A 57671-nucleotide genomic window follows, 5' to 3' on the forward strand; every position below is an offset into this window, starting at 1 on the left:
TCAGCTGTTCGTCCAGCAGATCCATCGCTCGCGGACGGCGAGGGCGATCGTGTCGAACGTGGCCCGGCTGGCGAGCGATGCCGGACTGACGTCGGTGGCCGAAGGAATAGAGGACCGGGAGACTTTCGCACTCTTGCGCGACATGGGCTGCGATCTCGGCCAGGGATATTACATTGCGCGCCCGGTGACGGTTGGCGAGATCCAGGAAATGCTGACTTTACAAAGGGATGGTCTGCCATTGCGAAACAAAGTTAATTAACAGTTTACAAAAAAATATGGTTAACGTAGTCTCCTCATGCACTTGCAACAGGAGACACGGCATGTTGGGTTCGATCTGGGACTGGATCTTCAACTGAGATCCCTTTGATCCAAAATTACGAAAAGGCCCCCTCGCGGGGCCTTTTTTGTGCCTGGCCCGCGCATGGATGCGAGTTTCGCAAAGGCGAGACGGGCCGCCCAAGCTGGGAAAAGCCTTTCCTACATCGCCGAAATCTGCCTTATCATCTTCGATGACGCGCCTTCGGCCCCTCCTGCCAACGCAAACCTCGATGGCGATCGCGCCCGCCGAACGGGTGCTCCGCAGGGGCGCCAGCGCACAAGGTGACACTCCTCTCCCCAGCTCTTCGCCGCGTCGCGGAAGGTCACACCGGCGCCCTTGGGCACCTGTTTCGGGAAGGCTGCGCACTCCGTTGCCATCCGGCAAGGAGGAGGGCATAAAATCGCACCTGTTTCAAAGAGGTGCGTGCCTCTTCTTCACGTTGCTTGGAGGCCCGCTGGACGCACCGGCCGAGGCGGGTCGCTACAAGGTGACACCGCGCAAACCATGCCGCGTGTGTCAACCACAGCGGCGCCGTCAGTCCGGCTTCGGCATCCGCCGGCGGATCATTCCTTCCTGGGCGACGCTGGCGACCAGCCGTCCCTCGCGGTCGAATATTCGACCTCTGTTGAAGCCGCGCCCGCCGCCGCTCCACGGGCTGTCGGTGGCGTAGAGCAGCCATTCGTCCGCCCGCGCCTCCCGGTGGAACCAGACCGCATGATCGAGGCTCGCCCCGATCATGTCGCCGCGCGCCCAGCTCAGCCCGTGCGGCAGCGCGCTGGTGCCGAGCAACGTGTAGTCACTGGCGTAGGCGATCACCGCGCGGTGCAGGGCGGGGTCCTGCTCGATCGGCGGCAGCGGCGCGGCGGTGCGGAACCAGCAGCGCGCACGGGGCGGCCGGGGCTCGCTGTTCATCCAGTGCAGGCTGTCGACCGTCCGCATCTCGATCGGGCGGGGGCGAAGCATCATCGCCCGCTGCGCCTCGCTCACCTCGCCCATTTCGGCGAGGAGCCGCCGGCGTTGCTCCAGATCCGGCGTCAGCTCCTCGGGAGGGACGGTCTCGGGCATGTCGTAGTCGTCGTGCGACAGCCCGTCCTCTGGCCGCTGAAAGCTGGCCGTCAGGTTCAGGATCGGCGTGCCTTCCTGGCTTGCGACGACGCGGCGATTGGCGAAGCTCCGCCCGTCGAAGTCGCGTGCGATGGCATAGTCGATCGCCGGCCCCTCCTTGCCGCCGCGGAGGAAGTAGGCGTGCAGCGAGTGCGCCACCATTCCCTCCGGCGCGCTGGCCTGGGCGGCCTGCAGCCCCTGCGCGATCACCTGTCCGCCGAAGACGCGGCCGACGCCGTCCTTCTGCGGATGGCCGGTGAAGGCATCCTCGGTCTGCCGCTCGACGGTAAGCAGGCGGACGAGATCGGCGACGAGCTGTTCAGGACTAGGTTGGTCGGTCATCCGCTGCGCTTTGCGGCGTGCGGGCACCGCGGTCAACGGGCGAGGCCGAGCCTGCGCAGCGCGCGGAACGCGAGCGCCTTCGGCATGTTCGAGGCAGGCCAGCGCCCAGGCGCCGCCGGCGATAGCCCCGCGCGGCGCAGCAGCCCGTTGAACCCGCGCGCATCGGCCTCGGCGAAGCTCCAGTCGCTGCGCCAGGTGATCGACAGCGAGATCGAGCTCTCCGGCCCATTGCGGACGAAGTGCGGCGCCATGACCGGCACGAACACGGCCTCGCCGGGAGCGAGTGCGAACTCACGTCCGCCTTCGGCCAGTTCATCGCGCCAGGTCAGCTCGCGTGCGCCGCCGGCGTGGTACGATTCGTGGATCTCGTCGGGCGCGAACCGCGCGTCGCCGGCGGGGAACTGCGTCATCGTCTTGCGGCCGACGAGCTGGAGCAGGATGTTGTGCTCGGGGTCGAAATGATAGGGCGTGACCGCATCGGGGCTGGAGATGAAGACGAACGCCTGCGGGCGCAGCATGGCGCCGGTCTTCGCCTCGATCTCGGGCCTGATCTCGTCCAGCAGACCGAGCAGCAGAGCCTCGTATTCCGGTACTTGCTCGACGTTCTTGAGCACGGCCCAGCTATTGCTGCTGGCGATGTGGCGGATCGTGTCCTCGATCGACAGCCCGGTGCCGCCCGGCTTACCGTCGACGCCGATCGGAAGGTCGCCGCGGTTGTACTCGATCGAGCGCTCGGGCAGCCGGCTTGCAAGCACTGCCAGCGCATCGAGGGTCAGCAACTCGTGCGTTGCGAGCCCGTGGCGCAGCACGTGCGGCGTCTCGGGATATGCCGCGGCGAAAGAGGCGCGGGCCTCGGGTCCGAACACCGGCGCGGGCGCGCCCTCGGCCAGGACTTCGATGGCGGTATGGGCACCCATTGTCAGGCTCCTTTGGCTTTGCCGCGGCTCTCCGCGCGCAGCATCGGGCGGAACAGCGCCCGGCGCAGCGGCCCGCCGATCGCAACGTTGACGCGCACCATCGCGCGTTTCTCGCGCCAGATGCGCTCGATCATCGGATGGTCCGCCGCGGCGCAACTGTCGCACCACGCCACGTCCTCGCGCTCCAGCAGATCGAGGTTCTCGAGCTGGAGCAGCACGCCGGGCGAGAAGCGCGCGAAGCGCTCGTCGAACGCGGTCTTGAAGCTGAACGCACCCGGCGGCGCGATGAAGTTGGCGAGCATGGCGATCGGCTTGCCGTCGAGCGTGAGCGTCAGGCGCTCGAGCCGTCCGTGCGCCGCCGCGCCGTGCAGCGTCTGCGCAGACCAGCCGCGCGTGCTCGGGCGGTCGGCCAGCGCGGAGCCGTTGCGGCCCTTCCATCCGGCTCGTTCGAGCACAAGGAAGTCCTCGACCCAGCCGGCGAGTCCCGCCTCGTCGCAGCGCCGCTCGAAGCGCAGCTCTCCCTCTTCGGCGAGGCGCTTGTGCTGACGGCGCAGTTCCTTGCGCTTCTTGCCGCTCATCGCGGCCTCGAGATAGGCTTGCGGGCCAAGCTCGGACTGCAGCAGCGCGCGCTCCTCCCGCTGGACCACGCCCCACGGCCGCTCCTGCCCGCCCGCCACTTGTGATAGCGCGCGAAACAGCGGACCATCTTCCGCCATCCAGCCGAGATGGAGGAACAGCGCTCCTCCGGCATGCGCATCGGCCCAGCCGAACAGCTCGCGCCAGAACGCCTCCTCACAGCCGCTGCGCACCAGCGGACTGCCGACGAACATGTTGTCGTGGCTCCAGGTCGCGAGGTGCGGGATCGGGTAGCCGTAGTAGCTCCGGCTCCGCGCGAGCGGCATCAGCCCGCAAAGCTCGCCTGCCATCCGCAGATGGACGAGCGCGACGTTCGCAGCGGGCGCGAACCGCTCCAGCGCGGGCATCAGCGTCCAGCGTTCACAGAACGGGTTGGGCTCGCCCGCCGACCTCGCAAGAAGGTCCCATTCCGGCCGTGTAAAATGACCCTCGAGTGCCCGCCACGATGCTGCTGCGAGGCGAGCCGCCGGCGCGCATGTTCGCGCCAGGCAGTCCGCATCCACAGGATCGGGGGTTTCAACGGGGGCACTGGCCACGCGTTAACCTTGGCTACCGCGGACGAACGTGCCGCACGGACCGTGGTAGCACCAAGATGATTAAAAAAGACTAGCTCCTTACCCGGGCATCCAAACGCACCTTCCACTCAGAGTAGTCAAAGACCCTCGATGCCCAACCGCTCTCCCATTTTCTTGGCGGCGGGATCAAGCGGTGCCCGATCCTCGTAATCCGGATCGCCGGGAACGTATGCCGGATTGTGTTTTGCCAGCCACGCTGTTGCACCGCCCAGCCATTCCAGTCGTTCTTCCCTCGTGAAGAACGCGCCGTAGTGGCCGTTTTTCGGCTGCTCTAGGTAGGCGAAATCCACGCCCTCCTGTTTCCCTGCACGTTCCAATGCGTCCTTGAGGATTCGCGCCTGTTCGATCGGAACGCGAGGATCACGCAAACCGTGGACGATCAGAATGGGAGACCAAGTGCCATGCGGGTTCCGCGCAGGCGACACGTCGGAGAGAGCCGATGCACCCTCCGCGAGATAGTTTGCTCCGAACTCGCCGAGGTAAGTCAGGTCGTATTGCTTCATACGTGGCAGGTCGTAGACGCCTGCTCCCGCGATTGCGCACTCCCAGCGCGCGGGGTCACGTTGCACGGCTCGCGCCGACGCGTAACCGCCATACGACCACCCCATCATGCAAGCGCGATCCTTGTCGACCAGACCCTGCGCATCAAGGTAGTCGACGACTTCGTTGAGATCATCCTGCATCCTTGTGCCGAAGCCATCGCTCCGACCGGCCTTCACGAATTCCGCACCGTACCCGCCCGAACCACGGTAGTTCGGCTGCACGACGACATAGCCCTGCTCTGCGATTGCTTGCGCCCACTGGTCGTAGCTGGCGTAGTCCCGCACGCCGTAAGGTCCACCATGAGTCAGCACGACCACAGGCAGATCCTTCTGCTGAGCCCGCAATCGCGGCTGGGTTACCACGGCCTCTATCTCGAGTCCGTCGCTTGCGGTGTAGCGAACCATTTCGACCGGGTTCAACACACCGTCCCTGAGCTCGAAATGGGTGTAGGAGATCAGATCAAAGCTGCCCGACTGAACATCGTAAAGGTAGTAGGAAGGCAGTTGCGCAGCGCGTGCGAGCGCCACAATCATCTTCGTCTCGTCGTCGTTCGTACTAACGATCTGCGCATTTCCCTTACCGAATTCTTCGCGCAGGAATTGCTGAACCTGCGCAAAGCGCGGATCGATATACTCGCGGTATCGACGATCGGTGGCGTATGTGTAGCCGAGAATGCCATTTTCTTCGGCGTTGGGAATCACTCCGCCGACGTCGTAGCCCTCGATCGAGAAGAGCTTCTCCCCGATTTCCATGTTGGACAGATTCGCTTTGTATATGGCGTCGTAGCCTTCATGATTGCTGCTTACGATGGCCATGTCAGGCTCGTCGAGAAACACCAGCGGCGTGATGCCGCTACCGGTAAAATCCTCGTCCGTAATTCGTGCGACGGTGCGGAAGTCCTCGTTCTCACTGGAGCGATAAAGATAGCGCCGCTCGCCGCTGCCACGATCGTAGCCGACGCCCATGCGCACTACGCCGTCGCCGTCGGCTACCCAGCCATCCACGATCGGATTCTTGCGCTGCTCGGTTGAAAGGACCTTGCCGGTCGCGACATCCACCCAATCGACCTGGTAAAGGAACATTCGCTCCGTATCACCGCGCCGGTTCGCCTGCCGTGCGAGCAAAATGCGATCGTTCTCCTCGTCGCGATACAGAACATTGGATGCATCGGCCATCGCGTCGTCCCATCCGACATCGTGGAGCTTGCCGCTCTGCGTATCGAACGCGACGAGCCGATAGATATCAGCCCGGGTGCCGTACACGTTTTCACGCGACGCGAGAGTCATGAGCAGATAACGGTCGTCGAACCACTTGTAGCCGAAGACCGAACGCTGGCCGGTATCCTTGAAAGTCCCGGCAGATGCTATGGGCGTTGCCTTGCCACCGTTCTTGAGATCGACGATCGCATAAACAAAATCGTTGCCGCTGCCGAGCTGGACCGCGATCTTGGTTCCGTCGGGCGAAAGCCGCAGGTTGCTCATTGCCGGGAGCGCCGCGAGTTGCTCCAGCGGAACCTTGGTCGAGATGACTTCGCCCGGCGTAGTTTGCGCAAGGGCAGGAGCATCAAGGCCAGCGACGAGGCTGCACGAGACGAGCGCGATGGCGCTTGCGCTCCGAACGACGAGAGGTTTGATTTTCATGGATTTGCGTCCCCCAAAAGATGCCCGAAAGGGTGTATCGTGACAGTGACGGAAATCCAGAGCAAGTTCCGGTGATGGAACCCGTCCGAAGGGAATGTCGACGAACCTTGTCTGAGACCCAGTTTCGGACCGAACGCATTTGAAACGAAAGAAAAGCCCCGCCCGGCACTTTCCGGGGGGGCCTTTCCAGCCTGGTGGCTTTCTAGCGTTCGCTTACGCGGCCGCCAGCGCCGCCAGCAGAAGCAGGGCGACGATGTTGGTGATCTTGATCATCGGGTTCACCGCAGGGCCGGCAGTGTCCTTGTAGGGATCGCCGACGGTGTCGCCGGTCACCGCGGCTTTGTGCGCCTCGGAGCCCTTGCCACCGTGATTGCCGTCCTCGATGTACTTCTTCGCGTTATCCCATGCGCCGCCGCCCGCAGTCATCGAGAGCGCGACGAAGAGGCCGCCGACGATCACGCCGAGGAGCAGCGCGCCGAGCGCGGCGAAGCCGTTCTCCTGCCCCGCGATCAGGGTGATCACGAAGTAGACCACGATCGGTGCGAGCACCGGCAGCAGTGAGGGCACGATCATCTCCTTGATGGCCGCCTTGGTCACGAGGTCCACCGTACGGGCATAGTTGGGACGGCTGGTGCCGGCCATGATGCCCTTGTCGGCGGCGAACTGCTCGCGCACGTCCTTGACCACGTCGCCGGCAGCGCGGCCGACCGCCGTCATGCCCATCGCGCCGAAGAGGTAGGGCAGCAGCGCGCCGAGCAGCAGGCCGACGATGACGTAGGGGTTCTCGAGACTGAAATCGACGTCCGCGTCCGGGAAGAACTCGGTGAGGTCGGTGGTGTAGGCGGCGAACAGCACCAGCGCGGCGAGGCCGGCCGATCCGATCGCGTAACCCTTGGTCACCGCCTTGGTCGTGTTGCCCACGGCGTCGAGCGCATCGGTCTTCTCGCGCACGCTGTCGTCGAGGCCCGCCATCTCGGCAATGCCGCCGGCGTTGTCGGTGACGGGGCCGTAAGCGTCGAGCGCCACGACCATGCCCGCGAGCGCCAGCATGGCAGTCGCCGCGTAGGCGATGCCGATCAGTCCGGCGAGCTGATAGGCGCCGATGATGCCCGCGACAATCACCAGCGTCGGCAGCGCAGTCGCTTCCAGACTGATAGCGAGCCCCTGGATCACGTTGGTGCCGTGGCCGGTTTCGGAGGCCTTGGCGATCGAGCGCACCGGGCGGTAGTTGGTGCCCGTGTAGTACTCGGTGATCCAGATGATGAGGCCCGTGATCACGAGGCCGACCATCGCGCACCAGAACAGGTCCATACCGGTGAACGGCACCATCTCGGTCCCATCATTGATGACCGCGTTCATGTCGCCGAGCGCGTAGCTCGTCGCCAGCCAGATGGCCGGGATCGAAAGGACGGCCGTGACGAGGAAGCCCTTGTACATCGCGCCCATGATGTTGGTCCCGCCGCCCAGACGGACGAAGTAGGTCCCGATGATCGAGGTGACGATGCAGGCGCCGCCGATCAACAGCGGCAGAGCCATCAGCGGCAGCAGCAGATCGCCCACGCCGCTCAGCAGTAGCGCGGTGAGCACCATCGTCGCGCCGACGGTGACGACGTAGGTTTCGAACAGGTCGGCGGCCATGCCGGCGCAGTCGCCGACGTTGTCGCCCACGTTATCGGCGATCACGGCTGGATTGCGCGGGTCGTCTTCGGGAATGCCTGCCTCGACTTTGCCGACGAGGTCGGCGCCGACGTCGGCCGCCTTGGTGAAGATGCCGCCGCCGAGGCGCGCGAAGATGGAGATCAGCGAAGCGCCGAAGGCCAGCGCCACTAGCGCATCGATCACGATACGGTCGTTCGCTTCGTAGCCCATCAGGCCGATCAGGACGCCGAAGAACACCGCGATCGCGAGCAGGGCGAGCCCGGCGACGAGCATGCCGGTGATGGCACCCGCACGGAAGGCGAGGGTGAGGCCCTGCTGCAGCCCCGTCTGCGCGGCAGCCGCTGTGCGCACGTTCGCGCGGACCGAGATGTTCATGCCGATGAAGCCGGCGAAGCCCGAGAGGATCGCCCCGATGACGAAGCCCGTGGCCGAGATCGGGCCGAGAAAGATCCCGACGATGATCGCCACGACCACGCCGACCACTCCGATCGTCGTATACTGGCGGTTGAGATAAGCCCTGGCGCCTTCCTGGATGGCGCCGGCGATTTCCTGCATCTTTTCATTGCCGGCGGCAGCGCCGAGCACCTGGCGGCTGGTGACGAAGCCATAGACAATGGCTAGCAGCCCCAAAACGATTGCGATCGCGACTAGATTCACGCGCTAGTCCCCTCTTCCCTGGTTTCATTTGGCCAGCGGCCCCGCTTTCGCAGGGCCGCTGGCCCGTCGAGGTATAGGGGGTGGGACGCCGCGCGCAAGAGCTTCGCGCGAAGTTGTGCCCTGGTCCAGCGCTGCCCCGAAATGCGACATCGGCAAGACAAATCCGGCCGAGTCTTGCGGCAAATCGTACTTAAGATTAAGTAAACGGCCATGCAAAAGGCGGTCCAGACGCTTTTCAAGATCATGCCGCTTCTCTTCGGCATCGGTTTCATCGCGCCGCTGATTGCGCAGACGATGATCTATTGGGAGTGGGAGCCGCCACTGGGCCTCTCGCCGATCGGCTTCGGCCTGCTCGTCGGCAGCCCGTGGGGGCTCTACGCGACGTTGCGGGGGCGATGGGTGTGACAGAGGGGCAGGGGGCGACAGACGCGATGTTTTTCCGCGAGGGGCTGGTCGATGCACCCGCGCGCGGCGACGCGCCGGCCATTCCGCTGACGGGCGACGCCTCGCTCGACAAGCACACGCGCGTCGCACTGCTGCGGGAAGAGCGCGAGATCGCCCGGCGGTTCGAGGGCGGGAAGATGTGGATCTACCCGGCGTTCGCCTTCACCTGCTACGCGATCTGGCTCAGCTTCTTCCCGCTGGCGATCATGGGCTGGCTCAACCTGCCGCTCGCCTTCGTGCTGTCGACAGTGTTCGCGGTCGGCGGCTACGTCACCAGCCACGAGGCGATGCATTCGAACATCGGCCGCCCCGGCAGCAAGACGCGCTGGCTCAACGAATGGACCGGCAAGGTCTCGACGATCATCATCGTCTTCCCGTTCTCGATGGCGCGGCTGATGCACCTGGAGCATCACTACCACTGCAACCATCCGGAGAAGGATCCGGACTACCCCGACCGCGCCAACGGCCCCTGGCATGCGATCTACAAGACCTGGCTCAATCGCCAGCCGGGGATCGACGGCTCGATCCACATCTACAAGCGCATCCTCGCGGAGATGGGGACCAAGGAAGCGGCGGACTCGCTCAGGGACACGATCCGCCTGCAACTGATCTTTCTGGCCGTGCTGTTCGGCATGGCCTGGAGCGGCTACGCGATCGAGGCGGCGCTGATCTGGTGGCTGCCGCGGCACATCGGCCTCAGCTACATCCGCTTCTACCTGAGCTGGGCACCGCATCACCCGCGCGAGGCGCGGGGCCGCTACACCAATACGCGGCTGTTCAAGAGCAGGCTCGGGCACATCGGATCGATCGGGATGGAAACGCACTTCGTGCATCACCTCTACCCGGCGATCCCGAGCCACCGGACCAAGGAAGCCTATTACGCGCTGCGTCCAGTGCTGGAGAGGCGCGGGGTGCATTGTCCCGAGATCTAGCCTTCGTGGCTGTAGCCGAGGCCTTCGGGTGAGCGGACAAGCTCGCCGTCCAGGAGCAGCGGAGCGCCGTCCAGTGGCGCCACGACACGGCCGATCTTTGTCGCAGGCACCGGCAAATTGGCCCCTTCGGACGCGGTAAACAGCAACTGGTAATCGTCCCCCCAGCGCAGGGCCTCGTCGCGCCGAATCTCGGGCAGAGCGATCGGCGCGGCGGAGCGGTCGATGGCGAACGTTGCGCCGCTGGCTTTCGCCATACGCCAGGCATCGAGTAGCAGACCGTCCGAAATGTCCATCATCGCGCCGACCATGGGCGCAAGCGCGCGACCTTCGGCGAGCAGGGGGACGGGCCGGCGGTAGGGCAAGGCGGCGGCCTCATCGCCCGCCTGCAAGGCCTCAAGCCCCGCGAGTGCCGCGCCCAGCGGACCGGTGACGTAGATCGCATCCCCCGGGCTCGCGCCGCTGCGCGAGGGCACGGGAACGTGCGTAGCGCGGCCGATCGCGGTCAGTCCGAAGCTTCGCGGTGGTCCGCCCGACACGGTATCCCCGCCGAGGAGCGGCACATCGTAGGTTGAAAGGACCTCGCGCAGACCGTCGAGAAAGCGCGCGTCGTCCGCACCGAGCATGTAGCCGACGAGCACCCCCACCGGCTCCGCACCCTTGGCGGCGAGATCGGACAGGTTGGTCGCGACCAGCTTCCACGCCACATCGGCCGGGTCTTGTCCCGACAGGACGTGAACGCCCTCGACCAGCATGTCGTGCGTCAGGACGAGCGTTTCGCCGCCCAGTTCCAGCACCGCGGCGTCATCGTCCAGGCCGCGGGCGCCGGGATGCAGCGGCAGGCCCCGCAGGAGATCGATGAAGGCGCTCTCGCCGCTCACCGCACCTGCTTGGCGAGGGCATCGAGCACGCCGTTGACGAACTTCGCCTCGCGATCGTCGAAGAACGCTTTTGCGACGTCGATGTACTCGTTGATCACGGTCGCGACCGGTACGTCCTCGCGGGCTATCAGCTCGTACGCGCCGGCGCGCAGCACTTGCAGCATCGTCTTGTCGAGGCGCGCGAGATTCCAGCCTTGCGCGAGCCGCTCGCTCAGCAGCAGGTCGATCTCGTCGCAGCGCGCGTCGACGCCGGAGACGACGTCGTCGAAGAATGCCATCTCGGCTTCGGCATGGTCGTCCTCGCCCAGCACCGCGCCGAGGCGGTGCCGGTGGAACTCATCGAGCAGGCGGGCAAGTGCGGTCCCCTCCATCTCGCGCTGGTAGAGCGCCTGCACGGCCGCGAGCCGCGCAGCGGAGCGGGCGAGCGTGCGTTTCGGCGGACGTGCGGACATTACTTGAGCCTCATGGCAACGGATTGGGCGTGCGCCGGCAGCCCCTCGGCTTCGGCGAGCACTACGGCCGCCGGACCGATGGCGGCCAGCGCCGCGGGATCGAGCGAGATGAAGCTGGTGCGCTTCATGAAGTCGAGCACCGAGAGCCCGCTGGAGAAGCGGGCGCGGCGACCGGTCGGAAGGACGTGATTGGGGCCCGCGACATAGTCGCCGACGGCCTCGGGCGTGTGGCGGCCGAGGAACACGCTACCCGCGTGGCGCAGACCGGCGAACAGCGTCTCGGGATCCGCCACCGCGAGCTCGACGTGCTCGGCTGCAAGCCGGTTGGCGAGCGGCACCGCCTGATCGAGCGATTCGACCACGATCACAACGCCGTTGTCGCGCCAGCTCGCCTGCGCCGTCGTGCGCGTCGCGAGCATGGCGGATTGCGTGTCGATCCGATCCTCCACCTGGTTCGCGAAGGCGTCGTCGTCGGTGATCAGGATCGATTGCGAGGCCGGGTCGTGCTCGGCCTGGCTCAGCAGGTCGGCGGCGATCCAGTCCGGATCGTTGTCCGCGTCGGCGATCACGAGGATCTCGCTCGGCCCCGCGACCATGTCGATCCCGACCACACCGTAGAGCTGGCGTTTGGCCTCCGCGACCCAGGCATTGCCGGGCCCGGTGATCACGTCGACCCGTGCGATCCGCTCGGTGCCGTAGGCGAGAGCTGCGATCGCCTGCGCGCCGCCTATGCGCCAGACCTCGTCCACTTGGGCGAGGTGCGCTGCGGCGAGCACGAGCGAACTGGTCTCGCCTCCGCGGGTCGGGGAGACGACGACGAGCCGCTCCACCCCCGCGACTTTGGCAGGAATGGCGTTCATCAGCAGTGAGGAGGGATAGGCGGCGCGGCCGCCCGGCACGTACAGTCCCGCCGCATCGACCGGCGACCAGCGCGCGCCGAGGCGGACGCCGGCTTCATCGGTGAAGTCGCGGTTCGCAGGAAGCTGTTCGCGGTGATAGGCCTCGATCCGCCGGGCTGCGAGGTCGAGGGCGTCGCGCAGATCGGGCGCCAGCGCTTCGTAGGCGGCGCGGCATGCCTCGGGCGCGATGCGCCAGTCGCTTTCGTCCACGAGCCGGTGCTTGTCGAAACGGGCCGTGTATTCTTCCAGCGCCGCGTCGCCCTTCGCCCGCACGCGCACGATGATATCGGCGACGTCCTGCCGCACTTCGATATCGCTCTCGCGCCGGCCGTCGACCAGGCGCGCGAAGGCGGTTTCGAAACCGGGCTCGGTGATGTTCAGGCGTTGCATCAGGCCGGCTCCGGCTCGGCAGCGACGGCGCGGAAGCTCTCCACGATCTCGCCCACGCGCGGATCGGTCTTGAGCGCGGCGCGGTTGACGATCAGCCGCGCGGACACCTGCATGATCGTCTCGCGCTCCTCGAGCCCGTTCTCGATCAGCGTGCGGCCGGTGGAGACGAGATCCACGATCTGCCGCGCGAGTCCCAGCGCCGGAGCGATCTCCATCGCGCCGTTGAGCTTGACGCACTCGGCCTGGACGCCCTTGCTCTCGAACCACCGGCGCGTGAGGTTCGGATACTTGGTGGCGACCCGCATATGGCTCGCGCCGGCCTGCCGCTCGGCGACGTTTGCAGGCGCGGCAAGCGAGAGCCGGCAGTGCCCGATGTCGAGATCAACCGGGGCGTATAGGTCCGAGTAGTCGAATTCCTCGATCACGTCCGAACCGACGATGCCGGCCTGCGCCGCGCCGTGCGCGACGAAAGTGGCGACGTCGAACGCGCGCACGCGGATGATACGGAGATCCTCGCGGGTCGTCCCGAAGGTCAGGCTCCGGTTGCCCTTGTCGTGGAAGGCCTCTTCCGGCACGAGGCCCGCACGTGCCATCACGGGCAGCGCCTCGTCGAGGATGCGCCCCTTGGGGATGGCGAAGGTGAGCGGTGCGGGCATTGCGCCGGGGCACTTAGAGGTCGAGTTCGGAAAGGGCAATGGAGATGGCGGAGAGCCCCCATGCGATCATGCACACGCGGTCGGTCCCGGACGGGATCGAATGGCAGGCGCAGCACGCGGCGAAGAACGGAGCGCCGGGCACCGCACGCGTGATCCGCGGCCTGCTGCCGGTGCTCAAGACCGAAACGGCGGTCGGACGGCGTATGGCCAGTTGGCAGGGCCTGCTGCTGGAGGACGCCATGCCCCTGCGGATCGCGGGCGGGCTCCACTACCTGCTCCTCAGCGGAACCGACAAGCGGCTGGAGCCGGTCTACGCCGCGCTGACGACCGATCAGGGCGCGGTCGACGAACTGGTGGTCGGCCTGGTCGAGACGTTCGACCATCTCCTGCTGCCGTGGCTCGATCATCCGCCGCAGACCAACGAGGCGGGTCGTTCGGCCAGCATAATGGCCGGCCTGTTCTGGCTGTCGGAACGGGTAGGACCGCGCTTCGAGATGAACGAGATCGGCGCCAGCGCCGGCATCAACACGATGATGGAGCGGTTCCGCTTCGACCTTGGCGGCGTTGTCGTGGGGCCGAGCGGTTCGCCGATGCACCTCGCGCCGGAGTGGCGCGGTGCGCCGCCGCCGGGCAATCCGGTGAAGATCGAGGGGATTCGCGGCTGCGACGTGCGGCCGATGGACCTGCGCGATCCCGACACCGTGCTGCGGCTCAAGAGCTACATCTGGCCCGAAGCCCGCGAGCGCATGGGCCGGATCGACCGCGCTGCGGCGCTGGCGGCCGAACGTGCGCCGGAACTCGACCGGATGGGCGCGGCGGAGTGGGTCGAGGAAGTGCTGTCCGAACCGCAGGTGCAAGGCGTCACCCGCGCGCTGTTTCACTCGATCGTGTGGCAATACATTCCCGAAGCTGCGCGCGAGAGGATCGTGGCCGCGATGGAGCGCGCAGGCGAGGCGGCGACGGCGGACGAACCGCTCGCGTGGATCATGCTGGAAACCAACCGCGAGACGTTCGCCCACGAACTGCGCGTGCGCTACTGGCCGGGGTCGAAGGACTGGACCTTGCTCGCTACCGCCCACCCGCACGGCGCGTGGGTCGAGTGGCAGGGGTGACGACGGCTAACCGGTCCGGTCCAGAAATGCGTCCATCGCAGCGTTGACCTCGCCCGGCGCTTCCCAAGGGACGAAGTGGCCGCAGTCCGGCACCTCCGCGATCGTCAGGTCCTCGATCAACTCGTCCATTCCCTCGAGGTTTTCAGGGGGAAGGGCCAGATCGTCCATCGCCCAGATCACCAGCGTCGGGATGGTGAGTTTGGGAAGGGGCGGGGGCGTCCAGCCTTGGGGCAGGGCATAGGGCGCGTCGAGCGGAGGCACGTCGATCGGGCTCGCGCGGTACCAGTTGAGCATGCCGAACGCCGCGTCCCCGTCCTGCCAGTCCTTCAGCAGCGCCTCGCGCTCTTCCGCTTCCATCTCGCTCGGGCGATCCCACTTGATCTCCTGCATCAGAATCGCGGCGAGGCCATGCTCGCGCACCAGCGCGTCGTTTGCCGGATCCCGGAAGCCGCGCATGTACTGGCTGGATTTGCGCTGGTGCTCGTTGGTGTAGAGCAGCTTCTGGAAGATCGCCGGATGCGGCGCATTGGCGACCACTGCGCGCGTGACGTGGCCGTTCGCCTGCCCGGCGAGCGCCGTGCCCCAGGCGATCGCGCCGCCCCAGTCGTGGCCGACCACGGTGAAGGTCTCAACCCCCAGCGCCTCGGCCAGCATGAATACGTCGCCGATGAGCTTATCGGGCGTATAGGCCTCGACCTCCTGCGGCTTGGACGATCCGCGATAGCCGCGCTGGTCGGGCGCGATGCAGCGGTAGCGATCGGAGAAATGCGCGATTTGGTGGCGCCAGGTGCGGTGGCTTTCGGGAAAGCCGTGGAGGAACACGAGCGCCGGTGCATCGCGCGGCCCGGTGTCGACCACGTCGAGCTCGATGCCATTGGCAAGCGTTACGCGCTTCTGATCCATCCTCACCCCTCCGCTTCCATCTTCTCGATATATCCGGCGGCAACCATCGCCGCGACCTGATCGAACAACTGATCGGGCGTCTGGCGCGCCTTGCCCATCGCCTCTTCCATCCCGCGCGCGACGATGATCTCACGCTGGTTGAGGGCGATGGCGTCCACCATGGTCTTCGCCGCCTCGTCGGCGGGAATGCCTTCGTCGATGGCCCTGTTGCTCTTGCCCCGCTTCGATCCATCCGCCGTGAGCGCGTTGCGGCTCACGTCGGTCGCGACCGAGCCGGGGCAGACGACGTGCACCTCCACCCCATCCCGCGACAGCTCCCCGCGCAGGGAGTCGGCATAGCCCACGAGCCCGAACTTCGCCGCGCAGTAGGCGGTGCGCATCGGCACCCCGACTTTGCCCGCGATCGACGAAATGAAGACGAGGCGCCCGCTGCCGCGCTCCGCCATGTGGCCGATCAGGCCCTGAGCGAACGCGATCTGCTGGGTGAGGTCGATCTCGATGATGTCGCGATAGACCTGCATATCGGTCTTGAGCGCGGTGCTGCGCTGCGAGACGCCTGCGTTGGCGACCGCGATATCGACGCCGCCCTGCCACCCGATCGCCTGCTGCGTCGCTTCGGCGAGTGCCGCATCGTCACGAATGTCGAAGGGGAGGGCGAGCGTTTCGGTGCCAAGGCCGCCCGCAACCGCCGCAAGGCGCGCCTCGTCGCGGCCCGAAAGCACGATCCTGGCACCGCGTCCGGCGAACTCGCGGGCCAGTGCCGCGCCGATGCCGGAGGATGCGCCGGTGATCCATACGACTTTGCCTTCGAAACTCATGGATAGCTCACCGTCTTCGGTTGTTCGGGGATCGGGATGAATTCCTTGTCGTCGCCCGGGACCTTGGGAAACTCGCCGCGCGTCCATGCGTCGCGCGCCGCGCAGATCCGCTCCCGGTCGGAGCTGACGAAGTTCCACCAGACGTGGCGCTTGGTCGCGAACGCCTCCCCGCCGAGCAGCATGACCCGTCCGCCGCGCTCGCTCGAAAGCGTCATCTGCGCGCCGGGTGCGAGCACGGCCAGCTCGTAGAGCACCAGCGGCCGGCCATCGACGCTCGCTTCGCCGCCGACCAGCATGACCGCGCGCTCGTCCGCCTCCGCCTCGATCGGCAGCGCGCCCGAGGCGGCGAGCATGACGTCGGCATAGATCGTGCCCGCATGCGTCGTCGTCGGTGCGCGCTTGCCCCATAGCTCGCCCATGATCACGATCGCCTTGGCGCACTGGTCCTCCACCACCGGCAGGTCGATCTGCGCCTCGAAGGCGGGAGCGATCTCCTCCTGCCCGTCAGGCAGCGCCAGCCAGGTCTGCATGCCGTAGAGCCGCGCGCCGCGCTCGCGCTCGTCCTGGGGGCTGCGTTCCGAATGGACGATGCCGCGGCCGGCGGTCATCAGGTTGACCTGCCCCGGGCGGATCGTCGCGAAAGTGCCGAGGCTGTCGCGGTGGTCGATCGCCCCCTCGAACAGCCAGGTCACGGTGGCGAGATTGATGTGCGGGTGCGGCCGCACGTCCATGCCGCCGCCGATATCGAGCTGCGCCGGTCCGAACTGGTCGACGAAGATGAACGGTCCGACCATCGTCCGCTCGCGCGAGGGGATCGCGCGGCGCACTTCGAACTGGCCAAGGTCGTGGGTGATCGGGGTGATTGTCTGTTCGATCATGATCCGTCGAGCTCCGGATAGTGGCGGAAGATGCCGTCTTCGTTGAACGGAATGCAGCGGTCGGACGCACGGTAGGCGGCGATACCGTCGAGCTTGCCGACCGCTTCGTGGCACACGAGCAGCCGGGGATAGTCGCGCTCCAGCGCCGCCATCCGCTGCGGGAACATGTAGCGCAGTCCCTCGACGAGCTGGAACAGCGAGGTGTCGACGTGGCTCCACTTGCGGCCGAGCACGAAGGGCCCGTCGTTGGCGCCGAGTGCGCCCTCGAAGTAGCCGAGGAACTTCGGCATGCGTTCGCTGCGGAAATGCGCCGCGACCTGCCACGCGGCGTCTCCCTGGTCCTCGTAATAGAGCGCGGTCGAAATCGGATGGTGCACGGCGTGCACTTCCGCCACCATGTCGCTGATGGTGAGCTGGAGCGTGATCAGTTCGAGATCGCGTTCGAGCTCGCCGGCGCCGAAGCCGTGCCGGTCCGCCAGCCAGGCGAGAATGTGCGCGACTTGCGCGATGGCGAAGTCGCCGTCGACGAGATAGGGCGGGGCGAAGGGCCGGATGCCGCTGCGCGCCTCCAGATCCCGCACCAGCGCCTCGGCGCCCTGTTCGCGGGCCATGTCGCGATAGGGAACGCCCGCCGCTTCCAGCGCCAATCGCACGAACTCTCCGCGCCCCGGTATGTTTGGCCAATACCAGAGCGCGTAGGTCATCAGCTCTCCCCGGGCGCCGAGGCGCGGACCGCAACTGCGTGGACGCGCTGACCGGGAATGTCGCCGAGTGCGGCGTTGACCATGCGCTGGCGGTCGAGCCGGCTCTTGCCCGTAAACGCCGCACTTTCGATCACGATCGTGAAGTGCGATTCGCCGCTTCCGTCATCGCCGGCATGGCCATGATGCCTGGCGCTATCGTTGATCACTTCGAGCCGCGACGGCGCGAAAGCGGAGGTCAGCAGTGATTCGATTTCGGATTGCAACGTTCCAGCCATGGGTCAGGTTTGGGGGTTCCCAACCGGCTTGTCCATGCCCATCCTAATGGCGTGAAGCAGACCAGGTTCCATGGACGATACGAGAGCACCGGGCGCACTTGCGAGACGCCTGGTTGCAATGAGTCGGGCGAGTATCGCGCGCCGGGCACACGCGGCAATTCCTTCGATGGACCTGGTGCCTGGCGCTGGTTCTGCCTCGATCACGTGCGCGAATTCAACGCGGGCTACGACTGGTTCGAAGGGATGAGCGCCGAGGAGATTCTCGCGGCCCAGGCGCCCGCTGCGGGATGGCGCACCGAGAGTCATTCGTTCCGCCCAACCGCGGGCGTCGACGGCATGCCGCGCTGGGCGGACTTCGACGATCCGATCGATGCCATCGCGGCCCGAGCGGGCGGAATCAGGAGCCGCGCCCAGCGCGAAGCGCAAATGGCCATGGACGGCCGCTTCAGCCGCGAGGAAGCGCAGGCGCTAGAGACGATGGGCCTCGGCCTCGACACCGACCTCCGGCGGCTGCGGCGGCGCTATTCCGAGCTGGTCCGCCGCTATCACCCCGACCGCAACGGCGGCGACCGTCGCCACGAGGGGCGCCTGACCCGCGTGGTCGAGGCGTACCAATTGCTCAGGAAGAGTGCGGCGATAGGGTAGAGTGCCGGCCTTCACCGGCGCACGCGCCTTGCTCGCCCGGTCTGTATCCTCCACCCATGACCCTGCCGTCATCCCGACGAAAGCTGGGATCGTTCTCTACGTGGCGCTGAGCTGCATCTGGGCCCAGCTTTCGCTGGATGACGCGATGAATTGACGCGAGGTGAGGTGAGGTGAGGTGAGGTGAGGTGAGGTGAGGTGAGGGGGAAGCGGTCCGCTAGTCTGCCAGACCCGACGCAACGCCGCCCAATCCCTCAGAACGACGCCCCATCCACGCGGTTGATCTCCAGCGCATTGATGTCGCACTCCGGCACGCAGCGCAGGTTGACTGCGACCATCTCCCGCCCATCAGGCCCAGTGCCGAGGGCAAAAGGCGTGCAGCCGCACTCGGTACAGAAGTGGTGGTGGATCGCCTGCTTGTTGAACGTGTAGTCGCCGAGCTTGTCCGCCGGCGCTTCGACCGTTGCCTCGGAAGCGGGCACGAAGTGGAGGATAGTGCCCTTGCGCCTGCACATCGAGCAGTTGCAGGTCATGCCGCCGGCCGGAAGGTCGCCATCGACCGTCGCACTGATCGTGCCGCAATGGCAACTGGTGGTGTAGCTCACGCCTGGTTTTCCCGCGCCTGGATTTCCGCAATCAACTTCCCGTCGATCGCCTTGCCGGCCTGATAGGCTGCGCGCCCGCTGCAACGCCCGGCATAGGCCCTGAACGCGTCGCGCTCGGGAATCGAGCCGAACTGGAGGCCCCAGTCGACCGCGCTGCCGACATAGACGTCCGCCATGGTGAATCGGTCGCCGCAGACGAAGTGGCGCTCCGCGAGCCAGGCGTCCAGCGCATCGATCGTGCGCTCATAATTGCCGAAGCCCGCTGTGCTCTCGCGGTCCTGCGGTACGCTCCAGCCCATGACTTTCGTCAGCACCGCCTGCTCGAGCGGACCGGCGGCGAACAGCAGCCAGCGGAAGTAGTCGGCCTTCTCATGCTCGCGCGGGAGAAGGTCGGGCGCGTTCATTTCCGCGAGGTAGTGACAGATCGCGGCCGCCTCGGTGACGACGTGATCGTGCTCGCCGTGATGGTGCACGATCGTCGGCACCTTGCCCATGGGATTGGCTTCGAGAAAACGCTCCGGCCTGTTCTGCCAATCGACGAGTACCTGTTCGTACTGCGCATTCGCCTCGTGCAAGGCCCAGCGGACGATCTGCCCGCGGCTCATGGGATGGGTGTAGAACGTGTATTCGGCCACGAGTATCTCCTGCGAATCGAAGCTAGGAACATATCAAGAACATTGATATTTGTCAATCGCTCTCGCACAGTGCCTTCAACTGATCGGCACAGGCGCCCCAGCCGGGTTCGAAGCCCATTTCCTCGTGCTGCTTGCGCGCTTCGTCGGTCCAGTGGCGGGCGCGGGCGGTGTAGCGGGTCCCTTCGCCTTCGGGTGCGATTTCCCAGATCCCGATCATGAAGGGGCCCGCGGGCTCGAAGTCGCCGGTCACAGCATCGGTGGTGGCGAAGCGGCGGCCCTCATCGTAGGCGAGATAGATCCCGTTCTGCGGCATCTTCTCGCCGTCGGGGCCGTGGAAGGTCATCTCGCAGCGTCCGCCGGGTCGCCGTTCCACGTTGTCGATCTCGGCGCGCCACGGGGCGGGGCACCACCACTCCTCCTGCCGGCTCACCATGACATCCCACACCTTCTCGGGCGGAGCGTCGATGTAGCGGGTGACGGACAATTCCTTCGTATCGGTCATAGGATTATCCTCTCTGGTCGGCAGCGTCGTAGGTGACCTTGGGGAAGAAGGTGTCGCCCCGGCCCTCGGGCGTGGTGTCGAGCAGGCCCCAGACCGCGTCGGCGAAGTCGAGCCCACGATGGTCCTGGCCGGGATCGTCGGGCGCGAACACCAGCTCGCTGCCCCAGAAATGGCGGATCGTGTCGCCGTCCTTGCGGAAGACGTTGAGCATCGGCTCGTCCCAGTTCTCGTCTTCGCTGTAGCCGCGCTGTGCCCGCATTGCCGGCGTAAGTGCCGCGGTGTTGCCGTAGTAATGCGCGCTGTAGTCGCTTCCGGCGGTGGACAGCAGTTGGAGATGGTTCCAGCCCCGTGCATGCGCCCAGGCGGCAAGCCGGGCGATCGGCGAGCTCGCGACGACGTAGAGCGGCGCACGTTGCGGCACGTGGCGCGCGGCGCCTTCGATGCAGTCGAGCAGATGGGTGCAGCCGGGGCAGGGGACGTCACGCTCCGGCCCGAACATGTAGCTGTAGATCAGGATGGTCGGGAAATCGCCGAACAGCTCCGACAGGCGGACCTGCTCGGGTCGGAAACCGGCGCCGATCCGGTCGAACACAAAATCCTTGGGCACCTCGCCACCGATTGGGAGCGCACGGCGCATCTCGGCCACGGCTTCGGTCTGGCGGCGGAGCGCGATTTCGGCATCGAGCAGCGCGTTACGCGCTTCGCGATAGGCGGGGCTTTCGTTTGGGAAAGCCATGCGCGGGAAGTCGCCGGTCATAGTTCGTCCTCCGAACCGTAGGGTTTGGTGATCAGCTCGAGCAGATGGCTGTCGGGATCTTCGAAATAGACTCCCCGGCCGCCGAAATGGTGGTTGATCTCGCCGGCCTTGCTGCGCGCCGGATCGGCCCAGAAGGTCAGGCCCATGTCCCTGATGCGTGCCATTCCGGCGTCGAATTCCTCGTCCGAAACGAGGAACGCGTAGTGCTGCGGCGAAACAGGCCCTTCCTTCTCCATGAAATCGAGCGAGACACCGTTAGCGGCATCCACGATCTCGAAATGCATGAGGGTTCGCGGCTCTGGCAGGCCGAGCATCTCGGCTAGGAAACGTGAGGAGCGGTGCCTGTCGCGGCACCAGACGATCGTGTGGTTGAGCTGGGCAGGCATGGGGTTTCTCCTCAGTCGCGGTCAGGTGCGCCGGGTGGGAACCAAGCGCGGTAGGGCCGCGCATCGTCGACGCAGCGGGCGACGGCGGGCAGGGCCAGCACTTCAGCGCGCAGCGCCTCGACGCGCGGGCAGTTGTCGGGTATGCGCTCGACCCAGTCGGCGTAGAACAGCGACGGCGCGGCGGCGCAGGTCACCAGCGAGACGTGCGGGGGGAGCGTGTTTGCCTCCAACCACGTCTCGAGCCAGCGATAGACCCGCAGAAGGCCGTCCTTGCCCGCCGCGATTTCGGCAGGGTCGGGGGCCTCCTTGTTCGCGATATAGGCGTTCACGACCCGTTGCATGCTCCCCATCACGTAGTTGTCGAACACGCGATCCAGCATTCGCGTGACTGCCGCCTGTGCCGGATCGGCCGGGATCAGTGGAGCGGAACCGGGGTGGTGGAGGGCGAGGTGTTCGACGATCGAGGTCGCCTCGATCACCGTCGTGTCGCCATCCACCAGCACCGGAAACTTGCCGGCCGGATGCGCCTGCTGGACGAACTCGGCATGTTGCGGATGGTCGGGCCCGACCTCGCGGAACTCGAACGCCGCGCGGTTCGCGTAGAGCGGGATCAGCGCCTTCCAGGTGTAGGATGAGAACGGATGGCCGTAGAGCGCGAGCGTCATCAGGAAAGCCCCTCGAACACGGCCCGTTGCGCCGCGAAGGCGCGCTGATAGGCCGGCCGCGCCGTACCGCGCGCGACGTAATCGCTGAGCGTGGGATAGTCTTCCAAAATGTTCGTTCCTTCCAGCCGGCGCAGCACCATGATCATCATCAGGTCGCCCGCGCTGAATTCTCCATCGAGCCACTCGTTGTCGGCGAGTCGGCCGGCAAGCTGGTTCAGCCGCACACGGACGCGGTCATCGAGGAGCGGCAGGCGCGCCGCGTACCAGCTCCTGTCGGCCTCGGTATATTCGACCTGCTCCCGCTCGACGATCGGCGGCTCCACCGTGTTGAGCGCGGCGAAGAGCCAGCCGATCGCACGCTCCCGGGCGCCGGGATCGTCGGGCAGCAGACCCGGGTGGTGCGCGGCGATGTGGAGCACGATCGCTCCCGATTCGAACAGCACGAGGCTGCCTTCCTCATAGGTCGGGATCTGCCCGAAGGGGTGAAGCGCCAAGTGCTCCGGGCGCTTCATCTCCTCGAACGAGACCAGCCGCACGTCGTAAGGCTGGTCCGCTTCCTCCAGCGCCCAACGCACGCGCATGTCGCGCGCGAGCCCCTGGCCTTGGTCGGGCGATTGCGCGAACGCGGTGATGGTGGGACGCATCGTATCGCTCCGGATGTTGGTAGCGTCAGGCGCCCCGTCGCGCTGCTTCGATCTTGGCGACGTCGATCTTCTGCATCGTCATCATCGCCTCGAACGCGCGCTGGGCTTCATCGCCGCCCGCCGCCATCGCCTCGGTCAGCACGCGCGGGGTGATCTGCCAACTAAGGCCCCACTTGTCCTTGCACCAGCCGCAGGCCGATTCCGCCCCGCCGTTGCCGACGATCGCGTTCCAGTAGCGGTCGGTCTCCTCCTGATCGTCGGTCGCGATCTGGAACGAGAACGCCTCAGTCTGCGGAAACGTGGGGCCGCCGTTGAGCCCCAGGCACGGGATACCGCACACGGTGAACTCGACGGTGAGCACGTCGCCCTCTTTCCCGCCGGGGAAGTCGGACGGCGCCTTGCGCACCGCGGTGACCTCGCTGTCGGGGAACGTCTCGGCGTAGAACCTAGCGGCTTCCTCCGCGTCGCGGTCGAACCACAAGCAAATGGTGTTCTTGTTCATCGTCGTTCTCCTCAAGATTTTCGCGGTCCGACGAAGCCGATCGCGGCGCCTTGCGGGTCCATCGTGTGGACCGAGAATTCGCCGCCCGGAATCTCCATGATCTCGCCGAGCAGCTTGCCGCCGCCGTCGGTCACGGCCTTCGCCGCGCGGTCGATGTCGTCGACGCCGACGTAGTAGGACCAGACCGACTGCGGCACGTCGGGCATCTTGGGCATGATCGCCCCGATCATCCCGCCGCCCTGGTGGATGAACTGGTAATCGCCCATCTCGCCCATCGGCATGCTGTCCTTCTGCTCCCAGCCGAACAGCTCGGTGTAGAGCGCGATGACCGCGGCTGGGTCGGTCGTCTGCAGCTCGTTCCAGCGAACGTGCTGCGGCTTCTCGTAATCGAATACGTCGCTCTGCGCGTCGGGCTGATCCGGGGGTGGGGTTGGCGTCATCACATAGAGCGGTGCGCCTTGCGGGTCGGCGACCAGAGCCATGCGGCCGACGCCTTCCATGTCTTGCGGGGCGATGAAGGTCGTGCCGCCGGAATCGACGATCCGCGCGACCGCGACGTCGACGTCGGGGACATGGACATAGCCGAACCAGCCGGGCCGCGCCCCTTCCTCGCACATCGCGTCGGTCAGGGTGAGCACACCGCCGGCAAAGCCGCCGTCGGCGCGCTTGATCATGCGATAGTCCGGCCCGTCGCCGGGCATCGAGCTCTGCGCTTCGATGTCCCGACCGACCACTTCGCGGTAGAACGCCCGCGCGCCGGCCGGGTCGGGGGTCATCAGCTCGTACCAGATGAAGCTGCCTTTATCCTCGGCCATTTGTCAGTCTCCCTTCCGTATCTCGTCTGCCGCCGCGAAATGGGCGAGCTGGTCCGCGCGCGCCTTCGTGAAGGCCGGGCGGGCGGTGACGCGCGCGACATATGCCTCGCTCGCCGGCCGCTCACCGTGCGCACGCACCTTGGCGACGCGCAGCACGTCCGCCATGATCAGATCGGCGGCAGTGAAGCGGCCAGCGGCAAGCCACTCGCGATCCGCCAGGACAGCCTCCAGTTGACCCAGGCGCTGGTCCAACCAGCCGGTCAGCCCGTTCTCGGGATCGCCCATCACGTTGAGGAACCACCACGGTACCGAGACCATCTCGATCGAGTTGAGTGCGCTCACCACCCACTGCAGGACCTGCGCTTCCCCGGCCGCGTCGCGCGGCATCAGCGCCTCGCTTTTCCGCGCCAGGTGGATCAGGCATGCCCCGCTTTCGAAGAGCGCGACCTCGCCGTCCTCGATCATCGGGACCTGGCCGAAGGGTTGGCGGTCCAGGTGGTTGGTTTCCCGATCGTCGAACGGGACCGCGCGGACGGCATAGGGCAGGCCCGCCTCCTCGCACGCCCAGCGCAGCCGGAGGTCGCGCACGAAACCGCGCGGGCCCTCCGGCACCCAGTCGTAAGTCCAGATCGTGACGGTATCGGCCATCGTTTCCGGCTCCCTTCGGATCAGGCGTCGATCATCGGGCGGAAACCGCCCCACATCATCCGCTGCCCATCGAACGGCATTTCGCCGTCGGGCTGCATATCGGGGTCGGACATCATCGCTTCCCACGCCTTGTCGCGGGTCGGCTTGTCGGGCCATTCGACGTAGGAGAAGATCACCCCTTCGCCGTCCTGCGCCTTGACTGCGCGGCGGTAGTCGGTGACCTCGCCGTCGGGCACGTCATCGCCCCAGGCCTCGACCACGCGGACGGCGCCGCTTTCTATGAACCTGCCCGCGACGTTTTGCGCCAGCTCGCGGTAGGCTTCCTTCTTGTCCACGGGGACGGGGACGAGATAGCCGTCGGTGTAGCCCGTCGTGCCTTGCCCGCGCTCGTCCACGATCGCTTCGAACCCGCCGTAGATCATGCGCTTGCCGTCGAAGGGCATGGTCTCGCCCATGTTCTCCATCCGCTCGTCGCTCATCATCTTCTCGTTGGCGGCGTCGCGGGTCGCCTTGTCCGGGTATTCGAACCACGAGAACACGACCGTCTCGTCGTCTTTCGCCTGCACCGCGCCGTAGAAATCGGTCACTTTCCCCTTGGGCACGTCATCACCCCAGGTCTCGACCATGCGGGCCGCGCCGAACTCCTTGAACAGCGGCGCCGCGTCTTCGGCGTGCTTGCGGTAGGCGTCCTTGTTCGCGGTCGGAACCGCAGCGACAAATCCTTCAAGATAGGTCATCGTTCTTTCTCCTTGTCAGCCTTGCTTCACCGGTGCGCCGATCGACCAGCGATGTCCGAACGGATCGGTTACCTGCCCATAGCGGTCGCCCCAGAACTGGTCGGCGAGCGGCATCGTCTCGGTCGCTCCAGCCTTCAGTGCGCGTGCGAACCATGCGTCGGCATCGTCGACGTGAAGGTGGAGCGTTACCGCGGCCGGCATGCCGGCCGCGCCGCCGTATTCGGGGAAGTCGTCGTTCAGCATCACCGACCCGCCATTGATGTGGAGGTGCGCATGCAGGATCCGCTCGCCATCCTCCGCCATATGCGGCTCCATTGCCTGCTCAGCGCCGAAAGCGGCCTTGTAGAAATCGATCGCTTCCCTGGCGCGCTTTTCGCCAATCGTCAGATGCGGGGTGACGCCGGGGAGCGATTGGTTCTGATCGTTGCTCATCGTCTGTCTCCTTGGGCTATTCGTCGCCCCAACCGGGAGGCGGCTTGCCGGTAAATCCCTGCAAATGCGCCTCCAGCGCACGCCTGTAGGCAGGGCGTGCTTCCCCGCGCTCGCGATAGGCCGCGAGGTTGGGATAGCGGTCGAACATGTCGGCGAGTTCGCCGCCGACCATCTGCAGCACTGCGATCATCATCAGGTCGCCCACGCTGAACGTGCCTTCGAGCCACTCGGCATCGCCGAGCCGGTTGGAAAGCTCGCCGAGGCGCTCGTCGACCCGTTCGCGGATCGCGGGCTTGCGCGGCTCGGACCATGGCTGATCCGCTTCGAAGATCGTTGCAATGGCCCAATCGCTCAGGTGTGGCTCGATCGTGTTGAGCGCGGCGATGACCCACTCCGCGGCACGTGCCCGGGCATGCGGCCCTTCCGGCAGCAGGCCCGGCGTGCGGTCGGCGACGTGGAGCACGATCGCGCCCGACTCGAACAGCGTCAGGTCGCCTTCCTCGAATGTCGGCACTTGTCCGAACGGCTGGCGGGCGCGATGCGCGGCCATCTTCTGGGTGCCCTGCGGGAGGTAATCGACCCGGTAATCGAGCCCAACCTCCTCGAGAGCCCAGCGCACCCGCAGGTCGCGGACGAGGCCGCGCGCGAAATCGGGCACCCAGTCGTAGGCGGTGATCGTGATTGCGGCGTTAGGTTCGACGGCCATGATCAGTCCTTCCCGCTATTGAATGGGAAGACGGAGCGGAGCGCCGGATTCCTCAGCCACAGCCCGCCCCAGACCATCAGGCCGAGGTAGACCCCGAACAGCGTGTGCGTTGGCAGCGGGCTGTCTATCCGCAGGTGCGTGGCGATCGCGCCGCCGAGATAGCCGGTGATCAGCACCGCGCCGAGCACCGCGGTGCGCGGCCAGATGTAGAGCAGCGTCGGGATCAGCAGGAGGATCGCGAGCGTGTACATCATGCCCACTTCCAGCGGCCAGCCGAGATCGGGCGGGCTGTACTTGATCGCGAGCTCGGGGGCGGCCAGCTTGAATCCCGCGTCGAACAGCAGGAAGGCTATCACGAGTCCGCTGAGAACCCGCCCGATCCAGACCCCGGCCGGGGTCGACGAACGGGTGGCGGGAAGCGCGGTATCGGCAACAGTAGCCATCAGTTTGCTCCTCTTTCAAGAAGGCGCGCGGATCAGCCCGCGGGCTGTTCGGCCGGATGCTCGCCTTCGGGCAGGGCGCTCATGTCCATGAATGCGTTCTCCCAGATATGTCCGTCGGGATCCTCGAAGCTGCGGCCATACATGAAGCCGAGGTCCTGCTTGGGGGTCGGGTCCGCCTTGCCGCCGGCTGCGACGGCCTTGCGAACGATCTCTTCGACCGCGTCCTGGCTGTCCTGGCTCAGAGCGAGCATCACCTGGGCGCTCTCGTGCGCGTTCGGAATCGTCTTGCTGGTGAACGTCTTCCAGAAGTCGTGCTTCAGTAGCATGACATAGATTGCGTCCGACCAGACCATACTGGCGGCATTGTCGTCACTGAACTGCGGATTGTTGGTGAAGCCGACGGCTTCGTAGAATGCCTTCGACCGGGCGAGGTCGGCGACGGGCAGGTTCACGAAAATCATCTTGGTCATGGCGGTTTCCTCTCTGTTTTTCGCATCGTCTTTCGCTTGGGGGCGAATCGGAACTTGCTTTTTCTGACCGACTCAGTTACAAAAAGCAACCATGAAGTTACGAAATGAAACCAAAGTGCACGGAAAGTGGTATGGCGACGCCTGCGGCACCGCGTTCGCCATGGAACTCGTTGGAGAGCGCTGGTCGCTGCTGATCGTCAGGGAGCTGATGCTCGGCGCGCGCCGCTTCTCCGATATCAGGGTGGCTCTGCCGGGGATAAGCGCCAAGGTGCTGACCGAACGTCTCGGTTCGCTGGAGGAGGCTGGTGTGCTCGTCCGGCGCCAGTTGCCGCCGCCGGTGAAAGCGCAGGTCTACGAACTCACTGCATGGGGTTATGCCGCCGAGCCGCTAATTCAGGAGGCGGGGCGCTGGGCCGCGCAGTCGAGTGCGCACGATCCGACGTTGCCGCTATCGAACGTCTCGCTGATGATGTCGATGCGCACGATGGTCGACAAGGCGCGGATCGGCGAGATCGAGGGCACGATCGGCTTCGCGATCGGCGAGGACGGCTTTGTCGCCGAGCCGGGCGAGGGCGTGCTGCCGATCCGGCGGGGCGATCCCGAGGAAGCCGACGCGATTTTCCGTGCGCCGATTGCGGCGGTGATCGCAGGTGGGCTCTACGCAGGCGTGCCGTGGGAGGAACTGGAGCGCGGGGTGGGGCTCTCGATCGAGGGCGATCGCGATCTGGCCCTGCGCTACGCCGGCATGTTCAGCCTGCCGCCCAAGCTCGCCTAATTCTGCCGGAACGCCCAGCGCAGAGTCTTGCCCACCGCCCAGGTGGCCGCGCGGGCGGGGATTGCCTCGATGCCCGGTCGGTCCAGCCCCAGCATCGAGCGCGCAAACGGCGGCAGCAGCGCGACGGCCTCCGCTCGCAGCATGGCTTGCAGGGCAGCCGGCGCGCCCTCCGGGCGCTGCGTCAGTACCAGCCGCGCCACTTCCCGTGCTTCGGGTGATCCGCGCAGGTCGCCGCGCAGATCGCGAAAAATCGTCTCGGCCTCGCGCTGGTTCTCAGGCACCGGATCTGCGCCGAGCGCGCGGGCGATGATAGCGAACTGGCGGTAATACTCGTCTCGCGCGCCGTGTGGCATGTCGGGTCGGACGAGGCGCAGATAGGCGGCGAGAAAGCTCGTCGCTTCCGCCACGTGGACCCAGGCGAGCGTGCGCGGATCGCGCGCGGAGTACGGCGTGCCGTCGAGTAGGGTGCCGCCCACCTGCTCGTGGATTCGGTTGACCCGCTCGATCGCCGCGCGAGCATCATCGCGGTGGCCGAAGGTCGTCACGGCGATGAACCGCGCCGTGCGCCGCAGCCTGCCGTGCATGTCGGCACGGAAGTCCGAATGATCGAGCACGCCCTGCAGTGCATGCGGATGGAGCATCTGCAGCAGCAGGCCGCGAATGCCGCCGACCATCATCGCCACGACATCCGCATGCACCAGGCGAATCGGCGTGTCCTTCGCGAACAGCGCTTCGTTCGACGGCGGAACGGGGCGCTGGCCCTCCTCGTTGAAAGTTGCGCGCACCCGGCGGATCAGTTCTGCGCGAAGACGATCGGTCGGGCGGGGCGGCGGCATGAGTCCAATATACCGTTGTCCCGCCGGAATGAAATCTCGCCGCAAGTCCGCTTGCAGCCGCTCCCCCGCGCGTATAGGCACCGCGCCCGAGATGAACGACATGACCGACAAGAGCTTCGAAGCCTCGAGCAAGACCGTGATGGCCGCGCCAGATACCGAAGTCGATGTGCGCGAGACCTTCGGCATCGACATCGATTGGAAGGTGCCCGCCTTCTCCAAGGCGGACGAGCGCGTGCCCGACGTCGACCCCGCCTACGTCTTCGACCCCGATACGACGATGGCGATCCTAGCCGGCTTCGCGCACAACCGGCGCGTGATGGTGCAGGGCTATCACGGCACCGGCAAGTCGACTCATATCGAACAGGTGGCGGCGCGCCTCAACTGGCCGTGCATCCGCATCAATCTCGACGCGCACATCAGCCGTATCGACCTCGTCGGGCGCGACGCGATCGTGCTGCGCGACGGCTTGCAGGTGACCGAGTTCCGCGAAGGGCTGCTGCCCTGGGCGCTGCAGCACCCGGTGGCGCTGGTGTTCGACGAATACGACGCAGGCCGGCCGGACGTGATGTTCGTGATCCAGCGCGTGCTGGAGCAGGCGGGCAAGCTCACGCTGCTCGACCAGAACCGCGTCATCCGCCCCGATCCGCATTTCCGCCTGTTTGCGACGGCGAACACAGTGGGCCTTGGCGACACCAGCGGGCTCTACCACGGCACACAAGCGATCAACCAGGGGCAGATGGACCGCTGGAACATCGTCGTCGCGCTGAACTACCTGCCGGCCGAGACCGAGCAGCAGATCGTCGCGGCGAAGAACCCCGAGACCGATCCGAAAACCATTGCCAACATGATCAAGGTCGCGGACCTGACCCGGCAAGGGTTCATTAATGGCGACATCTCCACGGTGATGAGCCCGCGCACGGTCATCACCTGGGCGGAGAACGCGGCCATTTTCAAGGATCTCGGCTTTGCCTTCCGTCTCAGCTTCCTCAACAAGTGCGACGAGGCCGAGCGGATGCTGGTGGCCGAATACTACCAGCGCGTCTTCGGGGAGGATCTGCCGGAGAGTGTCGTCTCGGGCGCCTGATCGCTTGCGATATGGCGCTGCTGTGTTAAGGACTTAACACAGTAACGCCATGGATCGCATTCTTCCCTGGACTTCGCGTGAGCGGCGCGGCGGCGGCGAACCGGCCGACCCCGGATTCTATTCGGTGCAGGACGCCTATGCCGATCCCTGGGCCGAGCGCCTCGACGAACTCGACCGCTACATCGACGACGAGCCCAAGCGCGAGAAGAAGCGCCGCCGGTGGCGCTGGACCGTGCGGATTCTCGCGGGCGCACTGTTGGTCCTCATCGTGCTGGTCGGGTGGCTGGCGGTTACCGCCCCTCTGTCCCGATCGCTCGAGCCGATCGCGCCGCCGCAGCTAACCCTACTGGCAGCCGACGGCACGCCGATCGCCCGTAACGGCGCGGTCGTGGACGAGCCGGTCGAGGTCGCGGAGCTGCCGGCCCATGTGATCGAGCCGTTCCTGGCGATCGAGGACCGGCGCTTCTACAGCCACTGGGGCATCGACCCGCGGGGCATCGCGCGCGCCGCCTGGTCGAACGTGACCGGCGGACCGACGCAGGGCGGCAGCACGATCACCCAGCAGCTGGCCAAGTTCACCTTCCTCACGCCCGAACAGAGCCTGACCCGCAAGGCGCGCGAGGCGCTGATCGCGTTCTGGCTCGAGGCCTGGCTGAGCAAGGACGAGATTCTCGAACGCTATCTCTCCAACGCCTACTTCGGCGATAACACTTACGGCCTGCGCGCGGCCTCGCTGCACTATTTCTACCGTCAGCCGGAGAATCTGAAGCCGGAGCAGGCGGCCATGCTCGCCGGGCTCCTCAAGGCGCCCTCGCGCCTTGCGCCGACACGCAATTTCGACCTTGCCGAGAAGCGCATGCGGCTTGTCCTCAGCGCGATGGTCGACGCCGGATACCTGGCCGAAGCCGAGGCGCGGCGCCTGCCGGCCCCGCGGCTCGACGTGCGCACGCGCAACGAACTGCCGACCGGTACCTACTTCGCCGACTGGGCGCTGCCCGCCGCGCGCAAGCTGACCGGCGGCGGCTACGCGGAGCAGACGATCACCACCACGCTCGACTCGCGCCTGCAGGGTATCGCGCGCGACGTGGTCGCGCGTGCGCCGCTGGGGCAGGCGCAGGTCGGGCTCGTCGCCATGCGGACCAACGGTGAGGTCGTGGCGATGATCGGTGGGCGCGACTACGAGAAATCACCCTTCAACCGCGCGACCCAGGCGCGGCGGCAGCCCGGCTCCACGTTCAAGCTGTTCGTCTATCTCGCAGCCCTCGAAGCAGGGATGACGCCCGCCGACCGGATCGACAACACCGAATTCGAAAGCGGCAGCTATCGGCCGCAGAACGCCGCGGGGAATTATTCCGACAGCCTGACGCTGGAGCAGGCCTTCGCCCGTTCCAGCAACGTCGCTGCGGTGCGCCTGTTCAATCTCGTGGGCGACGAGGCGGTGATCGACACCGCGCGCCGCCTCGGCGTCACCTCGCCGCTCGCATCCGGCGATCCCAGCCTCGCGCTCGGCACCTCGACGATGACGCTGATGGAGTTGACCGCGGCCTATGCGGGCATAGCTGGGAACGCCTTCCCCGTCCGCCCGCACGCCTTCGTCGAGGAGGAGCCGGGCTGGTTCGCATGGCTGTGGGACGGGCCAGAAAGCCTTCCGCGCCGCAAGCACGATGAGATGGAGCAACTCCTGCGCAGCGCCATCAACCGCGGCACGGGCCGGGTCGCCATGCTGCGCGCACCGAATTACGGAAAGACCGGCACCACGCAGGACAACCGCGATGCGCTGTTCGTTGGTTATGCCGGCGATCTCGTGGTCGGCGTGTGGATCGGCAACGACGACAATTCGCCGCTCGCTGGTGTCCACGGCGGCGGGCTGCCGGCGCGTATCTGGCGCGACTTCATGCGCCAGGCGCTGGGGGAGGCCCGTGCCCCGGTTCGCCCGCGTGCGACGCCGAGTCCGGACCCGAGCGGCCCCGTCCAGCCGCAGGACGTTCCGCAGATCGGCGACATACCGCTCGGCGAAGACGGTTCGCGCCTGCAGATCAGGGACAACGGCGTGGTCATCTCGACCGACGTGGGGGGCGTGCCGGTGGACGTGCGGCTCGACGAGGGCGGCGTGGCGTTCGAACCCGGCACCGGCCCACGGGATCCGCGGCCCGAGGAATCCTCGCCCCGCTAGATGGGCGAGGGCGCAAGCGAAGTGGTGGGCTGCGTGGTGGGGCTAGCCCCCGCTGCTGTCCTCTGCCGCCGCCATCAGGACGTTCATCACGGCCGTCGCGACCGGCCGCGTGCGGTCGTCCTGCCACGCCTCGACCTCTATGTTCGCGTTGCGCCGCCCGAGGCGGAGCACCCGGCCGCGCGCATAAGTCGGGCGGCTCTTGGCGGCGCTCAGGAACTGGACCGTGACGTTGATCGGCTTCAGCCGCTGCTCGCGCCCCGCGCTCGCGAGCTCGACGCGCAAGGCCGCGTAGCCGGCGTTCTCGAGCAATCCGCTGGTCGCGCCGCCGTGAAAGACCGTCGGCCGGCCCTCCACGATCTTGCCGAACGGCACGACCAGGACCGGAGAGCCGCTTTCCATCGAATCGACCGCGATACCGAGCGAGCGGGCATAGGCGGGCAGCTCCCGCTCGACGGCGGCGAGAAGGTCAGCGTCGCTCATCGCGGCGTCCTCCGATCGACATGAAGACCCCGGCGATGTGCGCGACCGGATCTTCCGGGTCGCCGTCGTGGGCGATGCCGCGCACGAACGCGGCGGAGCGCGTCAGGCGGTAGCATTCGGAACGCCCGTTGACCGCCGCGCCCTTGCGCGCGGGCCGCATGTAATCGACCCGGAGATCGAGCGTCGCGATCGCGAGAAACTCGCTCGTCCTGGTCCAGATCGCCATGCCGGAGGCCATGTCCATCAGGCTGACGATCGGCCCGGTGGCGAGGATGCCGCTGCCGGTCTCCCCCACCAGATCTTCGCGCCAGGGAAGAGCGAGTTCCACCCAGTCCGCGCCGTGCGCGACGTAGCGCATGCCGAGCCATCCGGGGTGGCCGTGCTGCAGCATGAAGGCGGCTGCGGAGGCGGGATCGAAGGGCGGCAGGTCGCTGGCCATGGCAGAGCTCTACGGCAGCGGCGTCGCATTTCAATGTTCTAATTTCCCGCAGCCGCGGCGGTGCGCCATCCCGTCGCCGCGGGCGAAACTGCGCCCGCGCCATGAGGGGATGCCACTGTGAATTTTCCGAAGATCGACCTTTCGTCGCTGCCGGCGCTGGACAAAGCCGCGGGTATGTTCGGCAGCCTGTCCGACGCGGCTACGGCCGCCTCCGACGACCGCGTGGTGATCATCATGGTCTATCTCTACGAGACCGTCTCGGAGCCGACGCTGGGGCTCTTCTGAGGGCGCGCGGGTGCGGATCGATCCGGCAATCGCGGCGCTGCGGAGCGACGGCGCTCTGCAGCGCGAGGCGCAGGCGCGGCTCGAGCGCGTCAAGGCCGCCTGGCTGGCGGAGCCCGGCACGGCGACGGTGTTGCAGGCGCTCGAGCGCTACGGAGAGGGCGCGGCGCTGGCCGACTGCGCACCGCTCGTGGCACTCGTATCGGAGATCGGCGCCGCGCACAGTCTCATGGGGCGGCTGATGGGCGCGATGATCGGGAGCCTGCGCGAGAACCCGCTCGGCCATGTCCCGTTCCGGCATCAGTACGCCGACGGTCTCGCCGTGCTCCAGCTCGCGCAGTCGGGCAGGGCGACGCTCTCACTGCTGCAGTACGCTCCGCCTGAGAGCGGGCCCGCACCGGATTCGGTCTGTTTCACCGATGGGGAGCGGTATGAGATCTGCCTGGCGGGCATGGCGCAGGCGCGGCGCGTGACGGTCACGGGCGGCGGTCCGGACAAGGCGGAGCTGGCCTGCAGCAGCATCCGCATCGCTGCCGGCTCCTGCCTCTCCTTTGCCGGATTGCAGGAGACAAAGCTTGTCGATCGGGTCGAGGGCCGGCTGATCATGCTGCGACTGTCGCGTCCGGCGGCCAAGCCGCTGCCGAGCGTGGAATACTGTCTCGCCGACGGGGCACTGCTGCACCGGGCGGCAGGGGAGTGCCACGAGAGCCGGCAGGAGCTGATGCTGGCGGTGCTCGGCGCAATGCAGCGCCGCGATGCGGCGCCTGCGATCGCTAGCCTGACCCTGGCGGGCAGTGAGAGCCTGCGTTGGCAAGCGCTGCGCGAATGCCTGGCGCTCGACAGCGCGGTGGGCTTTCGGGAGCTGTCGCGGCTGGCGCGCGACGGAGCCGATCCGCTGCACGGACCCGCGCGGGCATTGCGACGCGACCTCCTCGCCCAATATCCGCAACTCGCAGGCGTGGAGCGCGAACCGTGCCTCGCCTGATCGAAGGGGAGGATCTTGCCTCCTGCTCGCTCAGGGAGGCCGTCCATGCGATCGATGCCGCAGGCCTCGATCCGCGTGAGGAGGACAGCTTGCTGCACGCGGCCCGATGGCTCCAGCGCCTGGGCAACAATGCCTCTTTTCTCGGGGATCATATCACAGCGCAGCTCACGGCAGGTCACGCCGGTGACGCGACGGAAAGTGCCTACGGACCGCAGGCCATCGTTCTTTCGGGCATGCGGAACGGCTTCTTTCTGCGTGCGAACGTGTGGCCGTCGGAGCGCGATCACGCTTTCCGCACGAGTGGCGCGCGCAGCTTCGTCTACGGAATCCCGCACGACCACAATTTTGATTTCCTGACCGTCGGCTACTTCGGCCCCGGTTATCGCAGCGATTACTACGAGTACGACTACGAGGCGGTTGCGGGGCGGCACGGGGAGAGGGCGGGCTTGCATTTCGTTGAGCGCAGTGCGCTCAGCCCGGGCAAGCTGATGCACTACCGCGCACACCGCGACGTTCACCGCCAGTTGCCGCCCGAAAGCCTATCCGTCTCGCTCAACGTCGTTGCCGCGGATCCCGCCGCGGGCTGGTTCGATCAGTACGGCTTCGATGTCGAAGCGGACACGGTGACGGGCGTGCTCAACCCGACCTCGACAGAAGTGTTTCTGCGCCTCGCTGTCGGCCTAGGTGGAGCCGAAGCATTGGACCTCGCCGAACGGTTCGGCAGGAGCCACCCCAGCGACCGGCTCCGCCTCGCCTGCTTCGAGGCGAGGGCGGTCGCGGCCCACGGTCCCGCAAGCGCCGACGCCATCTGGCGGGAGGCCGAACTCGGCGGCAGCCGGCTCGTGGCAGAGGAGGCGAGCTTGCGGCGGCGAATGCTGTCGTCGTCGGCATAGGCGAGGCACGCGAAAGCGGGGGTCGCCATCTCAGTATTCGCGGGGTGGTGGAGATTGTGCAGAAAACCGCTCCACGCCCCCGCGTGCCAACGCCCTGCCGCAGCGCCACGGCCGCACCCTCGGGAAATCGTATTCGCGTTTGACCTCGCGCGCGGCACCGGTAAGAGGCAGCGCGGATGAGCGATGTGATCGACCTTCCTCCGCCGCCCCCGCTCGATCGGCTGGCGGACGCGCGCGAGATCGCGCTGTTTCTCGACTTCGACGGCACTCTGGTGGACTTGGCGCATACGCCCGGCGCGATCGTGGTGCCGCCCGACCTCGGCAGCCGGTTGCGCGCTTTGGCGGAGCGGCTCAGCGGGCGGCTTGCGCTGATTTCGGGCCGTTCGCTGGAAGACCTCGGCGGACACTGCCCGATCGACGGCATTGCCTGCGCCGGCTCCCACGGCGCTGCGCGCCGGGACGCCGCGGGCATAGCGATCGGCGATCCCGCTCTCGCGATCGCGCCCGAGGCTCTCGATGCCTTGCGCACCGGCGCGCGCGAGTTCGGGCTGATGCTGGAGGCGAAGCCCCACGGCGCGGCGCTCCATTACCGCACCCACCCGGAACGCGCAGACCTTGCCCGGGCGCTGGCAGACGAGGTCGCCGCGCGCTTCGAACTGGCCATCAAGCCGGGTAAGGGCGTGGTCGAGCTGACGCAGACCGGTGCCAACAAGGGCGGGGCGGTCCGCGCCTTCCTCGCGATGCCGCCTTTCGCCGGCGCGCTGCCAGTGTTCATCGGCGACGACGTCACCGACGAGGACGGCATGGTGGCCTGCGAGGAAGCCGGCGGCTTCGGCATCCTCGTCGGCGACCGCACGCCCACTACGGCACGCTATCGCCTGCCCTACGTTTCCGCCGTCTATGAATGGTTGAACCTGTGACCGATCCGAACCAAGCCTCGCTCGAACTCTGGCCCATCGGAAACTGCCAGGTCAGCGGCCTGATCGACACCAAGGGCGCGCTCGTCTGGGGTTGCGTGCCCCGCGTCGATGGCGACCCGGTGTTCTGCTCGCTGCTGAACGGCAACGAGCAGGACCGCGGCGTCTGGCGTTTCGAGCTTGAGGGGCAAGTCGCCGCCACGCAGTACTACGAGCGCAACACGCCGATCCTGGTCACGCGGCTGGAGGCCGAGGACGGCAGCGCGGTCGAGATCCGCGATTTCTGTCCGCGCTTCGAGCGCTCGGGTCGCATGTACCGCCCGGTGGCCTACGTCCGCATCGTCCATCCGGTCGCGGGTACGCCCCGGATGAAGGTCGTGCTGCGCCCGGCGCGGGACTACGGCGCGCAGCTCGCCGAGACCACCAACGGCACCAATCACATCCGCTATCTCGTGGGCGGGCAGGCCATGCGGATGAGCACCGATGCGCCGGTGGGCTACGTCCTTTCCGGCCGCACCTACCGAGTCGAGAGCGATCAGCACTTCTTCCTCGGCCCGGACGAGCCGTTCTCGGGCAACCTACGCGCCGAGCTGCGGCAGATGGACGAGCTGACGCGCAAGTACTGGACCCTGTGGGTGCGGGGCCTGCACATTCCGCTCGAGTGGCAGGATGAGGTCATCCGCTGCGCGATTGCCCTCAAGCTGTGCCAGCACGAGGAAACCGGCGCGATCGTGGCTGCGCTGACCACCTCGATCCCCGAAGCGCCGCACAGCGAGCGCAACTGGGACTACCGCTTCTGCTGGATTCGCGATTCGTACTTCACCGTCCAGGCTCTCAATCGGATCGGTGCGCTCGACGTGCTGGAGAAATACCTGTCCTACCTGCGCAATATCGTCGATTCGGCGCAGGGCGGTCAGATTCAACCGCTCTACTCGGTGATGGGCGACACTGTGCTCGACGAGAGCACTGCGGCGCAGCTGGCCGGCTACCGCGAGATGGGCCCGGTGCGGATCGGCAACGCGGCCTATTTTCAGGTCCAGCACGACTGCTATGGCCAGATCGTCATGCCGACGGCCCAGGCCTTCTTCGACCGGCGGCTGCTGCGCATGGCCGACGAGCACGACTTCGCCAGCTTGGAGAAAGTAGGCGAGATGGCGTGGAAGATGCACGACCAGCCGGATGCCGGGCTGTGGGAGTTCCGCACCCGGCAGGAGGTTCACACCTACTCCGCCGTCATGTGCTGGGCCGCCTGCGACCGCCTGGCCAACGTCGCGGCACATCTCGGCCGGGAAGACCGGCGCAAGCTCTGGCGCGAGCGGGCGGACGCAATCCGCGACCGGATCGAGCGCGAGTCCTGGGTCGAGAGTGAAGAGGGCGGGCACTACGGCGCCAGCTTTCAGAGCGACTACCTCGACGCGAGCCTGCTGCAGATGGTCGAACTGCGCTTCCTGCGGCCCGACGACCCGCGCTTCAAGACCACCTTCGCCGCCATCGAGACGGCGCTCCGCCGTGGTGAGCACATGCTTCGCTACGCCAGCGAGGACGACTTCGGCCTGCCAGAAACCGCCTTCAACGTCTGCACGTTCTGGTTGATCGAAGCGCTCCACATGGCCGGTCGCGACGAGGAAGCGCGCGGCCTGTTCGAGACGATGCTGTCGCACCGCACGGCCTCGGGAATGCTCTCCGAAGACCTCGATTTCGACACCGGCGAACTGTGGGGGAACTTCCCCCAGACCTACTCGCTTGTAGGGATAATCAACTGCGCCGGCCTTTTGTCCAAACCGTGGAGTGAAGTGCGATAAGTCGTCTCGTCGTCATCTCGAATCGCGTCGCCGTTCCCAAAGCTCGAGGGGCGGCCGGTGCTCAGGGAGGATTGGCGGGCGCGCTCAACGCGGCGCTCAAGAAACATGGCGGCATCTGGTTCGGCTGGTCGGGGCAGGAGTGCGAGGAGTTCAGCGGCAACATCAACATGCAGCGGCATGAAGGGGTGACGACCGCTACAGTCGACCTGCCGCACCAGGACATCGAGGAATACTACAACGGCTACGCCAACTCGACCCTGTGGCCGCTTTTCCACTTTCGCCTCGACCTGACAGAGTACGAGCGCGAGACCGGCAAGGGCTACGAGCGCGTCAACGAGCGCTTCGCCGACAGCGTCGGGCCCCTGATCGAGCCGGACGATCTTGTCTGGGTCCACGACTATCACTTGATCCCACTCGGCGCGCGCCTGCGCTCCCGCGGACTGAAGAACCGGATCGGATTCTTCCTTCATACGCCCTGGCCGCCTACCCGGCTGTTCGTCTCACTGCCCTTCCACGAGCGGCTGGTGCAGACGATGCTCGAGTACGATCTGATCGGCTTCCAGACCGATGAGTGGCTCGAGAGCTTCGTTCACTACTGCGAGAAAGCGCTCGGCGCCGAAGTGGATGAGGCGACCGGGACGATCACGTACGAAGGGCGCAAGACCATCGCACGCGCCTATCCTATCGGGATCGACTACGACCATGTGCGGGCGCAGGCGGACACCGGCGAGGCGCGGCAAGCGGCGCAGCGGCTGCTGTCGAGCACGCGGCGACGCACGGCGATGATCGGTGTCGACCGGCTCGACTATTCGAAAGGCCTGCCCGAGCGGATCGACGGCATCGGGCGCTTCTTCGACAACTATCCGGAGCGCGTGCGAGATCTCGTATTCATCCAGATCGCGCCGCCGAGCCGCGAAAACGTCGAGTCCTACCAGGACATCCGCGCCACGCTCGAACAGAAGATCGGCCAGATCAACGGCGCACGAACCGAAGTCGACATCGTGCCGATCCGCTACGTCAACCGAGGCCACACCCTGGCCGAGCTGTGCGGGTTCTATCGCGCAGCGAAGATCGGGCTGGTCACGCCGCTGCGGGACGGGATGAATCTCGTGGCCAAGGAATACGTCGCAGCGCAGGATCCGGAGGACCCAGGCGTCCTGATTCTGTCGCGCTTCGCCGGAGCCGCGCTGCAGCTGCAGGACGCGGTTCTCGTCAACCCGCACAGCCCTGACGACCTAGCGCATGCGATTCACACCGCGCTCGACATGCCGATCGAGGAGCGTCGGCGGCGGTGGGAGGCCATGATCGAGACGGTGGCCAACGACAACGTCCAGCGCTGGACGGAGAACTTCACCTCCGACCTCGCGGGACCGGAAGCGGAGCGCTGACATCGGCTTGTGCCCTGCGAGGCGAGATGGCAGGGCCTCCTTCCATGAACCAACAACGCGTCGTCGCGCTGGAAGGCGTGCACAATTTCCGCGACTACGGCGGCTATCCGATCGCAGACGGGGGCCGCTTGCGGAGCGGGCTGCTCTACCGCTCGGGCCAGCATGTCGGGGCGAGCGACGCCGATCTCGCCAAGATAGATGCGCTCGGGCTGCGCCACGTGATCGACTTTCGCGGGGCGAGCGAGCGGCAAAGCTACCCGTGCCGGCGGGCGGACGGCTTTTGCGCCGAGGTCATCGCTTACGAGGGGGAGACCGCCAACCTCGCCCCTCATGTGGAAGCCGCAGGCGGCGTGCTCACGCTCGATGGCGCGCACCGGGCGATGGAGCGCATCTACCGCAACCTCCCCAACCGTGAGCCGGTGCTGTGGGTTATGCGACAGTACTTCGCGACTCTTGCGCGGGGGCCAGCGGAAGGGGGCGGTGCGAGCCTCGTCCACTGCCTTGCGGGCAAGGACCGCACGGGCATGGCGGTGGCGCTGCTCCATCACGCTCTCGGCGTTCACCCCGACGATGCGATGGAGGATTTCCTCCTCACCAACGTCGCCGGCAATATCGAGGCGCGCATTGCCGCAGGGGGCGAGACGATCCGCGCGAAGTACGGCGCGGTCGACGACGAGACGATCCGCGTGCTGATGGGCGTCGACGCGCGCTATCTCCACGCCATGCGCAAAGCTGTGGAGGAGGCGCACGGTTCGCTCGACGCCTTCCTCGCCGATGTGCTGGAGGTTGACGAGGCGCGGCGCGAGGCGCTGCGCTTGCATCTCGTCGAAGCCTGACCCACCTGAGGGTCGGATCGTCAATCGGAACGGAATATCTCGCATGGCTACTCACCGCACCAGGATGCTCATCATCGGCTCCGGCCCGGCCGGCTATTCCGCCGCCATCTACGGCGCGCGCGCAATGATGGAGCCGATCGTGGTGCAGGGCCTCCAGCCCGGGGGCCAACTCACCATCACCACCGACGTGGAGAACTATCCCGGCTTCAAGGACGTGATCCAGGGCCCATGGCTGATGCAGGAGATGCAGGCCCAGGCCGAGCATGTCGGCACTCGGATGAAGTGGGACACGATCGTCTCGGTCGAGGTCGGCAATGGTCCGCCGTTCCGTGCGATCGGCGACAGCGGCGACGAGTACATCGGCGACACGCTGGTCATCGCGACCGGCGCGCAGGCCAAGTGGCTTGGCGCGCCGGGCGAGCAGGAACTGGGCGGCAAAGGCGTCTCAGCCTGCGCGACCTGCGACGGGTTTTTCTATCGCGGCAAGAAAGTCGCCGTGATCGGAGGCGGCAACACTGCGGTCGAGGAAGCGCTCTACCTCACCAACCATTCGGACGACGTGACGCTGATCCACCGCCGCGACGAACTGCGCGCGGAGAAGATCCTGCAGGAGCGGCTGTTCAAGTCGGACAAGATCTCGACCCTGTGGAACAAGGCGGTGGTGAGCTTCGAGGGCGACCCCACGGCCGGCGGTCTGACGCACCTCGTGCTCAAGGACACCGTGACCGGCGAGACGTCGACGCTCGAGGTCGATGGCGCCTTCGTCGCGATCGGCCACGCCCCGGCGACCGAGCTGTTCAAGGGCAAGCTCGAGATGGACGAGAGCGGCTACCTGATCGTCGAGCCGGGCACGCCCAAGACCGCGATCCCCGGCGTCTTCGCCTGCGGCGACGTGATGGACCACACCTATCGCCAGGCCGTCACCGCCGCCGGCACCGGCTGCATGGCCGCCCTCGACGCCGAACGCTTCCTCGCGACGCTGGAGTTCGCGAAGCAGGAAGCCGAAGCAGCGGAGTAGCGCCGCAATCGTCGTCATCCCGGCTTTCGCTGGGCTACCGATGTTATAATTCGTTACAAATCTCCATTTAGCATATGACTTAATCCATGTGGCTGTGATCGCGAGTCTGGCAAATGGATGGTAGAATCTTGTAAGGCTCGCATAGACTCTCCGACCACGCACTATTGTATCCGCGGGCCGAGCCTGTAGGATATTGGCTGGGGGTCGACTGAGATTCATGGCAGATTCGGAGCAAGACCCATCGGCGGTTCCCGCCGACGCGGCGCTGGCCAGCTTTGTCTTACTGGCACAGTTCTTAGGAGTGCCGGCCGAACCCGCGCAAATCCATCACGATCGCGGACAGGGGGACCGGCCCTACACCTTTGACGACCTGATCCGTGTAGCCAAGAAGCTCGACTTGATGGCACGCCGGAAGCGGGCCTCGGTCCGCGACCTTGCCAAGATGCCGCTGCCCGCGCTCGTGGGCCTGCGCGGTGGCGGCACCGCGATCCTGCTCAAAGTCGACGAAACCGGTGACACCGGCCATCGCCACATGGTGCTCAGGCCCGGCAGCCAGCGACCAGAAATCTGGTCCGAAGAACAGGTGCAGGCCGAGTTTGCGCTGGAAAGCGGCACGGCAGACCTGCTTCTCATGACAAGCCGCGAACGGATCGCTGGCGAGAAGCGTGCGTTCGACATCAGCTGGTTCATTCCTGCGCTGGTCAAGTACCGTAAGCCGTTGCGCGACGTGCTGATTGGAAGCTTTTTCCTTCAACTGGTCGGTCTCGCCACACCGATCTTCTTCCAGTTGGTGATCGACAAGGTATTGGTCCATCAGTCGATGACCACGCTCGAAGTGCTGGCGATCGGTCTCACGGCGGTGCTGATCTTCGAGACCATGCTTTCGGGCCTTCGCAATTGGCTCTTCGCGCACACATCCAACCGAGTCGATGCAGAGCTGTCCGCAGCGCTGTTCCGCCACCTTATCGCCTTGCCGCTGTCCTACTTTGAGGCGCGGCGGGTCGGCGACAGCGTCGCGCGCGTGCGCGAGCTGGAGAACATCCGCAATTTCCTCACCAGCAATGCCGTGACCGTGGTCATCGACCTGTTCTTCACCCTCGTGTTCTTCGCCGTGATGTATCTCTATTCACCGCTCCTGACGCTGGTCGTGGCGCTGACCATTCCGGTCTACCTCCTTATCTCGCTCTTCATCACCCCACCCTTACGGGCGCGGCTCGACGAGAAATTCAAGCGCGGCGCGGAGAACCAGTCGTTCCTCGTGGAAACCGTGACGGGGATCGGGACGCTGAAATCCATGGCGGTCGAGCCGCGCATGCGAGATCGCTGGGAGAAGCAGTTCGCCGGTTACATCAAGACTGGGTGGGACGTGACCGTGCTCTCCACCTGGGGCAGTCATTTGATCCAGCTGGTCAGCAAACTGACGACGGTGGCGATCTTGTTCTTCGGGGCAAAGGCGGTGATCGCGGGCGAGCTGTCGGTCGGCAGCCTGGTTGCGTTCAACATGCTGGCCGGCCGTGTCGCGCAACCGATCCTGCGGCTGTCGCAGCTGTGGCAGGACTTCCAGCAGGTGCGCATTTCCGTCGATCGCCTGGGCGATATCCTCAACGCTCCTGCTGAGCCCGAACATAATCCCAACCGCGCCAGCCTGCCTCCGATCAAGGGGCGCGTCGAGTTCGACAAGGTGCGCTTCCGATATCGCCCGGATGCGCCTGAGGCGCTACGCGGGATCGACCTCGACATCGCTCCAGGCGAGATGCTGGGCATCGTCGGTCCGTCGGGTTCGGGTAAATCGACGCTGACAAAGCTCGTCCAGCGGCTCTACGTCCCTGAGCAAGGACGCGTACTAGTCGATGGCACCGATCTAGCCCTGGTCGACCCGGCTTGGCTGCGGCGCCAAGTAGGCGTCGTGCTGCAGGAGAACATCCTGTTCAATCGTTCGGTGCGCGAGAATATTGCGCTGTCGAACCCCACCATTGCAATGGAAAAGGTGATCGCCGCGGCCGAACTGGCCGGCGCGCATGAGTTCATCCTGACCCTGGCACACGGCTACGATACCATCATCGAGGAGCGTGGTGCGAACCTGTCGGGGGGGCAGCGCCAGCGGCTCGCCATCGCCCGCGCACTGATCACCAATCCGCGAATCCTGATCCTCGACGAAGCGACCAGCGCCTTGGATGCAGAGAGCGAGGAGATCATCCAGAATAATCTCGGGAGGATCGCCGAAGGGCGGACGGTGATGATTATCGCCCACCGTCTCTCCGCCGTCCGACCGTGCCATCGAATCATCACGGTGGAGGCGGGCGAAATCACCGAGATCGGCAGTCATGACGATCTGGTCCGCGCTGGAGGGCGCTATGCCCAGCTCCATGCCAAACAGACCGGCATCCGAGAGTACGCCGAATGAGCTGGTTCAATGACCACTTCCCGGCGCTCGCCAAACACGGCCAGGTGCTGCGCGAAAGCTGGCGCAGCCAAAACGAGGCGGACAAGGCCTTCAGTGCGAAGGATGAGCACGAGTTCCTGCCCGCGGCGTTGGAGATCATGGAGAAGCCAGCGAGCCCAGGCATGCGTTGGCTGCTACTGCTCACTTGCGGACTTTTCGTGCTGGCGCTGATCTGGGCCACATTCGGCAAGATCGACGTGGTCGCCACGGCTGCCGGGAAGACCGTTCCGAGCGGAAACATCAAGGTGGTGCAGCCGATCGAGATCGGGTCGGTGCGCGCGATTCATGTACGCAACGGCCAGTTTGTGGAGAAGGGCGACCTGCTGATCGAGCTCGATCCGACGCTCGCCAGTGCCGACGAAGCCCAGAGTGCGCAGTCATTACAATCGGCTCAGGTGATTGAAGCGCGCAATAATGCCCTGCTCGCGTACTTGCAGGGACATCAACCCCGTCTGGTCGCGCCCGAAGGCGTACCACCGCACGTGATCCGGACCCAGCAGGCGCTGATCGATAGCGCAGTGGCGCAGTATGAAGCGCAGGCTGCCAGCCTTTCGCAGCAGCGCGCCGAAAGCCAGGCGCAGCTCGCGGCTTCGCGCGCAGAGATCGCCAAGCTGGAAGAGGCGCTACCCTATATAGATCAGCAGCTCGGCGCGCGCGCGGAGTTGGCGCGGAGGGGATTCTTCTCAGAACTCAAGCTGCTCGAATACGAACAGCTGCGCGCCGAGCACCTGCGCAATATCGAAGTGCAGCAGGCCAATGCGGCGCGCGCGAGAGCATCGATTGGGCAGCTGGAGGCCGAGTTACGGGCGCTTAGGGCTAGTTTCAGCAAGACCGCGGTAACTGATCTCGTCGAAGCGACTGACCAGGCAAGCCTTGCAGGAGAAGAACTACGCAAGGCCGCGCGACGCCGGCAGTTTCGTGAGCTGCGCAGCCCCGTCGATGGCGTGGTGCAGCAGCTAGCGGTGGCCACGGTGGGCGGCGTGGTGCAGCCGGCTCAGCCGTTGATGGTCATCGTGCCCTGCACTTCGACGGGCGCCGCCACCACTGCCAGTTGCAATAGCGGCATCTCGGTAGAAGCCTTCGTCCAGAACAAGGATATTGGCTTCGTCAAGGTTGGCCAGCGGGTCGCCGTGAAGCTCGAGGCGTTCAACTTCACCGATTACGGTCTTATCGAGGGCACCGTGGCCAACATCAGCCGCGATGCGATCGACGAGAGCCAGCAACCGGCCGGCAGCGCGCGCGATGAGAGTGGTCGGCCGGTCCAGCCTGGCCTTGTGTATGCCGCGAAGATCGATCTCGCTTGCGGCGCAGGAAATCCCGCGCGCCATCCGCTGTGTGATCGAGTCCAGCCGGGCATGTCGGCCCAAGCCGAGATCAAGACGGGGCAACGTCGGATCATCCAGTACCTGCTCTCGCCGATCAGGCAAGCGCTGGATGAGGCGGGACGGGAGAGGTAACGCGTCAAATCCAGGAGATGGAGCTCCCTTGATTCCGAGACGAATACAACTCCGGCCCCCGCCACTGGCGATCTTCGTCTTTCGGGGTCCGTGCGCGACGCCACCTCTCACAATTTACACTGGCCGAACCGCCCGGTGTGCCGACCTTTGCAATGCGGACGAGACTATTGAGGTTACCCTCGGAGATTGGGGAAGCTACGCATAAAATTAACATCCATTTCGGTCCCAACGAGGGGTTGACCTCGAACCATTTGTGGAGTGCAGTCGCTCTCAATGGCTGCGGAAGTACAATATTCCGCCAAGCGCGGTATCATGCAAAGCGGCAAGCATTGCACACTTCTCTACGTCCGGATCCGCGATATTCCGCTAGGGAAAGCAGCCGGAAACACGGCGCAACGTATATCTGGCAAACAGAGAGTATTTGCGGCCGCTGATCCTTGCGAGCGCGGTTCGTCAAGGGCGATTCGCACTCAACGACTCGACCGAGACGGTTTGCCCAGACCTCGAGTTTTACTTAACGGACAAGAAAATTATTTGGCGATTGAGCACGATCGCCATAGCAGTCTTGTCAACTCGCGCGGCGTGGTTCGGGAGCATTTCTGCACGACGCGTCAACGTTCCGCAATCGAAGCTTCGGCGCAGTCGTTGTGGCATAAGATTCCGGGTGTGAGTTCACATCCAGCGGTGATCAATGGGGGAGCAGGGCATGGTGAGGCGATTTAGGTCGACTACAAGGAAGAGGCTGCTGCGAGGAATGTGCGCGATGGCTATGATGCTTGGTAGTTGCAGTGGCGCCAAAAACGAGGGGGCCGACATCTCCACTCAAGTGCCACCAGCAATTCACGAAATGATGGCTAAAACGATTCCTGCTGATGGGAAATTTCATTTGATCTATTCGAAAGGTGATTTTGAGATCACGCCTACTACGCAGTTTTGCACTTTTCGACCTGGTTACGGCTTGGATGGCCGCCAGCTGCGTGAGGCTCTCCAAGAACTGAGGCAGTCCGACTATCTGCACGGTACTTCGCGAGCATCTTGCCAACTCCGCAACCGGGTTGGCGCTCCCGGGCTCGATGAACTCGAGAAGGGAACGATTGTTACTCGAATGGAGAAAGCGCCAAACCGCCACGGGAAGCCCTACAAGTTGGTTCTGGCGGTATGGCAAAGAGATTTAGCTGCAGACAACGCAGTATGGGTCGGAGCCCTCGAGCGACTCAATGGTTTGCGGGATGAGTACGTGGCCATAGCGGCCGAGGACCCCGAGAAATTTGAAATATATTCAAAATCTTCGGCGGACCGGGATGCGTCCGAATTATCTGAGATATTTCTTCGGAAGGTAATGGGGGAAGTGCTATGACAAAAGGTCTTATTTCGAGCATTTCTGCGATTTCCGGAGAGTACTGGCAGGGGCGGAGCACATTATATTATGAGTTTTATACCTCTTTAACGTCAAATTATGTAGGGAAATCGCCGCTAACAAAGCCGTCGGTATATTATGACGATCCCGGCGTTTTTCAATCATTTTCCGGTGATGAGAGTGCCTACGCTATAGAGTTCATGGCATATATTTCTACAATAGCCGCCGTGAACTTCGCCCCAGCCGATCTTAATAACCCTCAAGACATAGGAATTGGCGCGGTAACTATACCTGGTGATAGTAGCCTCTATGGTCAGGCTTCTCATGGTGAGGAAGATGGTACGAATCCAAATGGACAACCTCATGAATTTGTAGAGGCCGGAGATGTATGGCTTTCAGGTCTAGCTCGGCAGGACCAACTGAATGATAGCCCTACGGCATCCATCAAGAGAAAAGATGCTTTCCAATTTACGTTTGGCCACGAACTGGGGCATGCATTAGGCCTAGAGCATAGCTTTTATAATCCGGGCAATACCCCAGTTCCTCCTCTTTCAGAGCAGGGAAACAGCAGTAAATTTACTATTATGTCGTATGATCCGCATCTGGCGGAAGGGTTCAATGCGTACGATTTTCAGCTTTACGACATCGCTAACATTCAGAAATTCTACGGGGCTAATTTCAACACAAGGAATGACGATACTTTCTATGGTGGCTTCGGCGATCTAGCTTTTCATGAGCATGATCCAGATCAGCAAAATGGCCGACGTATAATTGGCGGTGATATCTCGGGGGCATACGATCGTTTGATGTCTATCTGGGATGGCGGTGGCACGGATACAATTGATGCCTCTGCATATGACCAGTCAGCGCGTATCGATCTGCGTCCCGGACATTTTTCGAGCATCGGGCCAGATGCTTTTACGGACCGCGCGGGTTTTGCTGCGGGGTCGGTCGATAAGTATGCGGTGACTTACGGCACAGGTGATGCATTAGGCCGCGAGAACATATCGATAGCGTTCGGTGCCTACATCGAGAACGCCGTTGGCGGCAATGAAAACGATGTCATCGTCGGCAATTTGCTTTCCAACCAGCTATTTGGAGGCGCCGGCCAGGATCTTTTATTTGCGGATGGATTTGCAATCGAGTTGGCGGATGAGGTTCTTCAAGATCTCGGTCTTGATCCAACCGGTCTTCATGCTGAATTGGATGCGGAGAGCGGCGCAGACGCCGATTATCGCCAAATAGAGATTGGAGGAGTGGGTGCAATTGGATCTACTGCATCTGCTTACGTCGATGACCGAACGAAGCAGCAAGATATGCTGATTGGCGGCTTCGGTGATGATCTCTTGGCTGGCTCGGATGGTCACGATCTCCTTTATGGTGATTCCGGCGATGATCTGCTGATCGGAGGTGGCGGCGAGGACTATCTTGAGGGTGCGGAGGGAAGCGACCTGCTGTTCGGTGGGGAAGAAAGGGACGTCTTATTGGGTGGTGGCGACAGCGACCTTCTTATGGGCGGAAGCGGCAATGATCGTCTGATCGGTGGCGAGGGGGATGACCGGGACCATGGCGGCGATACGCCAGGCGACCCATCTGATGATGTGCGCGGAGGAGTGTACGGCGGCCATGGCGATGATGTCCTCGTCGCGGAGCTAAATGACGGTGACGACCATTTCCACGGAGGCGACGAAAGCTTTTTCGGAGCCGACACTATCGTCTACAAATATTATGGGGGCGATTCCGTAGTGCGGATCACCGAGGGTGGTTCGTTTAATGGCCAAGCAATGGGCGACTTCGGTCTTTCCATATCCAATGCGCAGGATGAAACGGGCGCGACCGGCGATTTCGGCAACGACACTCTCACCTCGATCGAGAAGGCCGCGGTGGAGGCAGGTTCGGGCACTGATACGCTCGTGATCGATGGCAAGAGCTATTACGGCTATCTCGACTACGTCGACATGGGCGACCAAGGGTCCGGGTTCGATGAACACGATGGCCTCAATGCGACCTTTGCCACAACCAACGTCACAGTCGATTTGCGCGACGCCAGCAATCAGACGCTCGAGGTAAACGACGGCGTTCTTTTCGATTCAACTCTCCACCTGCGCAACGTTGAAAATGTCCTGGGAACGGCGTTCGATGACGAGATTTGGGGTACGAATGCGGCGACGGGCAGCCGCCTCAGCGGTAATGGCGGCGAGGACAAACTTTATGGCGGTGACTATGCAGATGATCTGCACGGCGGCTCGGGCGATGACATCCTGCGCGGCGGCGGGGGTGCCGACAAGCTCGATGGCGGTTCAGGCGCGGATATACTGGTGGTCGACGCCGAAGACATCATCGCCCGCGGCGAATTAGAGGATCAGCTCTACTGGAAGAGCTTCAGCGATGACAGTCGCAGCGTCAACTTGCTGCGCGGCGGGATTCGCACCGTGGTTGTCGATGACGAGCAGACGCAAGATGAGCAAATCCAGGCAATGCTCAACAGCACCGATCCCTTCGAAGGGGCGATGGGGGAGACCTATCGGATCACCGGCTCTGGTGACGCACAGGGCCTAGAGATCACGATGCAATCGGGCGAAGTCATCAACGTCGGACGCTGGGAGGAAGGCGAATACGGTATCCATCTGGAAACCACAAAGCGTCGCTCGATTTCCTATGAACCCGTCAATTTCGGTGTCGCGGGATTCCCGACGAACGCGTTCGGCCTCGGCATTCTAGCCACCTCCGTCATCAACACTGTGCTCTTCGCCGTCGAGCTCGCGATCGACCCTAACTGGGGCAATTTCGCGGGCGATCGGTTCACGTTAAGCCAGCTGCGGAGGTGGGCAGAAGAGCCAGGCCAGCCTCCGCGCTCGAACAATATCCTTGGGACCGGCGATGGTGAGATTATCCATGGACGCATGACCGACGACCGCATCCTCGCGGGCGGCGGCGATGACCACGTGGAAGGCGGCCTCGGCGACGACCATATGGAGGGCGGCGACGGCAATGACAGGTTGGTCGGCGGCGTCGGGGGAGATCGCCTTCAGGGCGGCGCCGGCGACGATGTCCTCGATGGCGGCGCGGGGAAAGACACGATTATCGGCGGAGCTGGCAAGGATACCATACTCATTCATGCCGGCGGTGGTGCCGACGTAATCGAATCTGACGCTCAAGATGTCATCCGCTTCGTGGATATTGCCTCAGGTGACGTGACGATGGGAACCGGCTCCAGCGGTCCCACTGCGCCTGCCTATGGATCGCTTTCGGAATCCAATTTCGTTATTTCGTCGGGTGACGACCGGGTGACAATCCTCGGGGCAACCTTCGGCTCGATCGAGTTCAGGGATGGTGTCGTGAAATCGGGCGCCACGATAATGCGATCCGCACTGGCCGGAGCGAAGACGAATGGCGACGATGTGGTGTTGGGTTTCGCCACGTCGGATGGTCTCTCGGGGGGCGCAGGCAACGATTACCTCAATGGTTTCGACGGCAATGACCGCTATTATTTTGGCGTCGGCGATGGCCATGACCGCATTGAGGACAGTGCTGGCATTTCCGACGGCATCATATTTGGCGCTGGTATCGCACCCGAAGACCTTGTGGTTACCGTATCCCAGATCGACAGCGGCCCGCGCGAAGGCGAGTTGCTCGCACGTTTCGCCATTTCAGGCACCGACGACTGGCTGGAATTCGTAGTCGGGGATATCGAGAATGTGCGCTTCGCCAATGGAGTGGACTGGAACCGCTATGACATCGGTTCCCGGGTCTATGACGCGCTCGGCACTGGCGGCGACGATCGCCTCGAGATGCTCGACACGCTGAGTGGCACATTCCGTCCCGGCGCCGGCGACGACATCATCGCCGCCGGACAGAATAGCCAGGCGGATATTCTGTTCGGGCGTGGTTCCGATCTCGATCGCATCGAATTATTCAATGAGGGCACCTTCTATGCTGGAAGGGCACTAATTACGCTTGATGCCGATGTCTCGCTTGGTGACCTCGAATTCGCGAGCCTGGGCGACGGGATTTCTTTTTCGATCGCCGGGACCAACGATCGAGTCGAAGTCGCCCGAAACTACGATCCCGAAGTCCAGTCGAACTGGCGGACAATGGATATCGTCCTGACCTCCAGTGGAGTGAGGTTGACCGCTCCCACGTTGGAAAGGATCGCCCATGTCAGCAACGCCACAGCTCAGAGACTCGATGGCACGAGTGGCGATGACGCGCTGACCGGCGGAACGGACAGCGATTGGCTCGCGGGCGGCGATGGCGCGGATACACTGGATGGGGCCGCTGGCGCTGACCTTCTTTTCGGTGGTGCGGGCGATGATGTGCTCTCCGGCGGCGACCATCGCGACATGCTGTTTGGCGAGGCGGGTGATGACCAACTCGATGGCGGCGCAGGTGATGACGCCCTGTTTGCCGGTACGGGCACCGACACCTTGCTGGGTGGCTTCGGAAGCGATGAACTTACCGGTAATGGCCAGTCCACTCTGAATGGTGGTGCCGGGGACGATGTTCTCAGGTCCAGGCCCGGTGACACGATCGCCTACAATCTTGGCGATGGGGCCGATGTTGTATTTCAGACAGTCAGCTCGAGCGACGTCTTCGACGGGTCGACGGATGTGCAGCGCAGCGAAATCCAGCTTGGTGCCGGAATTGATCCGCTGACGACCACTCTGACTCTCGAAGGATGGTCCCTCTATATCGATATCAATGGCTCGTCTTCGGAACGCATCCGGCTCGATCGCGTGTTCCAGCGGGGAGACCTGCCGCAAATCCACTTTAATGATGGGACCATTTGGGACGAGGCGGAGATATTCGAGCGCATCTTCTCACCGGACGGTAGCGACACGACGGTGACCGGGATTACGAGTGTCGAGCCCGATTGGAGCAATAGGGCGATCCGCTACTTCTATGGCGGGGCCGGCACGGATACGCTGAACGGCAGTTCGCAGTCTGGATCCGAACATCGCTTCGTATTCGCGCCGGGCAGCGGAACCGACACTATCGCCTCCGCAGGCAAGGTGCAGCTGTTTGGTTTCGACCCCGATCAGATGATGCTTTCGAGATCGGGCACCGGATTCCGGGATTTCACAATCAGCTTTAGCGGAACAACGGACGTTCTTCACATCAACGTCCAGGCGACGGAGGGTGGAGGTAGCCGCATTGACGAGTTCATCTTCAGCAGCGCCACATTGCGAAGTTCCGACTTGCGTAATCTCTGGATCGCCCAGTCGACCACCAGCGGTGACGATACAATTATCGGGTTCGATGGCCCCGGCGGTTACCAGGACGTGGGAATCGTCCCGGGCACAAATTTTCTCTCCAATCCCGGCAATGACCGGCTTGAAGGGGGACTCGGCAATGACACGATGATCGGCGGCAAGGGGGATGATACCTATGTGATCAACCCAGGCGATGGCATCGATATTGTCCGCGACATTGGCCTGTTCAATCCTTCCGCTGCGGCAGGACATGATGTGCTTGTATTGGGGGCGCTGAGCACAGATGCGATTTTCGGTCGCAGCACTTCGGACGCTAACGACCTCATCATCACTTTCGGTGGTTCCGCCGACCAGATTACGGTCGACGAGTTCTTTGGCGTGGGGGTTATCGAGGAGTTTGAATTCGGCGACGGCGTGGTGCTATCATCCTTCGATATCGAGCAAGTGGTCATCGCCGGCGCCGCCACCAGCGGGGCCGACACGATTACCGGCTCCGCAGCTCCAGAAACACTGACTGGCGGGGCGGGCGACGACACCCTTGATGGTCTTGGCGGCTCCGATCGCTATGTATTCAATCTGGGCGATGGTCAGGATATCGTCGCAGATAGTTCCGCCAGCGCGTCCAATACACTTGCGTTCGGCGTGGGTATCACCGCCGAGGACCTGACCTTCGAAAAGATCGGCGACGATCTGAAGGTTACCGTCAGTGCGAGCGACAATGTCACGATCATCGGACAGTTCAGCGGTTCGGCAACGCGCGCTATAAATCAGATCGTACTTTCTGATGGCGCGAATCTGAACGCGCTTGAAATCGACCAACTGGTTCTGTCGGATCAGGCGACTGCCGGTGGCGACATCATTTCTGGTTTTGCATCGGACGATACGATTGCCGGTGGTGCCGGGAACGACACCCTTGACGGCAAGGGTGGGGCAGATGTTTATCTCTTCGCGCGGGGTGACGGGCAGGACATCGTCACCAGCACGGGCGATTCGACCGCGGCTGACATCGTCCGTTTCGCAGGCGGGATTACCTCGCGTGATGTTGCGTTTGAACGGCCAACCCCCGCTTCCCCTGACTTGGTCGTCCACCTGCGCGGAACAACACAGTCCGTCACGATAGCGGATTATTTCGGCGGTCTCGCTGTCAAGCAGTTCGAATTTGCGGACGGCATCATCTTCTCCGCCGCCGACGTAGTTGGCGCTCTGGCCAACGAAGCTCCCACAGCGACCGCCGACCCATGGCGGATGACAGTCGCCGAGGGCGGCCGGAATCGGGTGGTCGTACCGGACGGATTGTTCGACGACGATGGAGGCGTTGGCGAGCTACGCTATACGGCCACGCTTGACGATGGTTCGGCGCTACCTGCCTGGCTACAGTTCGACGGCAATGTCTTTGAGGCGAATGCTGATGACGCGCAGGTGGGCACGCACACGATCAAGCTCACGGCAGTGGATGCCTTCGGCGACACAATCGATCGGCTCGTTCAGCTCGATGTCCTCAATTCGGAAGAAACACCCAATGCGACCGGAGCCGTGGCCTCGCAGGACGCCGCTCTAGATCAAGAGTTCAGCTATTCCCTGCCGGCTGGCTTGTTCGCCGATCAGGATACGGTTTTTTCCGCAACCCCGACCATCGCTGCGGGAACATATTCGACCGAGCAGGGCGGAAGCTTCGTCGTGGAGTTGGATGGCACTTACAGTTACACGCCAGCAGGATCGTATGTCGGTGATGACCGGGTATTTGTCCCCTTCGATGTCGGCACCGCGCAAAATCTTCATGTGGCGTTCGATTTCACGAGTACCGGCGCCGCTTCGGCCGGAGTGCTGCCCACCGGTCTTGTCCCGGACCAGGATTCTCTCTCCGTCACGGCGCGACTGGCCAATGGCGATGCCTTGCCGGCATGGCTGTCATTCGATGGCGTGACCTTCTCCGGCACGCCTACTGTCGGCGATGCCGGTCCGCTCGCTGTTGAGATCGTCGCGACGGACGGCACAGGGCGTCAGGCCGCTCTGCCCTTCGCCATTCGGGTTGGAACTAATAATGGCGCTCCCGTCGCAAACTCCCTGCCCGGGGTGACCGCGACCCAAGGTGAAGCTTTCAGCTTTACGATACCCGCCGCAACCTTTTCCGACGGCGACGCCAACGACCGTTTGACGATTGTGGTAACTCTTGACGACGGTTCGCCTCTGCCCTCGTGGCTTTCCTTCAATGGCACCACTTTGTCCGGTACACCAGAGAACGGCGATGTCGGCCCTCTCAACCTTCGCTTTACCGCCACTGACATCTTCGGCGAGATGGCCAGTATCACAACCCCGCTTGATGTCGTGAATGTTAACGACGCGCCGGTGGCAACCGGGCCGATCGCGGACCAATTGGCCACGCAGGGTGAGGCATTCATCTTCTCCGTTCCGCTTGCCAGCTTTTCGGATCCCGACATAGGCGATTCGCTCACGCTGTCCGCCACTCTCGATACGGGCGAAACGCTGCCTTCCTGGCTCAGTTTCGTCGATGGCGTTTTTTCGGGAACGCCGCAAGATGCCGACAACGGTCTCTTACGGGTCCGGGTCACCGCCACCGATAGTTCTGGCCTCACGGCAGATCAGTTCTTCATCCTGGGTGTCGCCGACACCAACGATGCGCCCGTTGTCGCAGAGAGCCTTGACGACTTGCTTGCGCCGGTCGGGATGACCACTGTGTTGCGAATCCCGTCCTCCCTCTTCGCGGACAGCGATGATCCCGGATACAGCGTTTCGGTTTCCCTCGCGGATGGTTCGAACTTGCCCTCGTGGATTGTGTTCGATCCGAACGAGGAGACGATCACGTTCGATCCATCCACGAGCGATCTCTATGGCAAGAGCGCGGACGCAGCGACGTTTGAATTGCGCATCACCGCCACAGATACGCGCGGTGCCAGCAGCTCCACGATATTGTCCGCGAGCATAGGCGCTCCGAACGTGACCTCCACCATAACTGGCTCGGGATCGGGCACGATCAACGGAACATCCGCTTCGGAGCGGATCGAGTCCGGCCCGGAGGACAACAGGATTGTCGGCGGCCAGGGTGTGGACCGGATCGTGTTCGGACGGGGCTCAGGTGAAGACGAGATACAGCACGGAAACTATAACAATTCCTACCCCTTGGGCGACATTGTTGAATTTGGTCCTGACATCACGCTTGCCGATCTTACTTTTCAAAGAGTCGGCTCGAGTGGAACCCCCTACGAGATCGGCGCTAACCTTCGGATTTCAATCAACGGTACGGACGATCATCTGACGATCGACGAACAATTTATTGGCGAATTGGACGAAGAGCCGACCGTGCGGGAGTTCGTGTTCGCAGACGGCACCCGGCTAAGCCATGATGACATCCTCGGAATCCTAACTCCTTCGACAGATGGAGACGACACAATTGTCGGTGGGCACCAGGCCGATGAGGTGGAAGGCGGCGACGGAAACGACATTATCTACGGCTTCAATGGCGATGATTACATTGATGGTGGAGCTGGGGACGATGTGCTGATCGGCGACGAGGGCCTTCTGGAGAGCACAACTTCAACCGGATCAGATACATTCTTTTTTGGCCTAGGCTCCGGTAATGATTTGATCTTTGCGAACACGTTCCTTGGTGAAGTATTCGAACAAGGTTTCTGGCAGCCTTCAGAGGCAATCGACACGTTGCGCTTCGGAGCAGGAATTACGCCCGAAGATCTCATTCTCACACATGTTCCAGGCTATCCCGATGGTTCCCGTTCCACAAACCTCTATACAGAGGGCAGTGCTCAGGCTGAGGGCTCGCTACTTATTCAGGTTGCCGGGACATCCGATAGCGTAACGATCGACCACCAGTTCTTCTTGGAACATTCTTATCAAGGTCCGGTCACTACGCCCGGCATCGACCGTTTCGAATTCGCCGATGGCACCGTTATGGATCGTGCGCAATTCGAGGCGCTGATCACGCTCGCACCGGCTACGGCCGGCGATGACATCATTGCCGGCGGTGCCGCCGCCGATATCCTGTGGGGTGGGTTGGGCAATGATGTCCTGGTCGGAGAGGACGGAGCCGACACCTACGTCTACAACGCCGGCGAGGGCGATGATCGCATTCTCGAGACCATGCAGATCAACCAACCCAACCCAATTGACAGTGCTATCGAGCGCGCAGGCGACATCATTAGCTACGACACGCTAAGATTCGGAGCTGGAATAAGCGCAGGGGATATCATCTTCAGTCGGCCCGACGATCACGGCGAAAATCTGGTAATTTCGTTTCGAAATAGACCTGGATCGATTACGATCGAGGGGCAGTTTAGAAATATTTTCCACGGAGGAAATGTCTACAGCTCGCTCGCAGTGACCGACTATTTCGGCCTCGAAAACGCCGCGATCGACCAGTTTGTTTTTGCCGACGGCACGACTTGGTCGACAGCCGATATCTATGCGCATTCCAAGAAGGCGACGGATGGCGACGATGTCATCGATGGCTTCTTCCGTCCCTCGGAAACGCTCGATGGTGGGGCCGGGAACGACTACCTCGTCGGTCGCAATGGCGATGATACTTACGTATTCGGGCGTGGTTACGGCGACGATACCATCAAGGAATATGGCTGGCACTACAGCGACAATCCCAATGTCACGACCGGTGACCGCTATACCGCCAACGACAAGATCACGTTCCTCGATGTGGCTTCGACCGATGTCACCACCTCCATCGGCGCGGGCGGCTCTTTCGTATTCACCCTCGTCGATACCGGTGAGACGCTGACTATCCGCCCGGAATCCGAATTCGCCAATTTCACCTCGATCATCTTCTCCGACACAACGTGGAACGCAGCTCAGTTTCAGGCGCGCTGGAACATCGCGTCCGCCACTGCAGGCGATGATACAATCTACGGTTTCACGGGCAATGACACGATCGACGGAGGTGACGGCAACGACACGCTGCAGGGCGGCCAGAATCCTTCCGGATACGGAAATTACGATACCCTCAACGGCGGTCTCGGAAACGATGCGCTGATACTTGAATCGGGCGACACCGACCGAGCGAACGGCGGGGATGGTGATGACACCTTCACGATCGAAATGGCACTCGCTCATCCTCTACGAATTGATCTGGAGCAAAGCCCGTTCGGAACAGAGACCGGTATTATCGACGGTGGCGAGGGATACGATACGTTGGTCCTCGGCGGCACACTGGCCGACTACTGGGACAACGGGCGCTATGTCGATGACAATGGTTCCTATCATCGATTTGCCGGCGGACTGCGGGTCAGCAACATAGAAACGGTGCAGTTCGCTGATGCGACACTCCCATTTGCGCTGATCGCCTCCGCGACAGAACCGTTCCTGCCGAATCCGCTGGTGGGCACGGACGGTAATGACGTTCTCGGCGGCACATCGGGCGTCGATGGCCTTTACGGCCTAGATGGCAACGATGTGTTGAATGGGCAGAGCGGCGACGATGGGCTCGTTGGCGGGCGCGGCGAAGACGTACTGAACGGGAGCTATGGCGCGGATACATACCGCTACGAACTAGGTGACGGTGACGACGAGATCGGGGAAATCGCCGAAACGACGACGACCGACCGTCTCGTATTCGGGGCCGGGATTGTGGCCTCCGACATCGTACTGGAACGAGTCGACCTAAGCAGCGGCGGTAGCGCGACAACGGTCATCCTCGGCGATGGGAGTCGCATCGATCTGGGGGATCAGGAAGGCGGCGCCGGCGTCGACGAGATCATCTTTGATAACGGCGCGGTCTGGAACCGATCGGAAATCGAAAGTCGAATTCCCAATCCGGCCGGCCAGCCGATTGTCGGTACAGCAGGTGCCGATAATCTTGCTGGCGGTGCCCAAGATGACGAGCTGCTGGGCCTGGGAGGCAATGACGAACTCCACGGGCAACTCGGAAACGATAGTCTGGACGGTGGTTCCGGCAATGACGCGCTTTACGGAGATGATGGCAACGACCGCT

The 57671-nt window shown here is 64.2% G+C and carries 53 protein-coding genes (2 of these 53 cut by a window edge); 21 read left to right on the forward strand and 32 right to left on the reverse strand.

Features of this window, described 5'->3' with window-relative positions; all coding sequences use genetic code 11:
- A protein-coding gene (locus AC3A5N_RS12325; RefSeq protein ID WP_487737613.1) for an EAL domain-containing protein crosses the window boundary here: on the forward strand, positions 1–259 show its 3' end. 2045 nt of this gene lie to the left of the window's left edge; only the last 259 of its 2304 coding nucleotides appear in the window; the start codon falls outside the window, past its left edge; it ends in the stop codon at positions 257–259.
- Positions 260–853: 594 nt separating this feature from the next.
- On the opposite strand, the gene AC3A5N_RS12330 is transcribed toward AC3A5N_RS12325, so the two are convergent.
- From AC3A5N_RS12330 to AC3A5N_RS12350, 5 genes are all read right to left on the reverse strand, one after another.
- A complete protein-coding gene (locus AC3A5N_RS12330) occupies positions 854–1765 on the reverse strand; it encodes an acyl-CoA thioesterase (protein WP_487737614.1) in 912 nt (303 codons plus the stop codon).
- Between the two features lie 32 nt (positions 1766–1797).
- Positions 1798–2682 (reverse strand): transcriptional regulator, encoded by an 885-nt coding sequence (locus AC3A5N_RS12335; protein WP_487737615.1) that lies wholly within the window; start codon positions 2680–2682, stop codon positions 1798–1800.
- A gap of 2 nt (positions 2683–2684) precedes the next feature.
- A complete protein-coding gene (locus AC3A5N_RS12340; protein ID WP_487737616.1) occupies positions 2685–3665 on the reverse strand; it encodes a GNAT family N-acetyltransferase in 981 nt (326 codons plus the stop codon).
- Between the two features lie 305 nt (positions 3666–3970).
- On the reverse strand, positions 3971–6076 hold the full coding sequence (locus tag AC3A5N_RS12345; protein WP_487737617.1) for an alpha/beta hydrolase family protein: 2106 nt from the start codon (positions 6074–6076) through the stop codon (positions 3971–3973).
- 213 nt (positions 6077–6289) lie between these two features.
- The gene (locus AC3A5N_RS12350) at positions 6290–8392 is read right to left on the reverse strand and encodes a sodium-translocating pyrophosphatase (protein ID WP_487737618.1); all 2103 of its coding nucleotides are present in this window, start codon (positions 8390–8392) and stop codon (positions 6290–6292) included.
- A 210-nt stretch (positions 8393–8602) separates the two neighbouring features.
- Here AC3A5N_RS12350 and AC3A5N_RS12355 point away from each other — a divergent pair, with 210 nt between their 5' ends.
- A complete protein-coding gene (locus AC3A5N_RS12355) occupies positions 8603–8797 on the forward strand; it encodes a hypothetical protein (protein ID WP_487737619.1) in 195 nt (64 codons plus the stop codon).
- The gene (locus tag AC3A5N_RS12360; RefSeq protein WP_487737620.1) at positions 8788–9768 is read left to right on the forward strand and encodes a fatty acid desaturase; all 981 of its coding nucleotides are present in this window, start codon (positions 8788–8790) and stop codon (positions 9766–9768) included. Before AC3A5N_RS12355 ends, AC3A5N_RS12360 begins: the two co-directional genes overlap by 10 nt.
- Here the strand turns inward: AC3A5N_RS12360 and thiL are convergent.
- Genes thiL through hisG form a run of 4 tightly spaced genes read right to left on the reverse strand, consistent with a single transcriptional unit; the run spans position 9765 to position 13043 of the window.
- Positions 9765–10646: a thiamine-phosphate kinase gene (gene thiL, locus AC3A5N_RS12365; RefSeq protein ID WP_487737621.1), complete on the reverse strand. Its 882-nt coding sequence runs from the start codon at positions 10644–10646 to the stop codon at positions 9765–9767. The genes AC3A5N_RS12360 and thiL overlap by 4 nt on opposite strands.
- The gene (gene nusB, locus AC3A5N_RS12370; protein WP_487737622.1) at positions 10643–11098 is read right to left on the reverse strand and encodes a transcription antitermination factor NusB; all 456 of its coding nucleotides are present in this window, start codon (positions 11096–11098) and stop codon (positions 10643–10645) included. The genes thiL and nusB overlap by 4 nt, the downstream gene beginning before the upstream one ends.
- The gene (gene hisD, locus AC3A5N_RS12375; RefSeq protein WP_487737623.1) at positions 11098–12387 is read right to left on the reverse strand and encodes a histidinol dehydrogenase; all 1290 of its coding nucleotides are present in this window, start codon (positions 12385–12387) and stop codon (positions 11098–11100) included. The genes nusB and hisD overlap by 1 nt, the downstream gene beginning before the upstream one ends.
- Entirely contained in the window at positions 12387–13043 is a 657-nt protein-coding gene (gene hisG / locus AC3A5N_RS12380) for an ATP phosphoribosyltransferase (RefSeq protein ID WP_487737624.1), read from the reverse strand. Before hisG ends, hisD begins: the two co-directional genes overlap by 1 nt.
- Positions 13044–13087: 44 nt before the next feature.
- Between hisG and AC3A5N_RS12385 the strand changes: the two genes are divergently transcribed.
- Entirely contained in the window at positions 13088–14155 is a 1068-nt protein-coding gene (locus tag AC3A5N_RS12385; protein WP_487737625.1) for a DUF2332 domain-containing protein, read from the forward strand.
- 6 nt (positions 14156–14161) lie between these two features.
- Here the strand turns inward: AC3A5N_RS12385 and AC3A5N_RS12390 are convergent, their stop codons facing one another.
- From AC3A5N_RS12390 to AC3A5N_RS12410, 5 genes are read right to left on the reverse strand one after another with little or no spacing between them, the layout of a single operon-like run.
- Positions 14162–15058 (reverse strand): alpha/beta fold hydrolase, encoded by an 897-nt coding sequence (locus AC3A5N_RS12390; RefSeq protein WP_487737626.1) that lies wholly within the window; start codon positions 15056–15058, stop codon positions 14162–14164.
- Between the two features lie 2 nt (positions 15059–15060).
- A complete protein-coding gene (locus tag AC3A5N_RS12395; protein ID WP_487737627.1) occupies positions 15061–15876 on the reverse strand; it encodes an SDR family NAD(P)-dependent oxidoreductase in 816 nt (271 codons plus the stop codon).
- Complete coding sequence (locus AC3A5N_RS12400) at positions 15873–16754, reverse strand: pirin family protein (RefSeq protein ID WP_487737628.1); 882 nt, start codon at positions 16752–16754, stop codon at positions 15873–15875. Before AC3A5N_RS12400 ends, AC3A5N_RS12395 begins: the two co-directional genes overlap by 4 nt.
- Positions 16751–17458 carry a glutathione S-transferase gene (locus AC3A5N_RS12405; RefSeq protein WP_487737629.1) on the reverse strand — a complete coding sequence of 236 codons (708 nt, stop codon included), beginning with the start codon at positions 17456–17458 and terminating at the stop codon, positions 16751–16753. Before AC3A5N_RS12405 ends, AC3A5N_RS12400 begins: the two co-directional genes overlap by 4 nt.
- Positions 17458–17733, reverse strand: a complete 276-nt coding sequence (locus tag AC3A5N_RS12410) for a BolA family protein (protein ID WP_487737630.1) — start codon at positions 17731–17733, stop codon at positions 17458–17460. The genes AC3A5N_RS12405 and AC3A5N_RS12410 overlap by 1 nt, the downstream gene beginning before the upstream one ends.
- Before the next feature lie 51 nt (positions 17734–17784).
- Here AC3A5N_RS12410 and AC3A5N_RS12415 point away from each other — a divergent pair, with 51 nt between their 5' ends.
- A complete protein-coding gene (locus tag AC3A5N_RS12415; protein ID WP_487737631.1) occupies positions 17785–18378 on the forward strand; it encodes a DnaJ domain-containing protein in 594 nt (197 codons plus the stop codon).
- 251 nt (positions 18379–18629) lie between these two features.
- Here AC3A5N_RS12415 and AC3A5N_RS12420 read toward each other — a convergent pair whose 3' ends face one another.
- The 15 genes from AC3A5N_RS12420 to AC3A5N_RS12490 are packed head-to-tail and all read right to left on the reverse strand — an operon-like array spanning position 18630 to position 27322.
- On the reverse strand, positions 18630–18980 hold the full coding sequence (locus AC3A5N_RS12420; protein WP_487737632.1) for a GFA family protein: 351 nt from the start codon (positions 18978–18980) through the stop codon (positions 18630–18632).
- Complete coding sequence (locus AC3A5N_RS12425; protein WP_487737633.1) at positions 18977–19615, reverse strand: glutathione S-transferase family protein; 639 nt, start codon at positions 19613–19615, stop codon at positions 18977–18979. The genes AC3A5N_RS12420 and AC3A5N_RS12425 overlap by 4 nt, the downstream gene beginning before the upstream one ends.
- Before the next feature lie 52 nt (positions 19616–19667).
- Entirely contained in the window at positions 19668–20117 is a 450-nt protein-coding gene (locus AC3A5N_RS12430) for an SRPBCC family protein (protein WP_487737634.1), read from the reverse strand.
- A 4-nt stretch (positions 20118–20121) separates the two neighbouring features.
- On the reverse strand, positions 20122–20874 hold the full coding sequence (locus tag AC3A5N_RS12435) for a DUF899 family protein (protein ID WP_487737635.1): 753 nt from the start codon (positions 20872–20874) through the stop codon (positions 20122–20124).
- Positions 20871–21260, reverse strand: coding sequence for a VOC family protein (locus AC3A5N_RS12440; protein ID WP_487737636.1), 390 nt, complete (start codon positions 21258–21260; stop codon positions 20871–20873). The genes AC3A5N_RS12435 and AC3A5N_RS12440 overlap by 4 nt, the downstream gene beginning before the upstream one ends.
- An 11-nt stretch (positions 21261–21271) precedes the next feature.
- On the reverse strand, positions 21272–21925 hold the full coding sequence (locus tag AC3A5N_RS12445; protein ID WP_487737637.1) for a glutathione S-transferase family protein: 654 nt from the start codon (positions 21923–21925) through the stop codon (positions 21272–21274).
- Positions 21925–22569 carry a glutathione S-transferase family protein gene (locus tag AC3A5N_RS12450; RefSeq protein ID WP_487737638.1) on the reverse strand — a complete coding sequence of 215 codons (645 nt, stop codon included), beginning with the start codon at positions 22567–22569 and terminating at the stop codon, positions 21925–21927. Before AC3A5N_RS12450 ends, AC3A5N_RS12445 begins: the two co-directional genes overlap by 1 nt.
- Before the next feature lie 25 nt (positions 22570–22594).
- Positions 22595–23071: a VOC family protein gene (locus AC3A5N_RS12455; protein WP_487737639.1), complete on the reverse strand. Its 477-nt coding sequence runs from the start codon at positions 23069–23071 to the stop codon at positions 22595–22597.
- Positions 23072–23082: 11 nt separating this feature from the next.
- Positions 23083–23886 (reverse strand): VOC family protein, encoded by an 804-nt coding sequence (locus tag AC3A5N_RS12460; protein ID WP_487737640.1) that lies wholly within the window; start codon positions 23884–23886, stop codon positions 23083–23085.
- Positions 23887–23889: 3 nt separating this feature from the next.
- Positions 23890–24534 carry a glutathione S-transferase family protein gene (locus AC3A5N_RS12465; protein ID WP_487737641.1) on the reverse strand — a complete coding sequence of 215 codons (645 nt, stop codon included), beginning with the start codon at positions 24532–24534 and terminating at the stop codon, positions 23890–23892.
- Between the two features lie 20 nt (positions 24535–24554).
- Positions 24555–25271 (reverse strand): DUF1428 domain-containing protein, encoded by a 717-nt coding sequence (locus tag AC3A5N_RS12470; RefSeq protein ID WP_487737642.1) that lies wholly within the window; start codon positions 25269–25271, stop codon positions 24555–24557.
- Positions 25272–25286: 15 nt separating this feature from the next.
- Positions 25287–25703 carry a VOC family protein gene (locus AC3A5N_RS12475; RefSeq protein WP_487737643.1) on the reverse strand — a complete coding sequence of 139 codons (417 nt, stop codon included), beginning with the start codon at positions 25701–25703 and terminating at the stop codon, positions 25287–25289.
- Between the two features lie 16 nt (positions 25704–25719).
- Complete coding sequence (locus AC3A5N_RS12480) at positions 25720–26409, reverse strand: glutathione S-transferase family protein (protein WP_487737644.1); 690 nt, start codon at positions 26407–26409, stop codon at positions 25720–25722.
- Positions 26410–26411: 2 nt separating this feature from the next.
- Positions 26412–26852 (reverse strand): DoxX family protein, encoded by a 441-nt coding sequence (locus AC3A5N_RS12485; protein WP_487737645.1) that lies wholly within the window; start codon positions 26850–26852, stop codon positions 26412–26414.
- Positions 26853–26884: 32 nt separating this feature from the next.
- Entirely contained in the window at positions 26885–27322 is a 438-nt protein-coding gene (locus tag AC3A5N_RS12490; protein ID WP_487737646.1) for a VOC family protein, read from the reverse strand.
- 91 nt (positions 27323–27413) lie between these two features.
- Here AC3A5N_RS12490 and AC3A5N_RS12495 point away from each other — a divergent pair, with 91 nt between their 5' ends.
- Positions 27414–28097, forward strand: a complete 684-nt coding sequence (locus tag AC3A5N_RS12495; protein WP_487737647.1) for a winged helix-turn-helix transcriptional regulator — start codon at positions 27414–27416, stop codon at positions 28095–28097.
- Here the strand turns inward: AC3A5N_RS12495 and AC3A5N_RS12500 are convergent.
- Complete coding sequence (locus AC3A5N_RS12500) at positions 28094–28933, reverse strand: oxygenase MpaB family protein (RefSeq protein ID WP_487737648.1); 840 nt, start codon at positions 28931–28933, stop codon at positions 28094–28096. The genes AC3A5N_RS12495 and AC3A5N_RS12500 overlap by 4 nt on opposite strands.
- A gap of 91 nt (positions 28934–29024) precedes the next feature.
- Here AC3A5N_RS12500 and cobS point away from each other — a divergent pair, with 91 nt between their 5' ends.
- Both cobS and AC3A5N_RS12510 read left to right on the forward strand, forming a co-directional pair.
- Positions 29025–30017 (forward strand): cobaltochelatase subunit CobS, encoded by a 993-nt coding sequence (gene cobS / locus AC3A5N_RS12505; protein ID WP_487737649.1) that lies wholly within the window; start codon positions 29025–29027, stop codon positions 30015–30017.
- A gap of 49 nt (positions 30018–30066) precedes the next feature.
- A complete protein-coding gene (locus AC3A5N_RS12510; RefSeq protein ID WP_487737650.1) occupies positions 30067–32190 on the forward strand; it encodes a transglycosylase domain-containing protein in 2124 nt (707 codons plus the stop codon).
- 42 nt (positions 32191–32232) lie between these two features.
- On the opposite strand, the gene AC3A5N_RS12515 is transcribed toward AC3A5N_RS12510, so the two are convergent.
- Together AC3A5N_RS12515 and AC3A5N_RS12520 are read right to left on the reverse strand one after the other, a co-directional pair.
- Positions 32233–32670, reverse strand: a complete 438-nt coding sequence (locus tag AC3A5N_RS12515) for a PaaI family thioesterase (RefSeq protein ID WP_487737651.1) — start codon at positions 32668–32670, stop codon at positions 32233–32235.
- Entirely contained in the window at positions 32657–33109 is a 453-nt protein-coding gene (locus AC3A5N_RS12520; protein WP_487737652.1) for a PaaI family thioesterase, read from the reverse strand. Before AC3A5N_RS12520 ends, AC3A5N_RS12515 begins: the two co-directional genes overlap by 14 nt.
- 117 nt (positions 33110–33226) lie before the next feature.
- On the opposite strand from AC3A5N_RS12520, the gene AC3A5N_RS12525 reads away from it, so the two are divergent.
- The 13 genes from AC3A5N_RS12525 to AC3A5N_RS12585 all read left to right on the forward strand — a co-directional run.
- Positions 33227–33394, forward strand: coding sequence for a hypothetical protein (locus AC3A5N_RS12525; RefSeq protein WP_203106854.1), 168 nt, complete (start codon positions 33227–33229; stop codon positions 33392–33394).
- Positions 33395–33404: 10 nt separating this feature from the next.
- Positions 33405–34376, forward strand: a complete 972-nt coding sequence (locus tag AC3A5N_RS12530; protein ID WP_487737653.1) for a hypothetical protein — start codon at positions 33405–33407, stop codon at positions 34374–34376.
- A complete protein-coding gene (locus tag AC3A5N_RS12535) occupies positions 34364–35269 on the forward strand; it encodes a transposase (RefSeq protein ID WP_487737654.1) in 906 nt (301 codons plus the stop codon). The genes AC3A5N_RS12530 and AC3A5N_RS12535 overlap by 13 nt, the downstream gene beginning before the upstream one ends.
- A gap of 176 nt (positions 35270–35445) precedes the next feature.
- A complete protein-coding gene (gene otsB / locus AC3A5N_RS12540; RefSeq protein WP_487737655.1) occupies positions 35446–36189 on the forward strand; it encodes a trehalose-phosphatase in 744 nt (247 codons plus the stop codon).
- The gene (locus AC3A5N_RS12545; RefSeq protein ID WP_487737656.1) at positions 36174–37988 is read left to right on the forward strand and encodes a glycoside hydrolase family 15 protein; all 1815 of its coding nucleotides are present in this window, start codon (positions 36174–36176) and stop codon (positions 37986–37988) included. The genes otsB and AC3A5N_RS12545 overlap by 16 nt, the downstream gene beginning before the upstream one ends.
- Complete coding sequence (locus AC3A5N_RS12550; protein WP_487737704.1) at positions 37985–39376, forward strand: alpha,alpha-trehalose-phosphate synthase (UDP-forming); 1392 nt, start codon at positions 37985–37987, stop codon at positions 39374–39376. The genes AC3A5N_RS12545 and AC3A5N_RS12550 overlap by 4 nt, the downstream gene beginning before the upstream one ends.
- Before the next feature lie 44 nt (positions 39377–39420).
- Positions 39421–40212: a tyrosine-protein phosphatase gene (locus tag AC3A5N_RS12555; RefSeq protein ID WP_487737657.1), complete on the forward strand. Its 792-nt coding sequence runs from the start codon at positions 39421–39423 to the stop codon at positions 40210–40212.
- A 43-nt stretch (positions 40213–40255) separates the two neighbouring features.
- The gene (trxB, locus tag AC3A5N_RS12560) at positions 40256–41230 is read left to right on the forward strand and encodes a thioredoxin-disulfide reductase (RefSeq protein ID WP_487737658.1); all 975 of its coding nucleotides are present in this window, start codon (positions 40256–40258) and stop codon (positions 41228–41230) included.
- 217 nt (positions 41231–41447) lie between these two features.
- The gene (locus AC3A5N_RS12565) at positions 41448–43634 is read left to right on the forward strand and encodes a type I secretion system permease/ATPase (RefSeq protein WP_487737659.1); all 2187 of its coding nucleotides are present in this window, start codon (positions 41448–41450) and stop codon (positions 43632–43634) included.
- Positions 43631–45130 carry an HlyD family type I secretion periplasmic adaptor subunit gene (locus tag AC3A5N_RS12570; RefSeq protein WP_487737660.1) on the forward strand — a complete coding sequence of 500 codons (1500 nt, stop codon included), beginning with the start codon at positions 43631–43633 and terminating at the stop codon, positions 45128–45130. Before AC3A5N_RS12565 ends, AC3A5N_RS12570 begins: the two co-directional genes overlap by 4 nt.
- 273 nt (positions 45131–45403) lie before the next feature.
- A complete protein-coding gene (locus AC3A5N_RS12575; RefSeq protein ID WP_487737661.1) occupies positions 45404–45853 on the forward strand; it encodes a hypothetical protein in 450 nt (149 codons plus the stop codon).
- 40 nt (positions 45854–45893) lie between these two features.
- On the forward strand, positions 45894–46487 hold the full coding sequence (locus AC3A5N_RS12580; RefSeq protein WP_487737662.1) for a hypothetical protein: 594 nt from the start codon (positions 45894–45896) through the stop codon (positions 46485–46487).
- A protein-coding gene (locus AC3A5N_RS12585) for a calcium-binding protein (protein WP_487737663.1) crosses the window boundary here: on the forward strand, positions 46484–57671 show its 5' portion. Its footprint extends 1526 nt past the window's final position; only the first 11188 of its 12714 coding nucleotides appear in the window; the start codon lies at positions 46484–46486; its stop codon lies off the right edge, out of view. Before AC3A5N_RS12580 ends, AC3A5N_RS12585 begins: the two co-directional genes overlap by 4 nt.

It is taken from the genome of Pelagerythrobacter sp. Soil_C_18, assembly GCF_057657235.1.

Excerpts from the sequence above, each read along its gene's own strand:
- AC3A5N_RS12330 (WP_487737614.1), bottom strand. The coding sequence starts at position 1,765 with ATGACCGACCAACCTAGTCCTGAACAGCTCGTCGCCGATCTCGTCCGC.
- AC3A5N_RS12335 (WP_487737615.1), bottom strand. The coding sequence starts at position 2,682 with ATGGGTGCCCATACCGCCATCGAAGTCCTGGCCGAGGGCGCGCCCGCG.
- AC3A5N_RS12340 (WP_487737616.1), bottom strand. The coding sequence starts at position 3,665 with ATGCCCGCGCTGGAGCGGTTCGCGCCCGCTGCGAACGTCGCGCTCGTC.
- AC3A5N_RS12345 (WP_487737617.1), bottom strand. The coding sequence starts at position 6,076 with ATGAAAATCAAACCTCTCGTCGTTCGGAGCGCAAGCGCCATCGCGCTC.
- AC3A5N_RS12355 (WP_487737619.1), top strand. The coding sequence starts at position 8,603 with ATGCAAAAGGCGGTCCAGACGCTTTTCAAGATCATGCCGCTTCTCTTC.
- AC3A5N_RS12360 (WP_487737620.1), top strand. The coding sequence starts at position 8,788 with ATGGGTGTGACAGAGGGGCAGGGGGCGACAGACGCGATGTTTTTCCGC.
- nusB (WP_487737622.1), bottom strand. The coding sequence starts at position 11,098 with ATGTCCGCACGTCCGCCGAAACGCACGCTCGCCCGCTCCGCTGCGCGG.
- hisD (WP_487737623.1), bottom strand. The coding sequence starts at position 12,387 with ATGCAACGCCTGAACATCACCGAGCCCGGTTTCGAAACCGCCTTCGCG.
- hisG (WP_487737624.1), bottom strand. The coding sequence starts at position 13,043 with ATGCCCGCACCGCTCACCTTCGCCATCCCCAAGGGGCGCATCCTCGAC.
- AC3A5N_RS12385 (WP_487737625.1), top strand. The coding sequence starts at position 13,088 with ATGGCGGAGAGCCCCCATGCGATCATGCACACGCGGTCGGTCCCGGAC.
- AC3A5N_RS12390 (WP_487737626.1), bottom strand. The coding sequence starts at position 15,058 with ATGGATCAGAAGCGCGTAACGCTTGCCAATGGCATCGAGCTCGACGTG.
- AC3A5N_RS12395 (WP_487737627.1), bottom strand. The coding sequence starts at position 15,876 with ATGAGTTTCGAAGGCAAAGTCGTATGGATCACCGGCGCATCCTCCGGC.
- AC3A5N_RS12400 (WP_487737628.1), bottom strand. The coding sequence starts at position 16,754 with ATGATCGAACAGACAATCACCCCGATCACCCACGACCTTGGCCAGTTC.
- AC3A5N_RS12405 (WP_487737629.1), bottom strand. The coding sequence starts at position 17,458 with ATGACCTACGCGCTCTGGTATTGGCCAAACATACCGGGGCGCGGAGAG.
- AC3A5N_RS12410 (WP_487737630.1), bottom strand. The coding sequence starts at position 17,733 with ATGGCTGGAACGTTGCAATCCGAAATCGAATCACTGCTGACCTCCGCT.
- AC3A5N_RS12430 (WP_487737634.1), bottom strand. The coding sequence starts at position 20,117 with ATGACCGATACGAAGGAATTGTCCGTCACCCGCTACATCGACGCTCCG.
- AC3A5N_RS12435 (WP_487737635.1), bottom strand. The coding sequence starts at position 20,874 with ATGACCGGCGACTTCCCGCGCATGGCTTTCCCAAACGAAAGCCCCGCC.
- AC3A5N_RS12440 (WP_487737636.1), bottom strand. The coding sequence starts at position 21,260 with ATGCCTGCCCAGCTCAACCACACGATCGTCTGGTGCCGCGACAGGCAC.
- AC3A5N_RS12445 (WP_487737637.1), bottom strand. The coding sequence starts at position 21,925 with ATGACGCTCGCGCTCTACGGCCATCCGTTCTCATCCTACACCTGGAAG.
- AC3A5N_RS12450 (WP_487737638.1), bottom strand. The coding sequence starts at position 22,569 with ATGCGTCCCACCATCACCGCGTTCGCGCAATCGCCCGACCAAGGCCAG.
- AC3A5N_RS12455 (WP_487737639.1), bottom strand. The coding sequence starts at position 23,071 with ATGAACAAGAACACCATTTGCTTGTGGTTCGACCGCGACGCGGAGGAA.
- AC3A5N_RS12460 (WP_487737640.1), bottom strand. The coding sequence starts at position 23,886 with ATGGCCGAGGATAAAGGCAGCTTCATCTGGTACGAGCTGATGACCCCC.
- AC3A5N_RS12465 (WP_487737641.1), bottom strand. The coding sequence starts at position 24,534 with ATGGCCGATACCGTCACGATCTGGACTTACGACTGGGTGCCGGAGGGC.
- AC3A5N_RS12470 (WP_487737642.1), bottom strand. The coding sequence starts at position 25,271 with ATGACCTATCTTGAAGGATTTGTCGCTGCGGTTCCGACCGCGAACAAG.
- AC3A5N_RS12475 (WP_487737643.1), bottom strand. The coding sequence starts at position 25,703 with ATGAGCAACGATCAGAACCAATCGCTCCCCGGCGTCACCCCGCATCTG.
- AC3A5N_RS12480 (WP_487737644.1), bottom strand. The coding sequence starts at position 26,409 with ATGGCCGTCGAACCTAACGCCGCAATCACGATCACCGCCTACGACTGG.
- AC3A5N_RS12485 (WP_487737645.1), bottom strand. The coding sequence starts at position 26,852 with ATGGCTACTGTTGCCGATACCGCGCTTCCCGCCACCCGTTCGTCGACC.
- AC3A5N_RS12490 (WP_487737646.1), bottom strand. The coding sequence starts at position 27,322 with ATGACCAAGATGATTTTCGTGAACCTGCCCGTCGCCGACCTCGCCCGG.
- AC3A5N_RS12495 (WP_487737647.1), top strand. The coding sequence starts at position 27,414 with ATGAAGTTACGAAATGAAACCAAAGTGCACGGAAAGTGGTATGGCGAC.
- AC3A5N_RS12500 (WP_487737648.1), bottom strand. The coding sequence starts at position 28,933 with ATGCCGCCGCCCCGCCCGACCGATCGTCTTCGCGCAGAACTGATCCGC.
- cobS (WP_487737649.1), top strand. The coding sequence starts at position 29,025 with ATGAACGACATGACCGACAAGAGCTTCGAAGCCTCGAGCAAGACCGTG.
- AC3A5N_RS12510 (WP_487737650.1), top strand. The coding sequence starts at position 30,067 with ATGGATCGCATTCTTCCCTGGACTTCGCGTGAGCGGCGCGGCGGCGGC.
- AC3A5N_RS12515 (WP_487737651.1), bottom strand. The coding sequence starts at position 32,670 with ATGAGCGACGCTGACCTTCTCGCCGCCGTCGAGCGGGAGCTGCCCGCC.
- AC3A5N_RS12520 (WP_487737652.1), bottom strand. The coding sequence starts at position 33,109 with ATGGCCAGCGACCTGCCGCCCTTCGATCCCGCCTCCGCAGCCGCCTTC.
- otsB (WP_487737655.1), top strand. The coding sequence starts at position 35,446 with ATGAGCGATGTGATCGACCTTCCTCCGCCGCCCCCGCTCGATCGGCTG.
- AC3A5N_RS12545 (WP_487737656.1), top strand. The coding sequence starts at position 36,174 with ATGGTTGAACCTGTGACCGATCCGAACCAAGCCTCGCTCGAACTCTGG.
- AC3A5N_RS12555 (WP_487737657.1), top strand. The coding sequence starts at position 39,421 with ATGAACCAACAACGCGTCGTCGCGCTGGAAGGCGTGCACAATTTCCGC.
- trxB (WP_487737658.1), top strand. The coding sequence starts at position 40,256 with ATGGCTACTCACCGCACCAGGATGCTCATCATCGGCTCCGGCCCGGCC.
- AC3A5N_RS12565 (WP_487737659.1), top strand. The coding sequence starts at position 41,448 with ATGGCAGATTCGGAGCAAGACCCATCGGCGGTTCCCGCCGACGCGGCG.
- AC3A5N_RS12570 (WP_487737660.1), top strand. The coding sequence starts at position 43,631 with ATGAGCTGGTTCAATGACCACTTCCCGGCGCTCGCCAAACACGGCCAG.
- AC3A5N_RS12575 (WP_487737661.1), top strand. The coding sequence starts at position 45,404 with ATGGCTGCGGAAGTACAATATTCCGCCAAGCGCGGTATCATGCAAAGC.
- AC3A5N_RS12580 (WP_487737662.1), top strand. The coding sequence starts at position 45,894 with ATGGCTATGATGCTTGGTAGTTGCAGTGGCGCCAAAAACGAGGGGGCC.